At 66.3% G+C, this 55,929-nt stretch carries 58 protein-coding genes (2 of these 58 only partly in view); 25 read left to right on the top strand and 33 right to left on the bottom strand.

The genetic code is table 11. The annotated features are described in order from the left end of the window. The 5 genes in view from AU185_RS23760 to fadD3 are tightly spaced (at most 52 nt apart) and all read right to left on the bottom strand, a layout consistent with a single transcriptional unit that may run on beyond the window. Positions 1-165 carry the start of a pyridoxal phosphate-dependent aminotransferase gene (locus tag AU185_RS23760; RefSeq protein WP_172800356.1) on the bottom strand. 948 nt of this gene lie to the left of the window's left edge, so the window shows 165 of its 1,113 coding nt (coding positions 1-165); it begins with the start codon at positions 163-165; its stop codon lies off the left edge, out of view. Positions 166-217: 52 nt separating this feature from the next. Further along, the gene (gene ipdE2, locus AU185_RS23755; RefSeq protein WP_059101628.1) at positions 218-1,159 is read right to left on the bottom strand and encodes an acyl-CoA dehydrogenase IpdE2; all 942 of its coding nucleotides are present in this window, start codon (positions 1,157-1,159) and stop codon (positions 218-220) included. Continuing rightward, positions 1,156-2,109, bottom strand: a complete 954-nt coding sequence (locus tag AU185_RS23750; protein ID WP_059101627.1) for an acyl-CoA dehydrogenase family protein — start codon at positions 2,107-2,109, stop codon at positions 1,156-1,158. Before AU185_RS23750 ends, ipdE2 begins: the two co-directional genes overlap by 4 nt. Before the next feature lie 4 nt (positions 2,110-2,113). Continuing rightward, positions 2,114-3,238: an acyl-CoA dehydrogenase family protein gene (locus tag AU185_RS23745; protein ID WP_059101626.1), complete on the bottom strand. Its 1,125-nt coding sequence runs from the start codon at positions 3,236-3,238 to the stop codon at positions 2,114-2,116. After that, on the bottom strand, positions 3,238-4,791 hold the full coding sequence (fadD3, locus tag AU185_RS23740; RefSeq protein WP_059101625.1) for a 3-((3aS,4S,7aS)-7a-methyl-1,5-dioxo-octahydro-1H-inden-4-yl)propanoate--CoA ligase FadD3: 1,554 nt from the start codon (positions 4,789-4,791) through the stop codon (positions 3,238-3,240). Before fadD3 ends, AU185_RS23745 begins: the two co-directional genes overlap by 1 nt. A gap of 47 nt (positions 4,792-4,838) precedes the next feature. Between fadD3 and ipdE1 the strand changes: the two genes are divergently transcribed. The 4 genes from ipdE1 to fadA6 are packed head-to-tail and all read left to right on the top strand — an operon-like array spanning position 4,839 to position 8,536. After that, a complete protein-coding gene (gene ipdE1 / locus AU185_RS23735; protein WP_059101624.1) occupies positions 4,839-5,990 on the top strand; it encodes an acyl-CoA dehydrogenase IpdE1 in 1,152 nt (383 codons plus the stop codon). After that, positions 5,987-6,775, top strand: a complete 789-nt coding sequence (gene ipdF / locus AU185_RS23730; RefSeq protein ID WP_059101623.1) for a (5R,7aS)-5-hydroxy-7a-methyl-1-oxo-2,3,5,6,7,7a-hexahydro-1H-indene-carboxyl-CoA reductase — start codon at positions 5,987-5,989, stop codon at positions 6,773-6,775. The genes ipdE1 and ipdF overlap by 4 nt, the downstream gene beginning before the upstream one ends. Next, entirely contained in the window at positions 6,772-7,383 is a 612-nt protein-coding gene (kstR2, locus tag AU185_RS23725; RefSeq protein ID WP_059101622.1) for a TetR family transcriptional regulator KstR2, read from the top strand. The genes ipdF and kstR2 overlap by 4 nt, the downstream gene beginning before the upstream one ends. Continuing rightward, positions 7,376-8,536: a steroid 3-ketoacyl-CoA thiolase FadA6 gene (gene fadA6 / locus AU185_RS23720; RefSeq protein ID WP_059101621.1), complete on the top strand. Its 1,161-nt coding sequence runs from the start codon at positions 7,376-7,378 to the stop codon at positions 8,534-8,536. Before kstR2 ends, fadA6 begins: the two co-directional genes overlap by 8 nt. Before the next feature lie 17 nt (positions 8,537-8,553). Here the strand turns inward: fadA6 and AU185_RS23715 are convergent, their stop codons facing one another. From AU185_RS23715 to AU185_RS25260, 9 genes are all read right to left on the bottom strand, one after another. Further along, complete coding sequence (locus tag AU185_RS23715) at positions 8,554-9,669, bottom strand: NDMA-dependent alcohol dehydrogenase (protein ID WP_059101620.1); 1,116 nt, start codon at positions 9,667-9,669, stop codon at positions 8,554-8,556. A gap of 57 nt (positions 9,670-9,726) precedes the next feature. Then, positions 9,727-10,452, bottom strand: a complete 726-nt coding sequence (locus tag AU185_RS23710) for a hypothetical protein (RefSeq protein WP_059101619.1) — start codon at positions 10,450-10,452, stop codon at positions 9,727-9,729. After that, positions 10,449-11,099, bottom strand: a complete 651-nt coding sequence (locus AU185_RS23705; protein WP_059101618.1) for a SatD family protein — start codon at positions 11,097-11,099, stop codon at positions 10,449-10,451. Before AU185_RS23705 ends, AU185_RS23710 begins: the two co-directional genes overlap by 4 nt. A 51-nt stretch (positions 11,100-11,150) precedes the next feature. Next, positions 11,151-12,887 carry a GMC oxidoreductase gene (locus AU185_RS23700; protein ID WP_059101617.1) on the bottom strand — a complete coding sequence of 579 codons (1,737 nt, stop codon included), beginning with the start codon at positions 12,885-12,887 and terminating at the stop codon, positions 11,151-11,153. 35 nt (positions 12,888-12,922) lie between these two features. Beyond that, positions 12,923-13,966 (bottom strand): Rieske 2Fe-2S domain-containing protein, encoded by a 1,044-nt coding sequence (locus tag AU185_RS23695; RefSeq protein WP_059101616.1) that lies wholly within the window; start codon positions 13,964-13,966, stop codon positions 12,923-12,925. Further along, positions 13,963-14,961 carry a PDR/VanB family oxidoreductase gene (locus AU185_RS23690; protein WP_082684059.1) on the bottom strand — a complete coding sequence of 333 codons (999 nt, stop codon included), beginning with the start codon at positions 14,959-14,961 and terminating at the stop codon, positions 13,963-13,965. The genes AU185_RS23695 and AU185_RS23690 overlap by 4 nt, the downstream gene beginning before the upstream one ends. Then, the gene (locus AU185_RS23685; protein WP_059101836.1) at positions 14,958-16,241 is read right to left on the bottom strand and encodes a cytochrome P450; all 1,284 of its coding nucleotides are present in this window, start codon (positions 16,239-16,241) and stop codon (positions 14,958-14,960) included. Before AU185_RS23685 ends, AU185_RS23690 begins: the two co-directional genes overlap by 4 nt. A gap of 246 nt (positions 16,242-16,487) precedes the next feature. Then, positions 16,488-17,291 (bottom strand): lysophospholipid acyltransferase family protein, encoded by an 804-nt coding sequence (locus AU185_RS23680; RefSeq protein ID WP_059101614.1) that lies wholly within the window; start codon positions 17,289-17,291, stop codon positions 16,488-16,490. Between the two features lie 120 nt (positions 17,292-17,411). Then, positions 17,412-17,561 (bottom strand): hypothetical protein, encoded by a 150-nt coding sequence (locus AU185_RS25260; protein ID WP_156425649.1) that lies wholly within the window; start codon positions 17,559-17,561, stop codon positions 17,412-17,414. 202 nt (positions 17,562-17,763) lie between these two features. On the opposite strand from AU185_RS25260, the gene AU185_RS23675 reads away from it, so the two are divergent. Further along, entirely contained in the window at positions 17,764-19,032 is a 1,269-nt protein-coding gene (locus AU185_RS23675) for a PucR family transcriptional regulator (RefSeq protein WP_059101835.1), read from the top strand. A gap of 9 nt (positions 19,033-19,041) precedes the next feature. On the opposite strand, the gene ipdC is transcribed toward AU185_RS23675, so the two are convergent. The 4 genes from ipdC to echA20 are packed head-to-tail and all read right to left on the bottom strand — an operon-like array spanning position 19,042 to position 22,476. Continuing rightward, complete coding sequence (ipdC, locus tag AU185_RS23670) at positions 19,042-20,103, bottom strand: (3aS,4S,5R,7aS)-5-hydroxy-7a-methyl-1-oxo-octahydro-1H-indene-4-carboxyl-CoA dehydrogenase (RefSeq protein WP_059101613.1); 1,062 nt, start codon at positions 20,101-20,103, stop codon at positions 19,042-19,044. Next, positions 20,100-20,846 (bottom strand): cholesterol ring-cleaving hydrolase subunit IpdB, encoded by a 747-nt coding sequence (ipdB, locus tag AU185_RS23665; RefSeq protein WP_172800426.1) that lies wholly within the window; start codon positions 20,844-20,846, stop codon positions 20,100-20,102. The genes ipdC and ipdB overlap by 4 nt, the downstream gene beginning before the upstream one ends. Next, complete coding sequence (gene ipdA, locus AU185_RS23660; protein ID WP_059101611.1) at positions 20,846-21,721, bottom strand: cholesterol ring-cleaving hydrolase subunit IpdA; 876 nt, start codon at positions 21,719-21,721, stop codon at positions 20,846-20,848. The genes ipdB and ipdA overlap by 1 nt, the downstream gene beginning before the upstream one ends. Next, on the bottom strand, positions 21,718-22,476 hold the full coding sequence (gene echA20 / locus AU185_RS23655) for a (7aS)-7a-methyl-1,5-dioxo-2,3,5,6,7,7a-hexahydro-1H-indene-carboxyl-CoA hydrolase (protein WP_059101610.1): 759 nt from the start codon (positions 22,474-22,476) through the stop codon (positions 21,718-21,720). Before echA20 ends, ipdA begins: the two co-directional genes overlap by 4 nt. A 67-nt stretch (positions 22,477-22,543) precedes the next feature. On the opposite strand from echA20, the gene AU185_RS23650 reads away from it, so the two are divergent. Next, on the top strand, positions 22,544-23,317 hold the full coding sequence (locus tag AU185_RS23650; protein WP_059101609.1) for an SDR family oxidoreductase: 774 nt from the start codon (positions 22,544-22,546) through the stop codon (positions 23,315-23,317). 18 nt (positions 23,318-23,335) lie between these two features. Beyond that, positions 23,336-24,241 carry an SDR family oxidoreductase gene (locus AU185_RS23645; RefSeq protein WP_059101608.1) on the top strand — a complete coding sequence of 302 codons (906 nt, stop codon included), beginning with the start codon at positions 23,336-23,338 and terminating at the stop codon, positions 24,239-24,241. On the opposite strand, the gene AU185_RS23640 is transcribed toward AU185_RS23645, so the two are convergent. Further along, positions 24,242-24,697, bottom strand: coding sequence for a nitroreductase family deazaflavin-dependent oxidoreductase (locus tag AU185_RS23640; protein WP_059101834.1), 456 nt, complete (start codon positions 24,695-24,697; stop codon positions 24,242-24,244). Between the two features lie 23 nt (positions 24,698-24,720). Here AU185_RS23640 and AU185_RS23635 point away from each other — a divergent pair, with 23 nt between their 5' ends. Continuing rightward, positions 24,721-25,101: a DUF8021 domain-containing protein gene (locus AU185_RS23635; protein ID WP_059101607.1), complete on the top strand. Its 381-nt coding sequence runs from the start codon at positions 24,721-24,723 to the stop codon at positions 25,099-25,101. An 82-nt stretch (positions 25,102-25,183) separates the two neighbouring features. Here the strand turns inward: AU185_RS23635 and AU185_RS23630 are convergent, their stop codons facing one another. Beyond that, on the bottom strand, positions 25,184-26,347 hold the full coding sequence (locus tag AU185_RS23630; RefSeq protein ID WP_059101606.1) for a steroid 3-ketoacyl-CoA thiolase: 1,164 nt from the start codon (positions 26,345-26,347) through the stop codon (positions 25,184-25,186). 121 nt (positions 26,348-26,468) lie between these two features. Here AU185_RS23630 and AU185_RS23625 point away from each other — a divergent pair, with 121 nt between their 5' ends. Genes AU185_RS23625 through AU185_RS23595 form a run of 7 tightly spaced genes read left to right on the top strand, consistent with a single transcriptional unit; the run spans position 26,469 to position 33,398 of the window. Further along, the gene (locus tag AU185_RS23625; protein WP_059101605.1) at positions 26,469-27,728 is read left to right on the top strand and encodes a cytochrome P450; all 1,260 of its coding nucleotides are present in this window, start codon (positions 26,469-26,471) and stop codon (positions 27,726-27,728) included. Positions 27,729-27,772: 44 nt separating this feature from the next. Then, positions 27,773-28,798, top strand: coding sequence for an acyl-CoA dehydrogenase family protein (locus AU185_RS23620; protein ID WP_059101604.1), 1,026 nt, complete (start codon positions 27,773-27,775; stop codon positions 28,796-28,798). Positions 28,799-28,800: 2 nt separating this feature from the next. Further along, positions 28,801-29,964, top strand: a complete 1,164-nt coding sequence (gene fadE29 / locus AU185_RS23615; protein WP_059101603.1) for an acyl-CoA dehydrogenase FadE29 — start codon at positions 28,801-28,803, stop codon at positions 29,962-29,964. 38 nt (positions 29,965-30,002) lie between these two features. After that, a complete protein-coding gene (locus AU185_RS23610) occupies positions 30,003-30,983 on the top strand; it encodes a bifunctional MaoC family dehydratase N-terminal/OB-fold nucleic acid binding domain-containing protein (protein ID WP_059101833.1) in 981 nt (326 codons plus the stop codon). Next, the gene (locus AU185_RS23605; RefSeq protein ID WP_059101602.1) at positions 30,980-31,384 is read left to right on the top strand and encodes a MaoC family dehydratase; all 405 of its coding nucleotides are present in this window, start codon (positions 30,980-30,982) and stop codon (positions 31,382-31,384) included. The genes AU185_RS23610 and AU185_RS23605 overlap by 4 nt, the downstream gene beginning before the upstream one ends. Before the next feature lie 11 nt (positions 31,385-31,395). After that, positions 31,396-32,550: a 17-hydroxy-3-oxo-4-pregnene-20-carboxyl-CoA lyase gene (gene ltp2 / locus AU185_RS23600; RefSeq protein ID WP_059101601.1), complete on the top strand. Its 1,155-nt coding sequence runs from the start codon at positions 31,396-31,398 to the stop codon at positions 32,548-32,550. Positions 32,551-32,594: 44 nt separating this feature from the next. Continuing rightward, complete coding sequence (locus AU185_RS23595; RefSeq protein WP_059101600.1) at positions 32,595-33,398, top strand: hypothetical protein; 804 nt, start codon at positions 32,595-32,597, stop codon at positions 33,396-33,398. A 36-nt stretch (positions 33,399-33,434) separates the two neighbouring features. Here AU185_RS23595 and AU185_RS23590 read toward each other — a convergent pair whose 3' ends face one another. The 3 genes from AU185_RS23590 to kstD form a co-directional block, all read right to left on the bottom strand. Continuing rightward, positions 33,435-34,349, bottom strand: coding sequence for an MPT63 family protein (locus tag AU185_RS23590; protein ID WP_059101599.1), 915 nt, complete (start codon positions 34,347-34,349; stop codon positions 33,435-33,437). A 210-nt stretch (positions 34,350-34,559) separates the two neighbouring features. Then, on the bottom strand, positions 34,560-35,420 hold the full coding sequence (gene chsH3, locus AU185_RS23585) for an enoyl-CoA hydratase ChsH3 (protein WP_059101598.1): 861 nt from the start codon (positions 35,418-35,420) through the stop codon (positions 34,560-34,562). Then, positions 35,420-37,102: a 3-oxosteroid 1-dehydrogenase gene (gene kstD / locus AU185_RS23580; RefSeq protein WP_059101832.1), complete on the bottom strand. Its 1,683-nt coding sequence runs from the start codon at positions 37,100-37,102 to the stop codon at positions 35,420-35,422. Before kstD ends, chsH3 begins: the two co-directional genes overlap by 1 nt. 73 nt (positions 37,103-37,175) lie before the next feature. Between kstD and AU185_RS23575 the strand changes: the two genes are divergently transcribed. From AU185_RS23575 to AU185_RS23555, 5 genes are all read left to right on the top strand, one after another. Beyond that, the gene (locus tag AU185_RS23575; RefSeq protein WP_059101597.1) at positions 37,176-37,961 is read left to right on the top strand and encodes a 2-keto-4-pentenoate hydratase; all 786 of its coding nucleotides are present in this window, start codon (positions 37,176-37,178) and stop codon (positions 37,959-37,961) included. Positions 37,962-37,974: 13 nt separating this feature from the next. After that, positions 37,975-38,925 (top strand): acetaldehyde dehydrogenase (acetylating), encoded by a 951-nt coding sequence (locus AU185_RS23570; RefSeq protein ID WP_059101596.1) that lies wholly within the window; start codon positions 37,975-37,977, stop codon positions 38,923-38,925. Further along, positions 38,922-39,983 carry a 4-hydroxy-2-oxovalerate aldolase gene (gene dmpG, locus AU185_RS23565; protein WP_059101595.1) on the top strand — a complete coding sequence of 354 codons (1,062 nt, stop codon included), beginning with the start codon at positions 38,922-38,924 and terminating at the stop codon, positions 39,981-39,983. Before AU185_RS23570 ends, dmpG begins: the two co-directional genes overlap by 4 nt. A gap of 65 nt (positions 39,984-40,048) precedes the next feature. Further along, positions 40,049-42,145 (top strand): RecQ family ATP-dependent DNA helicase, encoded by a 2,097-nt coding sequence (locus AU185_RS23560; RefSeq protein WP_059101594.1) that lies wholly within the window; start codon positions 40,049-40,051, stop codon positions 42,143-42,145. A gap of 120 nt (positions 42,146-42,265) precedes the next feature. Next, entirely contained in the window at positions 42,266-42,676 is a 411-nt protein-coding gene (locus AU185_RS23555) for a heme-binding protein (RefSeq protein WP_059101593.1), read from the top strand. Between the two features lie 117 nt (positions 42,677-42,793). Here AU185_RS23555 and AU185_RS23550 read toward each other — a convergent pair whose 3' ends face one another. Beyond that, entirely contained in the window at positions 42,794-43,777 is a 984-nt protein-coding gene (locus AU185_RS23550) for an IclR family transcriptional regulator (protein WP_082684057.1), read from the bottom strand. Between the two features lie 85 nt (positions 43,778-43,862). Here AU185_RS23550 and AU185_RS23545 point away from each other — a divergent pair, with 85 nt between their 5' ends. The 3 genes from AU185_RS23545 to AU185_RS23535 are packed head-to-tail and all read left to right on the top strand — an operon-like array spanning position 43,863 to position 46,929. Next, positions 43,863-44,990 (top strand): hypothetical protein, encoded by a 1,128-nt coding sequence (locus tag AU185_RS23545; protein ID WP_059101592.1) that lies wholly within the window; start codon positions 43,863-43,865, stop codon positions 44,988-44,990. A 14-nt stretch (positions 44,991-45,004) separates the two neighbouring features. Continuing rightward, positions 45,005-45,787 carry an SDR family oxidoreductase gene (locus AU185_RS23540; RefSeq protein ID WP_156425654.1) on the top strand — a complete coding sequence of 261 codons (783 nt, stop codon included), beginning with the start codon at positions 45,005-45,007 and terminating at the stop codon, positions 45,785-45,787. Further along, positions 45,784-46,929 (top strand): sulfotransferase family protein, encoded by a 1,146-nt coding sequence (locus AU185_RS23535; RefSeq protein WP_059101590.1) that lies wholly within the window; start codon positions 45,784-45,786, stop codon positions 46,927-46,929. Before AU185_RS23540 ends, AU185_RS23535 begins: the two co-directional genes overlap by 4 nt. A gap of 74 nt (positions 46,930-47,003) precedes the next feature. Here AU185_RS23535 and AU185_RS23530 read toward each other — a convergent pair whose 3' ends face one another. From AU185_RS23530 to AU185_RS23520, 3 genes are read right to left on the bottom strand one after another with little or no spacing between them, the layout of a single operon-like run. Then, positions 47,004-47,645: a sensor domain-containing protein gene (locus tag AU185_RS23530; RefSeq protein ID WP_231740432.1), complete on the bottom strand. Its 642-nt coding sequence runs from the start codon at positions 47,643-47,645 to the stop codon at positions 47,004-47,006. Positions 47,646-47,696: 51 nt separating this feature from the next. Further along, positions 47,697-48,209 (bottom strand): hypothetical protein, encoded by a 513-nt coding sequence (locus tag AU185_RS23525; RefSeq protein WP_502687792.1) that lies wholly within the window; start codon positions 48,207-48,209, stop codon positions 47,697-47,699. Beyond that, the gene (locus AU185_RS23520) at positions 48,206-49,372 is read right to left on the bottom strand and encodes a 3-ketosteroid-9-alpha-monooxygenase, oxygenase component (RefSeq protein ID WP_059101589.1); all 1,167 of its coding nucleotides are present in this window, start codon (positions 49,370-49,372) and stop codon (positions 48,206-48,208) included. Before AU185_RS23520 ends, AU185_RS23525 begins: the two co-directional genes overlap by 4 nt. A 109-nt stretch (positions 49,373-49,481) precedes the next feature. On the opposite strand from AU185_RS23520, the gene AU185_RS23515 reads away from it, so the two are divergent. Further along, on the top strand, positions 49,482-50,018 hold the full coding sequence (locus tag AU185_RS23515; protein ID WP_059101588.1) for a gamma carbonic anhydrase family protein: 537 nt from the start codon (positions 49,482-49,484) through the stop codon (positions 50,016-50,018). A 1-nt stretch (position 50,019) separates the two neighbouring features. Here the strand turns inward: AU185_RS23515 and AU185_RS23510 are convergent, their stop codons facing one another. After that, positions 50,020-50,679: a hypothetical protein gene (locus AU185_RS23510; RefSeq protein ID WP_059101587.1), complete on the bottom strand. Its 660-nt coding sequence runs from the start codon at positions 50,677-50,679 to the stop codon at positions 50,020-50,022. An 81-nt stretch (positions 50,680-50,760) separates the two neighbouring features. Here AU185_RS23510 and AU185_RS23505 point away from each other — a divergent pair, with 81 nt between their 5' ends. Further along, the gene (locus AU185_RS23505; RefSeq protein WP_059101586.1) at positions 50,761-51,744 is read left to right on the top strand and encodes an MOSC domain-containing protein; all 984 of its coding nucleotides are present in this window, start codon (positions 50,761-50,763) and stop codon (positions 51,742-51,744) included. Here the strand turns inward: AU185_RS23505 and AU185_RS23500 are convergent. The 5 genes in view from AU185_RS23500 to AU185_RS23480 are tightly spaced (at most 10 nt apart) and all read right to left on the bottom strand, a layout consistent with a single transcriptional unit that may run on beyond the window. Then, positions 51,741-52,157 (bottom strand): nuclear transport factor 2 family protein, encoded by a 417-nt coding sequence (locus tag AU185_RS23500; RefSeq protein ID WP_059101585.1) that lies wholly within the window; start codon positions 52,155-52,157, stop codon positions 51,741-51,743. The two genes, AU185_RS23505 and AU185_RS23500, sit on opposite strands and share 4 nt — an antisense overlap. A gap of 3 nt (positions 52,158-52,160) precedes the next feature. Then, on the bottom strand, positions 52,161-53,039 hold the full coding sequence (locus tag AU185_RS23495) for a TIGR03619 family F420-dependent LLM class oxidoreductase (protein ID WP_059101584.1): 879 nt from the start codon (positions 53,037-53,039) through the stop codon (positions 52,161-52,163). After that, positions 53,036-54,217 (bottom strand): thiolase family protein, encoded by a 1,182-nt coding sequence (locus tag AU185_RS23490; protein WP_059101583.1) that lies wholly within the window; start codon positions 54,215-54,217, stop codon positions 53,036-53,038. The genes AU185_RS23495 and AU185_RS23490 overlap by 4 nt, the downstream gene beginning before the upstream one ends. A 4-nt stretch (positions 54,218-54,221) precedes the next feature. Next, positions 54,222-55,277: a thiolase family protein gene (locus tag AU185_RS23485; protein WP_059101582.1), complete on the bottom strand. Its 1,056-nt coding sequence runs from the start codon at positions 55,275-55,277 to the stop codon at positions 54,222-54,224. Between the two features lie 10 nt (positions 55,278-55,287). Beyond that, positions 55,288-55,929: the 3' portion of a Zn-ribbon domain-containing OB-fold protein gene (locus tag AU185_RS23480; protein ID WP_059101581.1), read on the bottom strand. Its footprint extends 363 nt past the window's final position; 642 of the gene's 1,005 nt are visible here — the last part of the coding sequence; its start codon lies off the right edge, out of view; it ends in the stop codon at positions 55,288-55,290.

Below are 55,929 nucleotides of genomic sequence, written 5' to 3'. Positions count from 1 at the left end.
CGGGATGCCCAACGCCACGGTGTAGCCGAGCACGGTGGTGTCCAGCGACTCTTTCGCCACTGCACGGACGGCGGCGGGTGCGCCGGCGCTGGGTTGGCCTGCCGACAGGTTCACCAGATCGCCGTGGCTGCGCTGACGTTCCGCAGCGGCCAGCCACACGTCCATCACGTAGAACGGCGGAATCCCGGACCGCAGCGAGATGCTCACGCTGCTAACGCTAGAACACTTCGGATTCGAGCCGCCGCAAATAGTCACGCGGTGGTCCGAGCAGCTGCGCACTGCCGTGCGCCCGCTTGAAGTACAGCTGGATGTCGTGCTCCCAGGTGATCGCGATACCACCGTGCATCTGCACGGCTTCGGCGGCCACCTTGGTGAACGCCTCGCTGGCCGAGAACCGGGCCAGCGCAGCCGAAGTCGGTGACGGCGTGGCGAGCGCCTCATCCACGACGGCCCGCGCGGACTGCACGGCGACATAAAGGTCGGCCATCCGATGCTTGAGCGCCTGGAAACTGCCGATGGGCCTGCCGAACTGAACCCGGTCCTTGGTGTACTGCACGGTGAGGTCGAGACATCGGGTGGCGGTACCGATTTGCTCGGCGGCAAGCAGCAGCGCGGCGGTGTCGGCAAGGCCCGGGTCGGCGCCGATGTCGGCGCTCTCCTGCGGTTCCAGGCGGGCCAGCCGGCGCGTCATATCCATCGCGTCGACTCGCTCGGCGGTGAACCGGGTCCACCTGGACAACCGGTCGCCGTCGGCGGCGATCACCACGTCGGCGACATCGCCGTTGACCACGTGGTCGGCATCGAATACGACGGCGCCGAGTTTGACGCCTTCGGCGAGGCCCTCCAGCGAGTCGGTGTCCGGTTCGTCCGCGGCCAGCAGTGCCAACTCCGCGAGCGTGGTGCCGAGCAACGGCGTCGGCACCAGAGCCTTGCCGAGTTCCTCGAGCACAACGGCCGCGTCGGCGAGTTCACCGCCCGCGCCGCCGAGCTCCTCGGGCACGACGAGGGCCGCCGCACCGACCTGCTCGCACAGCAGCTTCCACAGCGACTCGTCGTATCCGCGTTCGGATTCCATCGCCTCGCGCACGGCCGCCGGCGACGCGTGCTTGTCGACCAGCGCGGCCACCGTCTCGCGAAGCAGTTGACGTTCTTCGGTCACAAGGCCTCCAATACCCGCCGACGGTGCATGGACGGATCGCCCCACGCCGAGCGCAGCGCCTGAACGCGCAGCAGCCACAGCGACAGGTCGTGCTCCTGGGTGAACCCGATCGCGCCGTGCGTCTGCAGCGCCGACCGCGCCGCCAGCAGTGCGGCGTCGGCCGCAGCGGCCTTGGCGGCGCTGACGTCCCGCGCGGTGTCGGGTGAATTGTCGGCCAGCGAGAGTGCCGCGCCGTACACCAGCGGACGGGCTAGTTCGACGGCGACGTGAACATCGGCGAGCTTGTGCTTGATCGCCTGATAGGTACCGATCACCTTGCCGAACTGGCTGCGCTGTTTGGCGTATTCGACCGACATGTCGAGCATCGCCTGCCCGGCGCCGACCAGTTGCGCCGCCGTCGCCAACACGCCGAACTCATAGGCTCGTGCGACATCGGCCGGCTTGGCATCGCCGGAAGCGCTGACATCGAACAGCTTTCGGCTCGGGTCCACGGACTCGTGGCGCGCACCTGCGGCGCCCTCGCGTACCTCGCTGTTGTCGGCCATCAGGATCAGTCCGGCAGTATCGGCGTCGACGGCGTAGGGCACGTGCGGTGGCAGGGCGACGGTGGCGATCAGCTCGCCGGCGGCCAGCGCGGCGCTGCGCTCGTCGTCGGCGAGCAGAATGGGTGCGACCGCGATGGATTCGACGACCGGACCCGGCACGCACCACCGGCCGAGCCGTTCGGTGGCGACGACCAGATCCACCGGGTGGGCCTCGATACCGTCGTACTTCTCCGGCACCACGAGTGCGGTGACGCCGAGGTCGGTCAACTGCGCCCACACCTTGCGGCCGGGCGCCGTGTCACCCGCCGCCCACGCCCGGATCGCACCCGGCAGGTCGGCGGCGCCCAGCGCGGCGTCGATACTGGCCGCGAAGTCGCGCTGCTGTTCGTCCAATTCGAAGTTCATATGACTACTTTCGGGGAAGTCCCAGGAGGCGCTCGGCGATGATGTTGCGCTGAATCTCGTTGGTGCCGGCGTAGATCGGTCCGCCGAGCGCGAACAGCAGGCCGTCGGTCCACTTGTCGACGAGCTCACCGTCGGCGCCGCGCAGGTCGAGTGCGGTCTGGTGGATCGCGACGTCGAGGTCCGACCAGAACACTTTGGTCACCGACGACTCGGCGCCCAACTCACCGCCAGCGGCCACGCGCGTCACGGTCCCGAACGTGTGCAAACGGTACGCCTGCGCCTTGATCCAGGCGTCGGCGACCCGGTCGGCGTACGCGGGGTCGCGGTCCCTGGCCCATTCGGCCACCAACCGTTCAGCCGGCGCCAGGAAGCGGGCGGGGCTGCGCAACGACATGCCGCGCTCGTTGCTCGAGGTGCTCATCGCCGCGCGCCACCCGTCGTGCACCTCGCCGATGACATCGTTGTCGGGAACGAACACGTCGTCGAGGAAGATCTCGCCGAACCCGGTGTCGCCGCCCAACTGTGCGATGGGACGCACCGTGACGCCGTCGGCCTTGAGGTCGAACATGAAGTACGTCAGGCCCTTGTGACGCTGTGCCTCGGGATCGGAACGGAACAGGCCGAACGCCCGCTCGCCGAACGGCGCCCGGGAACTCCAGATCTTCTGCCCGTTGAGCAGCCAGCCTCCGTCGGTTTTCCTCGCGGTCGAGCGCAGGGATGCCAGGTCGCTGCCGGATTCCGGCTCCGACCAAGCCTGCGCCCAGATTTCCTCGCCGGTGGCCATTTTCGGCAGCACGCGATCGAGCTGCTCTTCGGTGCCGTGCGCGAACAACGTCGGCGCCAACATCGACGTGCCGTTGGCGCTGGCGCGACCCGGCGCGCCGGCGCGGAAGTACTCCTCCTCGTAGACGACCCACTGCAGCAGGGTCGCGTCGCGGCCACCGTACTTCTCGGGCCAGGTGATGACCGACAGGCCGGCATCGAAAAGCACCTTGTCCCAATGTCGATGCTGTTCGAAACCCTCGGCCGTGTCGTAGGACTTCGTCGGGAACGAGTCCTTGTTGTTCGCCAGGAACTCGCGCACCTCGGCCTGAAAGGCCAGGGTGGCGTCGTCGAAGTTCAGGTCCATCAGGAAGACCCAGTCCTCTCACTGTGTTGCCGCAATAGCGGCTTGACCACTTTGCCACCCGGGTTACGCGGTAGCGCATCCAGGAACTCCACCGCCCGGGGTGTCTTGAAGTTCGCGAGATGCTCTCGGGTGTAAGCGATTACGCCTTCTTCATCTAGTTCGACACCGGGCTTGGTGACGATGAATGCCTTGCCGACTTCGCCCAGTCGTTCGTCGGGGACGCCAATCACAGCGGATTCGGCGACGCCGTCGAGGCGGGCCAGGACCTGCTCGATCTCGGCCGGATAGACGTTGAACCCGCCGCAGATGTACATGTCCTTGAGCCGGTCCGTGATGCGCAGGTTGCCGTTCTCGTCGACAGTGCCGACGTCACCGGTGTGCAACCAGCCGTCGGAATCGATCGCCGCTGCAGTCGCCTCGGGATCATCGAGGTACCCGAGCATCACGTTAGGACCGCGCAGCAGCACCTCACCCGTACCGTCAGCGGCCGGATCATCGATGCGCAGTTCGAAATCCGCGATCGGCCGGCCCGACGTGGTGGCGACGGTGACCGCGTCGTCGTCGGCACGGCACATCGTGCCGAACCCGCTCGCCTCGGTCAGCCCGTACGCGGTCAGCACGATGTCGATGTCGAGTTCGTTCTGCATGCGTTCGATGAGCACCACCGGGATCGTCGCCGCGCCCGTGACGGCGAAGCGCAGCGAACTCAGGTCGTAGTCGGCACGTTTCGGGTGATCGAGCAGAGTCTGATAGATGGTCGGCGGACCGGGCAGCACGGTGATGCGGTGCTCGGCCACCGCGGCCATCGCCTGCACCGGGTCGAATGTCAGCTGGGGGATGAGCGTCGCGCCGGTCTGCAGACAAGTCAGAATGCCCGCCTTGTAGCCGAAGTTGTGGAAGAACGGGTTGATGCAGAGATAGCGGTCGTCGCTGGTGAGTTGGCCGCAGGCGGCCCACGCGGCGGATGCGTCCAGCGACTGCCGATGCGCGCACAGCACGCCCTTGCTGCGCCCCGTCGTGCCCGACGTGAACAGGATGTCGGACACGTCGTCGGGCGCGACGGCGGCGGCGCGGGCGTCGACCTCGTCGAGGTCCTTTCCCTCAGCCATGAATTCGTCCCAGGTGCCGTCGTCCTTCTCGATCGGCACGCGCACCACGTGCTGCAGGTCGGGTAACGCGTCGCGATCCACGGACGCGGCCTTGTCGGCCCCGAGAAACTCACCGGAGGCGAACAGCAGCGGGGCGTTGGTGCGGGCCAGGATGTCGGTGGCCTCGCTGGCGGTGTAGCGCGTGTTCAGCGGGACCATGACGCCGCCGGCGTAGTGCGTGGCCAGGCATGCCACCACCCAGTGCCAGGTGTTCGGAGACCAGATCGCGACCCGGTCGCCGGACTTGATTCCGAGCTGGATCATCGCCGCGGCCGCGCGGCGGACTTCATCGCGCAGCTCGGCGTATTTGATTGTGCGATCCTCTGTGACCAGCGCATTGTGGCCGGAAAACCGGTCGGCGATCCGGTCCAAGACCTCCGGAATGGTCCGCCGATCGCCAGTCATTGACGCTCCTCTAACAAAGCAAGTGCTTGGTAGGTTAGCCTACAAGGGTGATTACGGTCGAGGAGTTCCGGGCCGAGGTCCGTGGCTGGCTTGCCGACAACCTCGTCGGGGAGTACGCGGCGCTGAAAGGCCTCGGCGGGCCGGGCCGGGAGCACGAGGCGTTCGAGGAACGCCGGGCGTGGAACCAGCACCTGGCGGCCGCCGGGTTGACGTGCCTGGGCTGGCCGCAGGAGCACGGCGGTCGCGGATTGTCGGTCGCGCACCGGGTCGCGTTCTACGAGGAGTACGCGATCGCGAATGCCCCGGCCAAGGTCAACCACTTCGGTGAGGAATTGCTCGGCCCGACGTTGATCGCCTTCGGCACCCCCGAGCAGCAGCAGCGGTTCCTGCCGAGAATCCTCGATGTCACCGAGCTGTGGTGTCAGGGCTACTCCGAACCCGGAGCAGGCAGCGATCTGGCCAACGTGGCGACGACGGCCGAACTCGACGGTGATCAGTGGGTCATCAACGGCCAGAAGGTATGGACGTCGCTGGCGCACTGGGCGCAGTGGTGCTTCGTCATCGCGCGCACGGAGAAGGGCTCCAAGCGGCATGCGGGCCTGTCGTATCTGCTCGTACCGCTGGACCAGCCGGGCGTCGAGATCCGCCCGATCGTGCAGCTGACCGGTGACTCGGAGTTCAACGAGGTGTTCTTCGACGATGCCCGCACCGATGCCTCGCTGGTGGTCGGTGAGCCCGGCGACGGGTGGCGGGTGGCGATGGGCACGTTGACCTTCGAGCGCGGCGTCTCGACGCTCGGCCAGCAGATTGAATATGCCCGCGAGCTGTCGGGAGTCGCGGAGTTGGCGAAACACACCGGCGCCGTTGATGATCCGTTGATCCGCGAGCGGCTGACGCGGTCGTGGGCGGGTTTGCGCACGATGCGGTCTTATGCGCTGGCCACGATGGATGTCGAGCAGCCGGGGCAAGACAACGTGTCGAAGCTGTTGTGGGCCAACTGGCATCGCGAACTCGGTGAGATCGCGATGGATGTACTCGGCCGGGAAGGGCTGACGCTGACCGACGGCGACTTCGACGAATGGCAGCGGCTCTATCTGTTCTCGCGCGCCGACACCATCTACGGCGGGTCCAACGAGGTGCAGCGCAACATCATCGCCGAGCGCGTGCTCGGACTACCGAGGGAGGTCAAAGGCGCGTGAACCTGGCTGAGGCTCCGAAAGAGATTGGCGGACACGGCATTCTAACCGGAAAGGTCGTCGTGGTGACCGCGGCGGCCGGCACTGGGATCGGGTCGGCGGTGGCGCGACGGGCGCTGCTCGAAGGTGCCGACGTCGTCGTGTCCGACCATCACGAGCGGCGACTGGGTGAGACCCGCGATCAGTTGGCCGAACTCGGGCTGGGGCGCGTCGAGAGTGTGGTCTGCGACGTGACGTCCACCGCACAGGTCGATGCATTGATCGCGTCGACCACCGCGCGGATGGGCCGACTCGACGTGCTGGTCAACAACGCCGGTCTAGGTGGCCAGACCCCCGTCGTCGACATGACCGACGAGGAATGGGACCGTGTCCTCAACGTGACGCTGACGTCGGTGATGCGCGCGACGCGGGCGGCGCTGCGCTACTTCCGCGAAGCCGACCACGGCGGGGTGATCGTCAACAACGCCAGTGTGCTGGGTTGGCGCGCACAGCATTCGCAGTCGCATTACGCCGCGGCCAAGGCCGGCGTGATGGCGTTGACGCGGTGCAGCGCGATCGAAGCCGTCGAGTACGGCGTGCGGATCAACGCCGTGTCGCCCAGCATTGCCCGGCACAAGTTCCTCGAGAAGACCAGCTCGTCGGACCTGCTGGATCGGCTGTCGGAAGGCGAGGCGTTCGGGCGCGCGGCCGAGCCGTGGGAAGTCGCGGCCACGATCGCGTTCCTGGCCAGCGAGTACTCCAGTTACCTGACTGGAGAGGTCATTTCGGTTTCGAGTCAACGGGCATGACCTCACCGCTGAGCCAGCCGGCGAGCCGACGCGACGAGCTTCTCGAGCTCGCCGCATCGATGTTTGCCGAGCGTGGCCTGCGCGCGACCACCGTGCGCGACATCGCTGACTCGGCGGGCATCCTCTCCGGCAGCCTCTACCACCACTTCGCCTCCAAGGAGGAGATGGTCGACGAGGTGCTGCGCGGATTCCTCGACTGGCTGTTCGCGCGCTACCAGGAGATCGTCGACACCGAGCCCAATCCGCTGGAACGGCTCAAAGGGCTGTTCATGACGTCGTTCGAGGCGATCGAGCACCGGCACGCCCAGGTGGTCATCTACCAGGACGAGGCGAAGCGGCTCGCGGGTCAGGAGCGGTTCTCCTATGTCGAGAAGCGCAACCAAGAGCAACGCAAAATGTGGCTGGACCTGCTCAACCAGGGGGTCGAAGAGGGCTACTTCCGGCCCGACATCGATGTCGACCTGGTCTACCGGTTCATCCGCGACACCACCTGGGTTTCGGTCCGCTGGTATCAGCCAGGCGGTCCGCTCACGGCCGAAGACGTCGGCCGTCAATATCTGTCGATCGTTCTCGGCGGCATCACCAAAGAAGGAGCCGACAATGCCTGACGCCTATGTCATTGACGCCGTACGCACTGCCGTCGGTAAGCGCAACGGATCGCTGGCGGGTGTGCATCCCGTCGATCTCGGCGCCGCGGCGTGGCGCGGGCTGTTTGATCGTGTCGACGTCGACCCGGGTGTCGTCGACGATGTGATCGCCGGCTGCGTCGACGCAATCGGACCGCAGGCCGGCAACATCGCGAGGTTGTCGTGGCTCGCCGCCGGTTACCCCGAGGAAGTGCCCGGCGTCACCGTCGACCGCCAGTGTGGGTCCAGCCAGCAGGCCATTTCCTTTGGCGCACAGGCGATCATGTCCGGCACCGCCGACCTGATCGTCGCTGGTGGTATGCAGAACATGAGCCAGATCCCGATCTCGTCGGCGATGACCGCCGGCGAGCAGTACGGATTCACCTCTCCGACAAACGAATCCAAGAGCTGGCTGCATCGCTACGGCGACCAGGAGATCTCGCAGTTCCGCGGCGCGGAGTTGATCGCCGAGAAGTGGAACATCTCACGTGAAGAGATGGAGGAGTACTCGCTGGCAAGCCATCAGCGCGCGCAGGAGGCGATCCGCGCCGGCTACTTCGAGAACGAGATCATCCCGGTCCCGGTCGATGGGGCCGGCTTTGTCACCGACGAGGGCCCGCGTGATACCTCGCTGGAAAAGATGGCCGGGCTGAAGACCCTCGTCGACGGCGGCCGGTTGACCGCGGCGATGGCCAGCCAGATCTCCGACGGCGCCAGCGCGGTGCTGCTCGCCTCAGAGAACGCAGTGCAGGCACACAACCTCAAGCCCCGCGCGCGTATCCATCACATCAGTGCCCGCGGCGCCGACCCCGTGTTCATGCTGACGGGCCCGATTCCCGCGACCGAGTACGCGTTGAAGAAGACCGGCCTGTCGATCGAGGACATCGACACCGTTGAGATCAACGAGGCGTTCGCCCCCGTGGTCATGGCGTGGCTCAAGGAAACCGGCGCCGACCACGCGAAGGTCAACCCCAGCGGCGGGGCGATCGCGCTCGGCCATCCACTCGGTGCAACGGGCGCCAAGTTGTTCGCCACGATGCTGAACACGTTGGAGCGCACCGGCGGTCGCTACGGCCTGCAGACGATGTGCGAGGGCGGCGGCACGGCCAACGTCACGATCATCGAGCGCCTCTAGTCCCGCGCGGCCAACTGTCAGTGGTCGTGGATGATCACGCCGCGGATGTTGCGCCCGGCGAGCATGTCGTCGTAGCCCTCGTTGATGTCGTTGAGTTTGTATTCGGCCGTGACGGTTTCGTCGAGCAGCAGCTTGCCGTCGCGGTAGAGGTTGAGCAGCCGCGGGATGTCGGCGCGCGGATTGGCCTCGCCGTACAGGCTGCCCTGTAGCCGCTTCTGGAACAGCGTCATCATCGCCATCGACAGCGTCGGGGTCACGTCGGCCATCGACGCGATGGCGGTCATCACCACCGCACCGCCCTTGCGGACGACGTTGAGCGCCTCGTCGATCATCCGGCCCTCGAGCACGCCCATCGTCAACAGCGCGGAATCCGCCATCACGCCGCGGGTCAGCTCACCAACCAACGCCATGGCCTCCTCCATCGAGGTGACGAAATGCGTGGCACCGAACTCAAATGCCTTGTCCCGCTTGGATTCGACGATGTCCACGACGACGATGTGCTCCGCGCCCGCCAGTCGCGCGCCCTGGATCGCGCCGCTGCCGATGCCGCCGCAGCCGATGATCACCACCGTGTCGCCCGGGCTGACGTCGGCCGTGTTGACCGCCGAGCCCCACCCGGTCATCACACCGCAGCCCAATAGGCACGCCCGAGCAAGCGGCAGATCATCGTCGACCTTGACGACCGAGGCCTCCGACAGCGTGCCGTACTCGGAGAAGCTACCGACACCCGACAGGATGCCGACGTCTTTACCTTGGACCTTGCGCCGGTAGGTGCCGTCGGCCTGCAGTCCCACCAGGATCAAGGCGCCGAGATCGCACAGGTTCTGATGCCCGCTGGCACACCAGCGGCAGCGTCCGCACGCAGGCAGGAACGAGGTGACCACGTGGTCGCCGACCTTGAGATCGCGCACTCCCGGTCCGACGTCGGCGACAATGCCGGCACCTTCGTGTCCGCCGATGATCGGCAGCGGCACACCGGCGAAATCCCCGGTGACGACGTGGTGGTCCGAATGGCACAGCCCGGTGGCCTCGAACGAGACGAGGACCTCACCTTCCTTGGGCCCGTCGAGGTCGATCTCCTCGATGCTCCAAGGCTCGTTGAGTCCCCACAGCACGGCGGCGTTCGTCTTCATGGCCGCGAGTGTAGGAAAGGCGCGGTCCGAATTCGGCAGAATCGAAAGGCTTACTGTTTAGTGCGCGAGAGCGAGGCCGCCCAGCGCCACGATCCAGCTGGCGAAGCTGCCGACGAGGAAGTATTCGGTCACCTCGTCGATCCCGATACCGCCGTTCTCGCGGGCCTTCTGCGCGTTGATCTCCGGGAACCGGATGATGCTCTTGGCGGCGACGACGGCCGTGGCCGCTGCGAGCTGACCGGCCAGTCCGAGCCCGAGAATCAGCACACGCTCCATCGGCCCGAGAAGGCGGCCGCCCTTGAGCCGGTCCGACGGCTGCGGTTCGCCGGCCGGCTTGACCGCCCCGACCGAGCCGAGCACCAGCCGCACCAACTGGTTGCCGGTCACCAGCTGCATGAGCATGACGCCGATGATCATCAGCAGTTTGTCTCCGGACACTGACAGTCCGACCCATGACGGCCACCGCGCCACGACCCCGGAGACGTGCGAGTCCCACCCGGCCAGCACGATCAGTACCGACAGCGCCATGCCGAACACCACCAGCGGGGCGAGTTGACCACGACCCGAGACCTCGGCGCGGGCGCAAAGCACCACCCACCCGACACTGGCCAGCGCCGCGACGGTCAACAGCACGATGTCGCCCCAGTGCCACAGCCCGGCAAGCGCCGCGCAGGCGGCCACCACGGCCGGCGCCGCCGCCGCGGCTACCCACACCCGCACCGTCATCCGTCGAACGACGTCGGCCACGCCCATTGCGATCAGCATCACCGCGACCGCGCTCACGGCACACCTCGCAGAAGTCGCGACGCGACCACGATCAAGTCCAACCCATCACGGCCCGCACGTTGGGACACCGCCGACGCGCTGACTCCCTCGGCGGCGGCGATGTCCTTCTTCGTCTGATCGGTCAACAGTCCCTTCACAATCCGTAATGAGCGGTCATCGAGCGATCCAATCAGATGGTCCCGACACAACAGCGCGGCGTTGATGGCGTCGCTGTCCGACCGGGTGTCGGCGGCCGCCCGGAACGACGTCCGCACCGACGCCAACCCCGGCTGTCGCTGCGCGGTTGCGGTCCACTCGATCGCCTCGCGGGCCGCCCACCAACCCGGACCGTCCTGGATGCCGGCCTCGGAGTCCAGTACCGTCACCGCGCCCCACCCGATTCCGAATCGGACGTCGATGCCGGGCGCGACGGCCAGCCGGATGGCCAAAGCCGCGTCGACCGCCTCGCCGACCGTCGGAAAGGTGCCCTGGAATTCGTCGCCGACGGTGAACGCGGGCGGATCGATCGCTCCGGCGGCCACGTCGGCCAACGCCTTGTTGATCGCGCGGTGCGCGGCGGCACGGTCGGCCACACGGCGTGAACCGACCACGTCGCCGATCAGCGTCGCCCGCACAGATGAAGCAGTAAGCTTCACCTCAGTCATATGAAGACTATAGCTTAATCCAGCACGGATGAAGCAAATAGCTCTAGCAAGCTACAGACGTGTCTCTCCAGGGACGGCGATTCTCAATTGAGGAATCTCGACGTGCGGAAGCCGCAACGCGCCAGGGGCAGACGCCGGTACAGCAGGGTTGTGTGGGGTGACGGGCGGTATCCGGCGATAACCCTGGCTTTGCTCGGGTCGTTGATCGACTTCACCATTATTCGGCCACATCGCGGCCGCACGCTCGGCTTGCGCGGTGATCGTCAGCGACGGATTGACGCCCAGGTTGGCCGAGACCGCAGCGCCATCGACCACGCTGAGCGTGGGATAGCCGTACACGCGGTGGTATGCGTCGATGACACCGCGCTCGGGATCGGAACCGATGGTGCACCCGCCGAGGAAATGCGCGGTCATCGGGATGTTGAACAGCTCTCCCCAGCTTCCCGCGGACACGCCGTGAATCTTCTCGGCGATCCTGCGCGTCGCCTCGTTGCCGACAGGGATCCAGGTCGGATTGGGCTCGCCGTGCCCCTGCTTGCTCGACAAATGCCGCCCGCGCAGTCCGCCCTTGGTGAACGTGGTGATGGAGTTGTCCAGGTTCTGCATCACGAGGGTGATCACGGTGCGCTCGCTCCAGTTCTTCACCGTCAGCACGCGCAGCAGCGCAACCGGATTCTTCGCGGCCGCGCCCAGAAACTTCACCCACCGTGGCCATCGGCCGCCACCGTCGACCATCAGGGTCTGCAGAAAGGCCATCGCATTCGAGCCCTTGCTGTACCGCACCGATTCGATGTGGGTGTCACTGGTGGGGTGGATGGAGGAGGTGATCGCCACACCGCGAGTGAGGTCAAGTGCCGGGTCGACCTTGTACTTCGAGGCGCCGAGGATCGACTCGGAATTGGTCCGGGTGAGCACGCCGAGCCGGTCCGACAGCCGGGGCAGCGTGCCGTTGTCCTTCATCTTGTGAAGCAGGTTCTGTGTGCCCCACGTGCCGGCGGCCAGGACTACGTGCTGCGCGGTGAAAGTTCGGCGGTTCTTGCGCAGCACCCGGCCGGTGCGCACGGTGCCGACGTGCCACGTGCCGTCCGGTGCTTGCCGCAGCGATGTGACAGTGGTCAGCGGATGCACTGTGGCCCCGGCACTTTCGGCAAGGCCAAGATAGTTCTTCACCAACGTGTTCTTCGCGCCGTATCGGCAGCCCGTCATGCATCCGCCGCACTCGATGCAGCCGGTGCGCGCCGGTCCGGCGCCGCCGAAGTAGGGGTCGGCGACGGTCTCACCAGGCTCGCCGAAGAACACGCCGACGGGAGTCCGCACGAACGTGTCGCCAACGCCCATGTCGTCGGCGACCGCTTTCATGATCTCGTCGGCCGGGGTCATGTCCGGGTTGAGAACCACTCCAAGCATGCGCTTGGCTTGGTCGTAGTACGGCGCCAGTTCGTCTTGCCAGTCGGTGATGTGCGCCCATTGAGGGTCGTTGTAGAACGGACCCGAGGGCTGGTACAAGGTGTTCGCGTAGTTCAGCGAGCCGCCACCGACACCTGCGCCGGCCAGGATCAGGCAGTCACGCAGCAGATGAATCCGCTGGATGCCGTAGCAGCCGAGCTTCGGCGCCCACAGGAACTTGCGGATGTCCCAGCTGGTTTTCGCGAATTGGTCGTCGGTGAAGCGCCGACCGGCCTCCAGGACGCCTACGCGGTAGCCCTTTTCCGTGAGCCGCAGCGCTGTGACGCTGCCGCCGAAGCCTGACCCGACAACCACTACGTCGTAGTCGAATTCGTTGGACATCGCATTCTCTTGTCGGTCCCCACGACGTAGCGCAGTCATGACATCAACCCGTGCAGCAGGAAGCGGCCGGACTCCTCGTCGACCATCTCCATGGCGATGCGGCGCGCCCGAATCGCGGCGCGGTCGGCTTTCACGTTGATGTCGCGACGAGGATAGATGTCCTCGTCGAGCCGACGCTGAATCGTCTCGAGCACACCGGCATCCCGCATCGCCCAGTCGTGGAACATCGTCCGCAGGAACTCGCCGACTTTGCCGTCGTCGGTGGCAAAGTTGCGGGCCATCCGCAGGAAGACGTGGGTGATGCCAGGGGATTCAGGAGTGAATCCCTGAATCCGCAATAGGTCGTAGGACCGGTCTCCCTCTGGCTCGATGGCGTACCGCTGCACATGGAGGGCGGGCGAGACGAATATCCCCTCCTCGTGTCGTGCTCCGGTCGTGGCCGCCGGGAGACCGGTGATCTCGGCCTCCCATGCCGCCATCCGGCTGGATGGCAACGATCGGGAGTAGGCGACCGACCGCTCGGAGACCTCGACCTCGTCGAGTTGGGGCAGCCTCTCGATATCCGGAGGAACGGCCTCCGGGTGCATCACGAACACGTCCGTCAGGTCGAGGTAATGCTCCTGTAGCAGTAGGTAGTTGGCCTCTACGCGCAGCACCTCGGTGGTACTTTCCCAACCCGTTCCGTCGGCGTACCACGGCACCCGCGGCGGTGGGCGCAGTGTGGCCGCTCCGGGATCGCCGAGCCAGACCCAGATGAAGGGCGACTCCTCGTAGACCGGGTAGGTCCGCACCCGCACACCCGGCGGGACGTTCTCCTGGGACGGGACATGGACCAGCCGGCCGTCGGGTTCGTAGACCATGCCGTGGTAGCCGCTGACCACCCGGTCGCCGTCTCGCCAGCCGAGCGAAAGCGGATAGGCTCGGTGCGCGCATCGGTCTTCCATGGCTACGACGCCACCGGAGCCCAGGCGGTACAGCATGACGTGAACGCCAAGCAGGCGGCGGGAGAACAGATCCTGGCCGACCTCGTCGCTCGTCGCGGCGACATACCAGCAATTGAATGGGTAGTTCGGTCTCATAGGTCCAGCACCAACCTCTCCGAACGGGCGCGCGAAACGCAGATCATGATCGTTTCGTTGGCTGCTTTCTCGGCGTCGTTGAGCACGGAGTCGCGGTGATCGCCCTCGCCCTCGATCATGTCGCATTCGCAGGTCCCGCACACGCCTTCCATGCAGGAGCCCAGCACGTCGACGCCGGCTTCGTCGCATGCTTCGTAGATCGATTTGTCCTGCGTCACAGTCAAAGTCACGCCCGAGCGCTGGCACTCCACTTCGAATGACGCCAGCGCGTCGGCCGGTTCCTCCACCGCCTTGGCCGAGAAACGTTCGATGTGCAGGCTGTTCTCGGGCCAGGTGTTACAGGCCTCCTCGACCGCGGCGAGCAACCCCTCGGGCCCACAGCAGTAGACGAGCGTGTCCTGGCCTGGCTCGGACAGCGCCGTCGCGAGGCTGGCCCTGAAGTTCGGTCCGTCCTGAACATCCCGAGCGCATATGCTGACGCGCGGCCCGTGGCGTTCCAGCTCATCGACGAAAGCCATCGTCGATCGCTCCCGACCGCCGTACAGCAGGCGCCAGTCTGCGCCGGTAGCTTCGGCCGCTCCGATCATCGGCAGCAACGGCGTGACCCCGATCCCGCCCGCGATGAACAGGTAGCGTGGGGCGCTCACCAACGGAAAGTGGTTGCGCGGGCCGCGAACCCGTACCGTGCTGCCCTCGTGGAGCTTGTCGTGGACGAATTGGGACCCGCCACGGCTGTTCGGGTCGAGCAGCACGCCGACCTGCCACTCCGAGCGATTCGCCGTATCGCCGCACAGCGAGTACTGCCGCACCAGCGACGGCGTCATGATCAGGTCGATGTGCGAGCCCGGCGCCCAGTCCGGCAGGTCCGCGCCGCTGGGGTCGGCGAGCGTCAGGGTCACGACACCGTCGGCCGCTACTTCACGGCGACGAACCTCGACATCGATTTCGACCTCACGGTAGGCCGGTCTGGCGCGGGCCGTCTCGGTCGTCGTCACGATGTCCTCTGCTCTTCGCGCAAGCCGCTCATCGCTGACCTCCGCACAGGAATCGAGTTGTACTGGTTGAGGAACAGGGCTCGCACCCGGGTCGGCTCACCGTCCAATTCGAGATCCGGGAAGCGTTCCAAGGTCTGCTGGATCCACAGCTTGAGCTCGAGACGCGCGAGGTTGGCGCCCAGGCAGAAGTGCTTGCCGCGACCACCGAAGGCCTGATGCTTGTCGGCGAGACCCTCGCGGGTGATGTCGAACTCGCCCGGATTCTCGAAGACGCTCTCGTCGCGGTTCGAAGCGATGTACCAGAGCAACAGACGGTCACCCTCTTTGATCGTCTTGCCATGCAGCTCGGTGTCTTTGGTTGCCGCGCGGGCCATGAAGGCGAACGCGGGATAGCAGCGCAGCCCTTCTTCGACTGCGGCGTCGATCAGGTCCGGATTCTCGCGGAGCTGGTCGCGAAGCTGGGGGTTACGCAGTATCTCCAGCATCGTGGCGCTGTAGGTGGCGCGGGTGGAGTCGTTGCCCGCGGACATCAGCAACACGAAGAACGTGGCGATCTCGAGCTCGGTGAGCTTCTGGCCCTCCACCTCGGCCGTGAGCATGGTGTTGACCAGGTTGCCCGACACGCTGTCGGTGCGCTCCGCGAGCTGATGGTTGACGTACTCGATGATCTCGGCGACGACGGCGCCGGCGTCACTCCATTGCTCCCGGATGACGGGGTCCTCGAACGCGGTGAAGACGTTCGTCCAATGCACCAGCTTCTGGTCGTCTTCGGGTGGTGTGCCGAGCAGCGAGCCGATCACCCGCGCGGGGATGGGCCGCGCCACGTCGGCCACCAAGTCGAACCGCTCTTTGTCGGCGACGCTGTCGAGGACATCGCTGATGATCTGCTTGACGTCCTCGTCGTGCTCGGCGATCTTCTCCGGGGTGAATTCCTTGATGACCAGCGCCTTGAGCCGGTCGTGGCGCGGCGGGTCCATCGAGATCAGCTGCAGCCGCTGAAGGTCCAGCGGAACACCTTCGGCGATGTCGTTGAGATGGAAGATGCCGCGTTTCTCGGACGAGAAGGTTCTGTGGTCCCTGCTGACGGCGCGGACGTCGTCGAAGCGGGTGATCGACCAGAAGCCGCCTTCGCCCGGCGCATTGTTCTGCGGACTGAAATGCACTGGTGCCTCGCGCTGCATCCGCTTGAACAGTTCGTAGGGCACGCCGTCGTCCCAGACCGCCGGATCGGCGAGGTCGACGCTGTCCAAATCAACCTTCGTTACATCCGCGATTGTCATCGTCACTCCTTTGCTAGCTGACCTAGTGGCTGATTTATTTACGCAGGCGGGATTATGCGGGCTGATCGGTTTGCGCGATAGCCAGTGTGCGCCTCTGAATGCGCCGTCTCGGTGGTTTGGCAGCATCGATGCGGGTAAACTGACGAACGTCGAAGCCCACCCTTCGGTAGGTCTTTTTCACGCCAAAATTGGTCTACCGCAATTGTTTTCGGTTTGGCGCCGATCTCGTGGCTGGCCATCGCTTGCTCACCCCAGCACCGGGAAGCTGCGTCGCTTGGCCAGCCGATCCATGCCGGCCTGGATCGCACGTTCGACCTCGTCGTAGATCGCGTCGACGTATTCGGTGTCGTCGGCGCGTGCCGGGTCCGGGTCGACTCGTATCGGGTCGAGCAACTCCGTCCGGATCTTCGCGGGCAGCGGCAGATGCGTGGGCAGAATCTCGACGGCGAGCGGAAACGGGAACCCCGCGATGATCGGTGCGGTCGCGCCGCGCAGGCGCTTGCCCAGTCCCGTCCAGCGTGCGATGAACCGTCCCTCGGAGAGCACGAACACGGTGTCGTGGCCGCCGACGGTCGCCACCGGAACGATCGGCACCCCCGACCGAATGGCCTGGCGTACAAAGCCCTTGCGTCCGGCCAGAACTGCCTTGTCGCGATGTCGCCAGTTGCGCATCGCGTCCTGCTCGCCGCCGGGCCAGACGATCACGTCGTGGCCCGCCGCCAACGCGGATGTGACGCCGTCGCGCGATGCGCGGATCACCCCGACGGCCTTGAAGTAGTCGCCCAACAGCGGTGCGGACATCAGCACGTCGTGGGCGGTGCCGTGCAGGGCACGGCGCCCCTCGAAGTGCCGATAGAACGAGTGCACCAAGGTCCACGCGTCCATGGTCAGCGAACCGCCGGAGTGAATACCGACCAGCAGTGACGGCTCGTCGGGGATCCGGTGCCAGCCGTCGATCTCAAGGCGAAAGTAATGGTCGCACAAGAAGTTCCAGACGGGATTCTGCACGTATCGCATGAACTTCTCGTTGGGCTTGCGCGCAGGAGCCATGGCGGACTGGGATGCGGTTCGCGGTGGGGCTTTGACGGTCCGCAGGGTTGCGGTGCTGGGTTGGGTTGACGATGTCATGGTCGGATGTCCGTCCTCGTGGGATGTCGGGAGCTTCCGCGATCACGCGAACTCGGTGACGAGGCGGCGGGGCCGAGGATCGCGACGCTTCCGCCGGACGTCGGCAATGGCGTGGAACCCGCTGATCGAGGCCGGGAGCAACAGCGGCAGAAGCACCAACAGGAAGATCACGATGGGCGCGAGGTAGGACATGGTTCGCTCATTTCTCCGCAGGGCGGAATCGATGTGGGATTTGGTGCCGACTGTTTGCTGGATCGCCGGCGTTCCGTTCGTCGTGAACGTTACGGAGACCGACTTCTGCGGTGAACGTCGAAAACCGACCAAGTGTTGGCAGGGCTTCGTCTGTTACCGACAAACGCCCTCCGCCGCATCGTCGCCGAACTACCGTCTATTCATGGCGGATCCCCCACCCGATGACGACGCAGTTGTCGGAAAGAATGCGGCCCTCATCGTCGGCCGGCTGTCCGCGAAGCTCGACGAGGTGACCGGGCGGATCCAGCAACTGCTGGTCACCGAGATCGCCGAGCTCGGGGGCGACCCACAACTCACCCAGTTGCTGCGGGAGACCGTCTCGGGAAACGTCGACACATTCTTTGCGGCGATCCGGCACGGAATTCCGGTTACTCAGGTCGAGCCGCCGACGGCGGCGCTCGAGTACGCCCGGCGGTTGTCCCAGCGCGAGATTTCCGCCGACGCGCTCGTGCGTGCCTACCGGCTGGGTCACCGGGCTGCGCTGGAGGCGGTGCTCAACGAGATTCGCGCCGCCGACCTGGACCCCCGCCTGAGCCTGGATGTCTTCGAACGAATGGCGGCGACGTCATTCGAATACATCGACTGGATCTCGCAGCGGGTCATCGCCACCTACCAGGAAGAGCGTGAGCGTTGGCTGGAGAACCGAAACAGCCTGCGCACCGCGCGGGTCCGCGAGATACTCGCCGGCGGCAATGTCGACGTCGACGCGATGACTACTGCGATCCGATACTCGCTCAGGAGAATCCACCTCGCCGTCGTCGTCTGGTGTGCTGAGTCCGATGACGGCGCCGAACCGGCGGCGTTGGAACCGTCCTTCCGATCAGTCGCCGAATCTGTAGGTGCTCAGGACAATTCGTTGTTCATCGCGGTGGATCGCGTCACCGGGTGGGGTTGGATGTCACTGTCGCAGGAGGCGGCTGTCAAGGCGCCGATGCGTCTACGAGAGCTGGCGGGCGACACCAGCGGCCCATGCATCGCAGCAGGGAACCCCTTGCCGGGTATCGACGGTTTCCGACGTTCACATCAACAGGCGCAAGATGCGCGCAGGGTCGCAATCACGGCCGGTGCGGGTTCACGCCGCGTCACCCTGGCGAGTGATCCGGGCCTTTCGGTGGCGGCTCTGCTGGGTAACGACCTCGACGCAGCGTCGGCGTGGATCGGCGACATCCTCGGCCCGCTGGCATCTCCCACGGAAAGTGATGAGCGGCTTCGGGAAACGCTGCTGGTCTACATGCGGACCGGGTCCAGCTACACCACTGCTGCCGAGGAACTGCATCTGCATTTCAACTCGGTGAAGTATCGCGTCCAGCGCGCCATCGAGCGCCGCGGTAAGCCGATAGCCGACGACCGATCGGACGTCGAGGTCGCCTTGCTGTTGAGCCACTGGTTCGGCGCTGCGGTGCTGAGGTGAGACCGCGGCTCAGTCGATCAACGCGGCCGCCGCCTGCAGCTGCTTGACCGCATCTGCCACGATCGACTCGATCAGCTCGGCACACGACGGCAGATCGTCCAACATCCCCGCGACCTGCCCAGAAGCGAGTACGCCCGCGTCGGTGTTGCCCTCGACCAGGCCGGCCTTCAACAGCATCGGGGTATTGGCCGCCATCACGACCTGTGACCACGTCAACTCCTTGCCGTGCCGCATCTCGAGGCCGTCGCGGATCATCGACCGCCACGTCATGCCCGACATCTTCTTGAACTTCTGGGCGTTGCGTACCGCCGCGGAGAACCCGCGCAGTCGCGATCCGCTCTCGAGCTTTTCCACCAGCCCGGTGCGCAACACCCGGTGCGGCATTCCGTCGACGCGGGTCGAGACGACGGTGCCGTCCAGCCCCGAATCGAGGTATCGCCGCTTGACCGCGTCCGGCACCGTCGAATCCGACGTCAACAGGAACCGGGTGCCCATCGCGACGCCCGCGGCGCCATACGACAACGCCGCCGCAAGGCCGCGGCCGTCGAAGAAGCCACCGGCCGCCACAACGGGAATATCGACCGCATCCAGTACCGACGGCAGCAACAGCGTCGTCGCGATCGGACCGGTGTGGCCGCCACCCTCGCCGCCCTGCACGATCACCGCGTCGGCGCCCCAGCCCGCCACTTTCTTGGCGTGCTTGGCCAGGCCCACCGACGGAATCACCACGACCCCGGCCTCTTTGAGCTTGGCGATCAGGTCGGGCTTGGGCGCCAACGCGAACGAGGCGACCTTGACGCCCTCGCGGATCAGCAGGTCGATGCGCTCGCCGGCGTCGCCCGCGTCCGCGCGGATGTTGATGCCGAACGGCTTGTCGGTCGCGCTCTTCACCTTGGTGACCGCGGTCTGCAGTTCCTCCAGCGTCATGGTCGCCGACGCCAGGATCCCCAGACCGCCGGCATTGGAAGTCGCCGAGACCAGCCGCGCACCCGCCACCCAGCCCATGCCGGTCTGGACCACCGGATGGTCGATGCCGACCAGCTCGGTCAACGGTGTGCGCAACTTACTCATGACCGTATTTCCTTGTCCCGCAGACCTTTCGGGTCGATTACTTCGCGGATCAGCTTCTGCTCGCTCTCGGTGGGCAGTCGAGTCTCCTCCGCCGATCCCAGTCCGTGAACCTCGAACGAGGTGTTCTCGGCGACCTGCTCGGCCTGAACCCCGGGGTGCAGCGAGACCGCCCGCATCTGATGCTCGGGGCCGTTGAAGTCGAACACGCCGAGATTGGTCACCACCCGGTGGACGTTGACGAACCGGTAGGCCGGGTTGCCCGGATCGACCTTGTCCCAGCCGATGCCCGAAACCACGTCGACGGAGTCGCCGAACACCCGTTTCGAGTGGTTGCCGACCCAGTAGCTGGTCGCGTGGTTGATGGTGTTGCCGGGCGCACCGCGCACCCCGAACATCTGGCGAGTCGGCTGCTGCAGCGGTCCGAACGCCGAGAGATTCTGATTACCGTAGCGGTCAATCTGGTTGGCGCCCATCACCACATGCCGTCGACCCCACGCCAGCGTCTCGAAGACCCGGCCGAAGGGCATCCACCCCTCGATCGCGCCTGCGGCGCCGAGGGCGGGTGTGTCGGCGAGCAGGCGCGCCTCACCGTCGGTCAGCAGGATGTCGGGGGAGAAGGTCAAGCGGGCCAACCGGGCGCCGATCGACACCATGGTCGTCATCGGGCTGACCATGGTCTCGCCGGCGTCGCGGAAGAGTTCGGCGCACGCGACGGCGCACACTTCGGCACGGGATACCGACATCACTTGCTCTCTCCAAACTTGCGCACGGCCGCTTGGTAATCGGCCTCGGTACCCGACAGATAGGTCTGGACGAATTGCTGCCACGACTCGTCGGAACCCGCGGCCTCGGCGTAGTGCCGCTGGAACTTCTCGTCGCGGCGGTAATCCGGTTCGGCGGTAGTGAAGTGCGCGCCGTTGGGGGCCTCGACGACGGCGTCGACCATCATCCGGTTGATCAGCAGCGCCTGCGGCGGCACGGCCTTGACCAGCTCCTCGGTCGCGACCACGCGCTCGACCGACAGGAACCGGCGCTCGGCGGCCATCAGGTACAGGTCGTCGAAGTAGGGGTCGATACCGGTGTAGGCCGCATTACCTTGTGCGTCACCGAGATTCATGTGCACAAATGCGGCATCCAGGGCCAGCGCGGGCATCGCGATGAGTTCTTCGTAAGCGTCACCGGTCGGGTATGGCGACGTCACGGTTTTCAACTCGTCACCCCAGAACGCGCGCACATCGCTGCCGAGCCCGGCTCGGATCGGCAGGAACGGCAGCCGCTGTGCCGCCGCCTGCAGGCCACACCGCAGCATGCCCTCGTCCATCTCGCGCGCCTCGATCGCACCGCTGGTGCGGGCCTTGGCGAACCACGGGTCGTAGAACGGTGGCGAGTCCAGCGACACGAAGCCGTAGTAGACGCGCTTGACCTTGCCCGCCGAGCACAGCAGCCCGAGGTCGGGTCCGCCGTAGGCGACAACGGTCAGGTCGGTGACGTCGGTACGCAGCAGCGCCCGCACGAACGCCATCGGCTTGCGGCGCGAACCCCACCCGCCGAGGCCGATGGTCATGCCGCTACGAATCGAAGAGACCGCGTCGTCGACCGTAGTTCTCTTGTCTGTCACGCCTTTTCCCCCTTGGACGTGCCGGCAAATGCATCGCGGTGCTCGTCGGAGACCCCCGCGAGGTTCAACTCGAATGTGAAGCCCTGTTCCATGCGGTAGCTCGAGTTCACCCGCTGCACGTCGATGAAGTTCAGCGCCTCCTTGGCCGCACGGATGACCCGGGTGTCCTTGGCGGCGATGTCTCGGGCGACGCGCAACGCGGCCTCGTCGAGTTCGGCGCGCGGTACCACCTCATGCACAGAACCGAAGTGGTGCAGCGTTGCCGCGTCCACGGTGGCGGCGGTGAAGAACAGTCGCCGCATCATGTGCTGGGGCACCAATCGCGACAGGTGGGTGGCCGCGCCGAGCGCGCCGCGTTCGACCTCGGGCAGCCCGAACGTGGCGTCGTCGGAGGCGACGATGACGTCCGCGTTGCCGACCAGGCCGATACCGCCGCCGACGCAGAAGCCGTTCACCGCGGCGACGACGGGCACCGCGCACTCGTAGACCGCGCGAAACGCTTCATAGCAGCCGCGGTTGGCGTCGATCAGCGCGGTGAAGCCTTCGGTGTTCTGCATCTCCTTGATGTCGACACCGGCGTTGAAACCCCGACCCTCGGCGCGCAGGATCACGACGTGGGTGCTCTGGTCCCGCCCCGCTGCGGTGATCGCGTCGGCCAGTTCGAACCATCCGCGCGAGGGGATCGCATTGACCGGGGGGTAGTCGACGGTGACCGAGACGATGCCCGGTTCGGTGATGGAATGAGCGATTGTCATCGAAACTCCCGACTACTTCCTGGGGGACGGCGTAGGAAAGCAAGCACTTGCTTGGTACGCTAGCACAGTGACCGACCTGCAAGACATAAAGCTCGGACTCAAGGACAGGGTGGTCCTGGTGACCGGCGGGGTGCGCGGCGTCGGCGCCGGGATCAGTGCGGTGTTCGCCGACCAGGGTGCCCGCGTGGTGACCTGTGCCCGCCGACCGGTCGAGGGCCTGCCCTACGAGTTCCACCCGTGCGATGTGCGTGACGACGACGCGGTGGGCGCGCTGATCCAGACCATCGTCGACCGGCACGGTCGCCTCGATGTGGTGGTGAACAACGCGGGCGGGTCGCCCTATGTGCTCGCCGCCGAAGCATCGGCGAAGTTCAGCAGGAAGATCGTCGAACTGAACCTCCTGGGCCCGTTGTCGGTCTCCACGCACGCGAACGCGGTGATGCAAAAGCAGGAGCACGGCGGGTCGATCGTCAACGTCGCCAGCGTCAGTGGCCGCCGACCCACGCCGGGAACCGCACCCTATGGCGCGGCCAAAGCCGGTATGGAAAGCATCACCGCCACCCTCGCCGTCGAGTGGGCACCGAAGGTCCGGGTGAACTCGGTGGTGGTCGGCATGGTCGAGACCGAGCAGTCCGAATTGTTCTACGGCGACGCGGATTCGATCGCGGCGATCTCACGCAACGTCCCCCTCGGCCGACTCGCTGAACCGGCCGACGTGGGGTGGGCCGCCGCATTCCTGGCCTCCGACGCGGCCTCCTACATCAGCGGCGCATCGCTCGAAGTCCACGGTGGCGGCGAGCCGCCCCATTACCTGGCAACCACCACTGCTGACATCAAATAACCAAGGGAGACAACAGATATGGGATTGCTCGACGGCCGTGTGGTCATCGTGACGGGATCGGGTGGCGGCATCGGACGCGCGCATGCGCTGGCGTTCGCCGCCGAGGGCGCCCGCGTGGTGGTCAACGACATCGGCGTCGGCCTGGACGGGTCGCCCGCCGGGGGCGGTAGCGCCGCGCAGAGCGTCGTCGACGAGATCACCGCGGCCGGAGGGGAAGCCGTCGCCAACGGTGCCAATGTCGCGGACTGGGCTCAAGCCGAGGGCCTCATCCAGGCGGCTGTCGACACGTTCGGCGGGCTCGACGTCCTTGTCAACAACGCAGGCATCGTTCGTGACCGGATGTTCGCCAACACCAGCGAAGAGGAGTTCGACGCCGTCATCGCCGTGCACCTCAAGGGGCACTTCGCCACCATGCGGCACGCCGCGGCGTATTGGCGCGCACAGTCCAAAGCCGGCAATCCAGTCGACGCCCGGATCATCAATACGAGTTCGGGCGCCGGCCTGCAAGGCAGTGTGGGACAAGCGAATTACAGTGCGGCCAAGGCGGGGATCGCGGCGCTGACGCTGGTCGCGTCCGCCGAGATGGGCCGGTACGGCGTCACCGTCAACGCGATCGCGCCCTCGGCCCGAACCCGGATGACCGAGACCGTGTTCGCCGAGATGATGGCCACTCAGGACCAGGACTTCGACGCGATGGCCCCGGAGAACATCTCCCCGCTGGTGGTCTGGCTGGGCAGCGTCGAGTCGAAGGACGTCACCGGCCGCATGTTCGAGGTCGAGGGCGGCATCATCCGGATCGCAGAGGGCTGGGCGCACGGCCCGCAATTGGACAAGGGCGCCCGGTGGGATCCCGCCGAATTGGGGCCCGTCGTCGCCGACCTGCTCGGCAAGGCGCGCACGCCGGTTCCCGTCTACGGCGCCTGATCAGGGCTCGCAGACCACCAACGGGATCCGGCGGTCGGTCCAGGACTGGTAGTCCTCGTAGGTCGGATACATCTCCACGAGCCGCGGCCAGTACCGCGCGCGTTCCTCCTCGGTGGCGTCGCGCGCGGTGAGGTCGAGCACCTCGCTTTTGATCTGCACCTTGACTTTCGGTTTGGCCTTGAGGTTCAGGTACCACATCGGGTGCTTGTCGCTGCCGCCCTTGGACGCGGCGACGATCACCTTGTCGCCGTCGCGGTGGAAGTACAGCGGGCTCACCCGCGGTTCACCGGTCTTGCGGCCGGTGGTTGTCAGCAGCGCCACCGGGATGCCCTGGAACTCGCCGCCGAGCCCCGCGCCGTTGTTGCGGCGGTACATGAAGGTGTTGATCTTCGACATCCACTTGATGAAGAAGTCGGAGGCTTTGGTGTCCATGAACCGGGGCCGCGATTTTGGCATGGCGGTCATCCTATGCTCGGTCGGTGGACACAGTTTCCGACACCGACCGCATTGCGGCGGCCGACGCCTACATCGACGCGCTCGCCAGCCATCGGGCCGACGATGTGCCATTCGCTCCCGACTGCGTGCGCATCGAGCAGGGCGTCAAGACCGGCTTCTCCGGCGACCACCTGCGGCGCAGCCTCAATCGGGGACCGCAGTACCGAATCATCGAAGCGACGACGGACCGCCAGTTCACCGTCGACGGCGACCACGTGCACGCAACGTTCACGGTCGTCACCAAGGCGAAGCTCGCCGGCCGCCGAGTCGTGGCCCCGGTGCGCGAGACGTTCTTGATTCCCGCCTCGGACGGCAGGATTCACCACATCCGGGCGCGCTTCAGCCCGACGGTCAGGCGCGAGTAGGCGGGGCGACCAGACGCAAAATGCCTCTGATCGCGGCGATTTCGGGGCACTTCGCGTCTGCTCGTGAGACAAAGCGGCGCGGTTAGATCCGCTCGATGATCGTGCCGGTGGATAGCGCGCCGCCGGCACACATCGTGATCAGCGCGGTGCTCTTGTCGGTGCGCTCCAATTCGTGCAGCGCGGTGGTGATCAGCCGGCTGCCGGTGCTGCCGACGGGATGGCCGAGCGCGATCGCGCCGCCGTTGACGTTCACGCGGTCCATGTCCGGCTCGTGCACCCGCGCCCAGGACAGCACCACCGAGGCGAACGCCTCGTTGATCTCGACGATGTCGATGTCACCCATTTTCATGCCGGCCTTTTCCAGCACCTTCGCCGTCGACTGCACCGGCCCGTCGAGGTGGTAGTAGGGCTCCGCGCCGACCAGCGCCTGGCTGACGATGCGCGCCCGCGGCTTCAACCCCAGTGCGCGCGCTTTGTCTTCGTCCATCCACAACACCGCGGCGGCGCCGTCGGAGATCTGTGAAGACGTGCCCGCGGTGTGGATACCGCCCTCGAGCACCGGCTTCAGCCCGGCGAGACCCTCGAGCGTGGTGTCGCGCAGCCCCTGGTCGCGGGTGACGATGTGGCGTTCGCTGGTCGGCTGCTTCTGCTCGTCGAGCACGGGCGCCTCGATGCCGCTGATCTCCCGGTCGAAGCGGCCCTCGGCCCACGCCTGCTTGGCCTTGCGCTGCGACTCGAAACCGAACTGGTCGATCTCCTCGCGGGTGATCCCGCGGCGCTTGGCGATCCGCTCGGCGGCGGTGAACTGGTCGGGCAGGTCGATGTCCCACGAGGCCGGCCGCAGGATGCTGCGGTCGGGACCGGCATTGGCGCCCAGCCCGACACGGCTCATCGCCTCGATGCCGCAGCCGATGCCGATGTCGATGGCTCCCGCCGCGATGAGGCCCGCGATCAGCCCGTTGGCCTGTTGCCCGCTGCCGCACTGGCAGTCGACCGTCATCGCGCCGACGTGTTCGGGCAGGCCGGCCACCAGCCAGCTCACCCGGGTGATGTTGTTCGACTGCTCGCCATACTGTGTGACGCAACCACCGACGACCTGCTCGACGTCGCCGGCATCGATTCCGGCCTTTTCGACGAGAGCTTTCTGGGTGGCGCCGAGCAACTCGGTGGCGTGCAGGCCGGACAGCCAGCCGTTGCGCTTTCCGATCGGGCTGCGGGTGGCTTCAACGATGACAGGGTTACCCATTCCGTCAGGCTAGAACACGTTTCATTACTCTGACAAGCGGCGTTGACTACGTGCCTTTCATCTGCGCAGAAGGCATGTTTTACTGGCACTAGAACACGTTGCAATTGAGGAGTGCTTTCCTATGCCCGGCCCCAACTCATGCCCGATCAGCCCTGACTTCGACTTCCTCGACGCGACCCTGAACCTCGAGCGTCTCCCGGTCGAGGAACTCGCCGAACTACGCAAGTCCGAGCCGATTCACTGGGTCGACGTGCCCGGTGGCACGGGCGGCTTCGGCGACAAGGGCTATTGGCTGGTGACCAAGCATGCCGACGTCAAAGAGGTGTCCAAGCGCAACGAGGTCTTCGGCAGTTCGCCGGACGGTGCCATCCCGGTGTGGCCGCAGGACATGACGCGTGACGCGATCGACCTGCAGAAGGCGGTCCTGCTGAACATGGACGCGCCTCAGCACACCCGTCTTCGCAAGATCATCTCGCGCGGCTTCACGCCGCGCGCCGTGGGACGGCTCGAAGACGAGCTGCGGGCGCGCGCGCAGAAGATCGCCCAGACCGCCGCGGCCGAAGGCTCCGGCGACTTCGTCGAACAGGTCTCGTGCGAACTGCCGCTGCAGGCGATCGCCGAGCTGCTCGGTGTGCCGCAGGACGACCGCGACAAGATCTTCCGCTGGTCCAACGAGATGACCGCCGGTGAAGACCCGGAGTACGCCGATGTCGATCCCGCGGTCTCGTCGTTCGAGTTGATCCAGTACGCGATGAAGATGGCCGAGGAGCGGGCCAAGAACCCGACCGAAGACATCGTCACCAAGCTGATCGAGGCCGACATCGAGGGGGAGAAGCTCTCCGACGACGAGTTCGGCTTCTTCGTGGTGATGCTCGCGGTCGCCGGCAACGAGACCACCCGCAACTCGATCACCCACGGCATGATCGCGTTCTCGCAGAACCCCGAGCAGTGGGAGCTCTACAAGCGGGAACGGCCCGAGACCGCGGCCGACGAGATCGTCCGCTGGGCCACCCCGGTGTCGGCGTTCCAGCGCACCGCTCTGGAGGATGTCGAGCTGGGTGGCGTGCAGATCAAGAAGGGCCAGCGGGTCGTGATGTCCTACCGCTCGGCTAATTTCGACGACGAGGTGTTCGAGGACCCGCACAAGTTCGACATCCTGCGCGATCCCAACCCGCATGTCGGCTTCGGCGGCACCGGCGCCCACTACTGCATCGGTGCGAACCTGGCGAAGATGACCATCAACCTGATCTTCAACGCGGTCGCCGACCACATGCCCGACCTCAAGCCGATCAGCGAGCCGGAGCGGCTGATGTCCGGTTGGCTCAACGGCATCAAGCACTGGCAGGTGGATTACACCGGTAAGTGTCCGGTCACGAAGTAGGTTTAGCCACCGCGGCAAATTTCCCGGTATCAAGGAGGATTCGGGTGGACTTCAGTCCAGACGAAGGGCAGCAGGCTGTCGCCGACGTGGTGAACTCGGTGCTCGGCCGTGACAACACTTGGGACGCACTGGTCGCCGGCGGCGTGACCGCACTGGCCGTGCCAGAGCGCCTCGGCGGCGACGGGGTGGGTCTGCCAGAGGTGTCCACGGCGCTCACCGAGATCGGCAGGCACGGCACCATCAGCCCCGCGCTGGCCACGTTGGGCCTCGGATTGCTGCCGCTCCTTGACGCGGCCACCGAGGAGCAACAGGACCGCTATCTCGCCGGGGTGGCGAAAGGCGCCGTGCTCTCGGCCGCGCTCAACGAACCCGGCGCGCCGCTGCCGGATCGGCCTGCGGTGACGTTCGCCAACGGCAGACTCAACGGCATCAAAGTCGCGGTTCCCTATGCGGAGCAAGCGGACTGGCTCGTCGTGACCGCCGACACCGGGGTAGCCGTGGTATCCCCGACGGCGGACGGTGTGACGGCGACCAAGACGCCGACGTCGAACCACGGCGACGAGTACTCGGTGACGTTCACCGATGCGGCGGTCGACGGAGTGCTCGACGGCGCGGACGCCCGCCGCATCAACCAGTTGGCCCTCGCCGCGATCGGTGCCTTCGCATCCGGTCTGGTTGCGGGTGCGCTGCGGCTGACCGCCGACTACGTGGCCAACCGGGAGCAGTTCGGCAAGCCGCTGTCGACCTTCCAGACGGTCGCCGCGCAGCTGGCCGAGGTCTACATCGCCTCTCGGACACTGACTTTGGTGTCCAACTCGGTGACCTGGCGGCTTTCGGAGGGTCGCGAAGCTGACGATGACATCGACGTCCTTGGCTACTGGTTGGCCTCCCAAGCGCCGCCGGTGATGCAGCTGTGTCACCACCTGCACGGCGGAATGGGTATGGACATCGCCTATCCCATGGACCGCTACTACTCCTCGATCAAGGACCTCGCCCGCCTGGTGGGGGGTCCGTCACACCGGCTCGACACGGTGGGAGCCGCACTGGGCGAGCGAGGCGACGGGAGCTAAAAATGTTCATCGAACTGACGCCCGAACAGAAACAGCTGAAAGCCGAACTGCGGGAGTACTTCTCGAATCTCATTTCCCTTGAAGAGGCGAAGGAGATGGAGAAGGACCGCCACGGCAAGGCCTACCGCGCGGTCATCAAGCGGATGGGCAGCGACGGCAAGCTCGGTGTCGGCTGGCCCAAGGAATTCGGCGGGCTCGGTTTCGGTCCGATCGAGCAGTCGATCTTCGTCAACGAGGCGCACCGGGCCGACGTCCCGCTGCCGGCGGTCACCCTGCAGACCGTCGGACCCACGCTGCAGCAGTACGGGACCGAAGCGCAGAAGAAGAAGTTCCTGCCCGCGATCCTCGCCGGCGAGGTCCATTTCGCGATCGGTTACACCGAGCCGGAGGCGGGCACCGACCTGGCGTCGCTGCGCACCACCGCCGTTCGGCAGGGCGACGAGTACATCATCAACGGGCAGAAGGTGTTCACCACCGGCGCCCACGATGCCGACTACATCTGGCTGGCCTGCCGAACCGACCCGGAGGCGGTGAAACACAAGGGCATTTCGATCCTGATCGTCGATACGAAGGATCCCGGTTACTCCTGGACGCCGATGATCCTGTCCGACGGCGCCCACCACACCAACGCCACCTATTACAACGATGTGCGGGTGCCTGCCGACATGCTCGTCGGCGAGGAGAACGGCGGCTGGAAGCTGATCACCACGCAGCTGAACAACGAACGCGTGATGCTCGGGCCGGCAGGCCGTTTCGCGAGCCTCTACGATCGGATTTACGAGTGGGCGTCGAAGCCGGGCGGAAACGGCGACATCCCGATCAACCACGACGACGTCAAGCGCTCGCTCGGCGAGCTCAAGGCGATGTGGCGGATCAACGAACTGCTCAACTGGCAGGTCGCCGCATCAGGCGAAACCATCGACGTCGCCGATGCGGCCGCCACCAAGGTCTTCGGTACCGAACGCATCCAGTACGCCGGGCGTCTCGCCGAGGAGATCGTCGGCAAGTACGGCAACCCGGCCGAACCCGACACTGCGGAACTGCTGGAATGGCTGGACTCCCAGACGAAACGAAATCTGGTGATCACGTTTGGCGGAGGTGTCAACGAGGTGATGCGGGAGATGATCGCGGCTGCCGGCCTGAAGGTCCCGAGGGTGCCGCGGTGAGCGCCATCGGCGATGAGCGCTCGCGCGAAGAGCAGGCGGTGACCGAGATACAGAAGGCCGCCGAACGGATCAAGGCCGAGGGCAAGAGCAAGCCGCGGGCCGGTAGGCATCCGGTCAACCAGCCGATGATCGACCACTGGCTCGACGCGATGGGGGACCGGAACCCGATCTACGTCGACGATCTGGCTGCCAAGGCGGCCGGGCATCCCGGCGCCGTTGCGCCTCCGGCGATGATCCAGGTGTGGACGATGATGGGCCTCGGCGGTGTCCGGCCCGACGACGACCCTCTCGGCAAGATCCTCGACTTGTTCGACGAGGCGGGCTATGTCGGTGTGGTCGCGACCAACTGCGAGCAGATCTACCACCGGTACCTGCAGGTGGGTGAAGAGGTCAGCGTCACTGCGGAACTGACTGATGTCATCGGGCCGAAGAACACTGCGCTCGGCGAGGGCTTCTTCATCACGCAGAAGATCACGTGGACGGTCGGTGACGACGTCGAGGATCCGGTCGCCGAGATGATGTGGCGCATCATGAAGTTCAGGCCGGCCGACAACGCCGACAAAGGCGGGGTCGCGGCGGTGCCCGACGATCTGGACGCGGACATGATGATGCGGCCGGCGTCGTCTCGTGACACCAAGTTCTTCTGGGACGGCGTCAACGCGCACGAGTTGCGCATCCAGAAGCGCCCCGACGGCACATTGGTGCATCCGCCAGTGCCCGCGCTGTGGCAGGACAAAGACAAGCCGACCGACTACGTCGTCGCCAGCGGTAAGGGCACCGTGTTCAGCTTCGTGGTGCACCACGCGCCGAAGGTGCCCGGGCGCACGCTGCCGTTTGTGATCGCGCTCGTCGAACTTGAAGAAGGCGTACGGATGCTCGGTCAGCTCCGCAACGTCGACCCGGCCACCGTGGAGATCGGAATGCCTGTTCACGCAACGTATATCGATTTCCCAGAGGGAGAGTCAGGTCCCGCGTGGACGCTGTATGCGTGGGAGCCCGGTGAGGAGGCGCAACGATGAGCGCCCCCTCCATATCGGTTGGCACGAAGCTTCCCGAGCTCGCGCTGTACGGCGACCCGACGTTCATCGTGTCGACCGCGATCGCCACCCGGGACTATCAGGACGTCCATCATGACCGGGACAAGGCACAGGCCAAGGGATCGAAGGACATCTTCGTCAACATCCTCACCGACACCGGCCTGGTGCAGCGGTACATCACGGACTGGGCGGGTCCGACCGCGATCATCAAGTCGATCTCGCTGCGCCTGGGTGTGCCGTGGTACGCCTACGACACGGTGACGTTTTCCGGTGAGGTGACCGCGATCGACGATGGGGTGATCACGCTGAAAATCGTTGGCAGCAACAGTCTCGGCGACCATGTGATCGCCACCGCGACCTTGACGATCGGGGACCTGGCGTGAGTGGGAGTGGATTGTCCGGCAAGGCGGCGATCGTCGGGATCGGCGCCACCGACTTCTCCAAGAACTCCGGCCGCAGTGAACTGCGTCTCGCGTCGGAGGCGGTGCTCGATGCCCTGGACGACGCCGGCCTCACGCCCGCCGATGTCGACGGCATGGTCACGTTCACGATGGATTCCAACACCGAGGTCGCGATCGCCCGGGCGACGGGCATCGGTGAGCTGAAGTTCTTCTCGAAGATCCATCACGGCGGCGGCGCGGCCTGCGCGACGATCCAGCAGGCGGCGATCGCGGTGGCGACGGGTGTCGCGGAATGTGTTGTGGCGTACCGGGCATTCAATGAGCGCTCGGGTGTGCGGTTCGGCCAGGTTCAGATGCGGTTGGTGGAGAACGCCGACTCGACCGGAGTCGACAACTCGTTCTCCTATCCGCATGGGCTGTCGACGCCCGCCGCACAGGTCGCGATGATCGCCAGGCGGTACATGCATCAGTCGGGTGCGACGAGCAGAGATTTCGGCATGATCTCGGTCGCGGACCGCAAACATGCGGCGAAGAATCCGAAGGCGTACTTCTACGAAAAGCCGATCACCATTGAGGATCACCAGAATTCGCGCTGGATCGCCGAACCGCTGCGGCTGCTGGACTGCTGTCAGGAGACCGACGGCGGGGTGGCGCTGGTGGTGACGTCCGCCGAGCGGGCCAAGGACCTCAAGCACCGGCCGGCGATCATCGAGGCGGCCTCGCAAGGTTCCAGCCCGGACCAGTACTCGATGACGAGCTACTACCGACCGGAGCTGGGGCTGCCCGAGATGGGTCTGGTGGGCAGGCAGCTGTGGGCGCAATCGGGTCTGACACCGCAAGACATTCAGACCGCGATACTTTACGACCACTTCACCCCGTTCACGCTGATTCAGTTGGAGGAACTCGGCTTCTGCGATCGCGGTGACGCCAAGGACTTCGTCAAAGATGGCGCGATCGAGGTCGGCGGACGGTTGCCGATCAACACCCACGGCGGTCAGTTGGGCGAAGCGTACATACACGGCATGAACGGGATCGCCGAGGGCGTTCGACAGTTGCGTGGCACGTCGGTCAATCCGGTACCGGACGTCGAGCATGTGCTCGTCACCGCGGGTACCGGAGTGCCGACGTCGGGGTTGATTCTGGGCTGACCATCCGGTGGGTGGGGCGTAGCCGGCCTACTACCCTCTGAGGGGTGAGTTCGTCGACGCCACCGGAGCCGGGACCGCAGGAGAGCGACGCGTCGGTCGACGGCGTCCGAGAACCGGAAGCCGACGAGGCGGACACCGGTCCGCTGCAGGCCCACCGGCCACCCGCCGCGCCGCCGCCCCCGGACTTCTATGCCGCCCAGCGGAATTGGTCGCCGAGGTTCGATGCACCGCTGACCATCAACCCGCGCCAGGTCAAGCCTCAACGCAATTTCAAGCCGCTGGTCATCGGTGCTGCCGTAGTGGGCGCTGTCGCGGTCGTCGGCGGCTTGGTCTTCTGGTCGTCACGGCCGTCTGGCGGCGGTGAGCAACCGCCGAGCGCCGGAGAGCCGACGACGTCCCCGTCGCCGGAGCAACCGGTCCGCTCCGAAGGCGACGTCCGGTTGTTACGTCAGTTACCCAAGGGCTACCGGCCGGATGCATGCGAAACGGTCCCTCCCACGAAAAGCGTGTTGGCGCAGGTGAATTGCGGTCGAAACGACGATCCCGGGGGCCCGGTGTCGGCGACCTACAGCCTGGTCGGCGACAAGGCTTCGCTCGAGGCGGTCTTCAATGCCGCGGTCGCAGCGGCGACGAGGGTCAACTGCCCGGGCAACATTCAGTCGCCGGGGCCGTGGCGGCGCAACGCGACTCCGGACAGGATCAGCGGAAATCTTTTCTGCGGTCTGCAGGCCGGTCAACCGACCGTCGTCTGGACCGACGAGGCCAAGATGACGGTCAGCGCCGTCCGAGCGGGGCCGGGCGGCCCGACCTTCCCACAGCTGTACGCGTGGTGGTCGTCGCACTCGTGACGACGCTGACCGGTTGACTTGCTACCGATGGTCCCGTCAGGGAGTGGGCGCCGGGACGTAGGTGGTCGGGGTCTGCACCTGGTCACCGGCGGGCAGCGGCGTGCCCTGGCTGCCCGCAGGCTGCGGAACGCCCTCGGTACCCGCCGGGGCGGGAGCGGCGTCGGCGGGCTGAACGGGCGTGCCGTGCGCGGTCGGAGCCGGAGCGTCCTGCGCGGCCGGGACCGGAGCGCCCTCGGGTGCAGTCGGGGTGCCCTCGCTGCCGACCGGAATCGGGGTGCCCTGGCTGCCCTCAGGGAGCGGGGTGCCCTGGCTGCCCTCCGGTACCTCGGTGCCGGCAGCGGCGGGAGCGGCGGTCGTGCCCTCGGGAGTCTCAGCGGCAGGAGCCTCGGCGGGTGCGGCCGTCGCCGGGTCGCTTTCCGCGTCGTAGGAGGTCGACGGCGATGAGCTGCTCGAGCTGGAGGCGGGCGGCTCGGTCCACACCAGCCGGTCCTGACCACCGGCGTTGTACACGACGCTGTCGGGGGCGGCGCCGGTGACGTCGAAATAGACCTTGCCGGACGTCTGCTGACCCTGGGCGAGCGTCGCCGGGTTCACCCCCTGCGGGGTGGCGGCGCCGAACAGCGCGCGGTAGGTCTGACCGTCGGCGGCCCTTGCGTTCAGATTCGACACGATCGGCGTCGCCGACCCCTGGATCGCCTGGTCGGTCGCGGTGGCTTCCCACAGCTGTCCGGACACGGGGTATGCGATGACGTCGCTGCTCGGCTTCAGGTCGTCGATGGTCCAGCCCTGGATGACTGCGCCGTCGACCAGCTTGCCCTGGCTTCCGAGTGTCTGCGTCTGGACGGTGGTCCCGCGCTGGGTGGCTTCGGCTTCTGCGGAGGCCAGCGGTGCCCCGATGAAGCCGGCGGTCGCGGCCGCCGCCAACACACTGGTGATCTTCGTGATCTTCATGATTTTGCTCCTGACTCGTCCGACAATTGGGATGGTCACCGAACGAAACTATCAGGTCACTCGGCGATTGTGGATTCCGGATCGACTGAAGCCCTTGACATTAGGGCTACCCGAGTCATCATGTGGCAACGACCTTTTCGAGCATGTGACACGGTTGGCGTTGCGTTTCATACGGTTTCGTCGGGCAGGGCAAACTGGGCAGGGCCCGAGTTACGCGGGAATCAACTCGACGCCGGCGAGCGCCACCGCGTCGTCACGCTCTGGTGCGGTCACCGTCGCGACGAACCCGTCGCCGTTCTTCCAGACGCTGGCCTTGAGTGTCTCGCCCGGGAACACTACGCCGGCGAACCGGGCGCCATAGCTTGCGACCCGGGCGGTGTCACCGTCGAGCAGGGCATCCACCATCGCTTTGCACGTCATGCCGTAAGTGCACAGGCCGTGCAGGATCGGCCGCGGGAAGCCGGCAGCTGCTGCGAAGTCGGGATCCGAGTGCAGCGGATTGCGGTCGCCGCACATCCGGTAGAGCAGCGCCTGCTGCGGTGACACCGGGATCGAGAGTTCGAAATCGGGCGCACGCGGTGGCGGCTCCGAAGACCCAGACGGACCCCGCTCACCACCGAAGCCGCCTTCGCCGCGGGCGAAGATCGAACGCTTCTGGGTCCACAGCGGCGTGCCGTCGGGCGCGGTCACCGTGGTCTCCGACCAGATCACCGCCGCCTTGCCCTTGTCCCAGATGTCGGTGAAGCGCGTGACCGCGATACCGGTGCCGGCCGGCGGGATCGGCCCCGGCACTGACACCGCTTCGCTGGCGTGCAGCACCTTCGACAGCTCGATGTCGATGCCGGGGAACTTCACCGTCGGCGGCTCGGTCATGTGGAAGCTCTGCGCGACGTTGCCGAATGTCGGCAGTACCTGCGGGGTTTCGTCGGTCAGGTAGCGCAGTTCGCGCTTGTCCGTCGGGTCGGCGCCGGCGCCCAGCCCGAGGTGGTAGAGCTGAATGTCGCTGCTTGTCCAAGAGAACTCGGCGGCAGGAAGTTCCGCGCCGAGCGCCTCGTCGAGATTGATGGGCATCAGTTCTTCCCCGCTATGTGTAGTGCGGCAAGGTATCCGAACGTCATCGCGGGGCCGATGGTGCCGCCCGGACCCGGGTAGGTGTGGCCCATCACCGGCGCGCTGACATTGCCTGCAGCATAGAGCCCTTCGATCACGGAGCCGTCGTCGCGCAGCGCACGGCCGTGCACGTCGGTGACCACGCCGCCCTTGGTGCCCAGATCGCCGGGCACCATCTTGGCTGCGTAGTAGGGCGGGTGGCTGATCTCGCCGAGGTTGGGGTTGGGCTTGTTGGTCGGATCGCCGTAGTAGCGGTCGTAGGCGCTCTCGCCGCGCTTGTAGTCCTCGTCGACGCCGGACCGGGCGAAACCGTTGAAGCGCTCGACCGTTTCGGTGAAAGCCTGCACGGGCAGACCGGTCTTCTCGGCCAGCTCCTCGAGCGTGTCCGCTGTGACGATCACGCCGGACTCCAGCCACTTCTTCGGAATCCGTTGGCCAGGTTGCAGTCCGGCGAAGATATAGCGGTCGCGGTACTGCTGGTCGAACACCAGCCACGCCGGAATGTTCTCGCCGGGTCCCGGCCCCTGCCCGTACTGGCCGCCGTACATGTGGTGGCAGGCCTCGACATAGGGCATCGACTCGTTCATGAACCGCTTGCCCGCCATGTTGACGATGATCGAACCCGGCGAGTTGCGTTCCGACAGCGCGAACCACGGTGCGCCAACCAGTGGAACGGTGGGGCCCCACCAGGCGTCCTCCATGATGTCGAGCGCGGCGCCCAGCTTCTCGGCGGCGATGATGCCGTCACCCGTGTTCGCCTTGGCGCCGACCGTCCATTCGGTGGTGATCGGGGCGCGCTGGTACTTCACCCGCATCTGCTCGTTGTGCTCGAAGCCACCCGAGCCGAGGATCACTCCGCGGCGAGCCCGGATCAGTTCGGGCTCAGCGGTTTCCGACGCGCTGGCATCGCGTACGTAAATCCCCCGCACGACGCCGTCTTCGACGTAGAGGTCGGTCAGCGCGGTGTTCAGCCGCACGGGCACGCCCGCGTCGCGCAGGCCGATGCGCAACGGCGCGATCAACGCGCGTCCCATGCCGACGAGGTTCTTGCCGGTGGCCTTGGCCCACATCGTGCGCGCACCGACCTTGAGGCTGCGCAGCACACCGCGGGGGTGACGCTTGAGCTGGTTGAGCCGAACGTAGTCCTGCTGCATGACGACCACGTTGAGCGGGACCTTGCCGTACGGCGGCTCCAAGCCCGGCAGATCCGGCCCGAGCTTCTTCGCGTCGAACGGCTTGGGTTCGACTGAGCGGCCCGTCGGCTTGCCGCCCGGTGTCTCGGGGTAGTAGTCGGAGTAGCCCGGCACCCAGCACAGCTTCAGCGGCGAGTGCTCCAGCACGAAAGACAGCATCTCCGGACCGCGGTCGAGATAGGTGTCGATCTTCTCTGCGGGCACGACGTCGCCGATGATGTTGTGCAGGTAGGTGCGGGCGGCGTCGGCCGTGTCTTTGACACCGTCGCGCTTGAGCACCTCGTTGTTCGGAATCCACACACCGCCACCTGACCGCGCAGTGGAACCACCGTAGTGCGGAGCCTTCTCGACGACTACTGTGGAAAGTCCCTGGTGGGCTGCGGTGAGCGCAGCGACCATGCCGGCCGCGCCGGTGCCCACCACGACGACGTCATACTCCTGACCGCTCATGTAGAACACGTTATAGAATCGTCCGGCAGACCCACAACCGCGCCGGTCAACAGAACAAGGGGACTTCATAAGAATGCTCAGTGACCAGGTGCGTCAGGAGCTCGCCGCCGACCTCGCGCAGGCCGAGCGCAGCCGGGTTCCGATCGCACCGTTGACCGACGGGCATCCGGACATCGACGTGGTCGATGCCTACGAGATTCAGCTGATCAACATCCGCCAGCGGGTGGCCGAGGGCGCCAAGGTCATCGGTCACAAGGTCGGATTGTCGTCGAAGGCCATGCAACAGATGATGAACGTCGACGAACCCGACTACGGGCACCTGCTCGACGAGATGGCCGTGTTCGAAGACAGGCCGGTCAAATCTGCGGACTACCTCTACCCGCGCGTCGAGGTGGAGGTGGGCTTCGTCCTCGCCGACGACCTTCCCGGCGCCGGTTGCACCGAGGATGACGTGCTCGCCGCGACCGCGGCGTTCGCGCCCGCGATCGAGCTGATCGACACCCGCATCAAGGACTGGAAAATCAAACTCTGCGACACCATCGCCGACAACGCGTCGTCGGCGGGCTGGGTGCTCGGGGAAGCCAGGGTCTCACCCAAAGACATCGACATCACCGCGATCGATGCCGTCCTCACCCGCAACGGCGAGGTGGTGGCGAAGGGCCGCAGCGATGCGGTGCTCGGCAACCCGGTGACCGCGGTGGCCTGGCTGGCACGCAAGGTCGACAGCTTCGGCGTCCGCCTCAAGGCGGGTGACATCGTGTTGCCGGGGTCGTGCACCAAGGCGTTCGACGCCACACCCGGCGCCGACTACGTCGCAGATTTCGCCGGGCTGGGCTCGGTTCGTTTGAGCTTCGAATAGGTAGGGAGACACAATGGCCGGACAGGCCGGGAAAAGCACCGTCGCGATCGTCGGATCGGGCAACATCAGCACCGACCTGCTGTATAAGTTGCTGCGCTCGGAATGGCTCGAGCCGCGCTGGATGATCGGCATCGACCCGGAGAGCGAAGGTCTGGCCCGCGCCCGCAAGCTCGGGTTGGAAACGTCGCACGAGGGCGTGGACTGGCTGCTGGCCCAGGACGAGAAGCCCGACATGGTCTTCGAGGCCACCAGCGCCTACGTGCACCGCGACGCCGCCCCCAAGTACGCCGAGGCCGGCATCCGCGCCATCGACCTCACCCCGGCCGCGGTCGGGCCCGGCGTGATTCCGCCGGCCAACCTGGACGAGCATCTGGATGCGCCCAACGTCAACATGGTCACCTGCGGTGGTCAGGCCACCATCCCGATCGTGTACGCGGTGAGTCGTGCGGTCCGCGACATCGGTGGGGTGCCCTACGGCGAGATCGTGGCGTCGGTGTCGTCGGCGTCTGCAGGCCCCGGCACGCGGGCCAACATCGACGAGTTCACCAAGACCACCGCTGCGGGTGTGCAGAACATCGGCGGCGCCCAGCGCGGCAAGGCGATCATCATCCTCAACCCGGCCGAACCGCCGATGATCATGCGCGACACGATCTTCTGCGCCATTCCCGAAGACGCCGACCGGGACGCCATCGCGCAGTCCATCAAGGATGTCGTCGCCGAGGTGCAGACGTATGTCCCCGGCTACCGGTTGCTCAACGAACCGCAGTTCGACGAGCCCTCGGTGGTCAACGGTGGCAACCATCTGGTCACCACGTTCATCGAGGTCGAGGGTGCGGGCGACTATCTGCCGCCCTACGCTGGAAACCTGGACATCATGACCGCAGCGGCGGCCAAGGTGGGCGAGGAGATCGCCCGGAAACAGGCTGGGGCGAGCCTCTCCGTATCGACAGGAGGCCAGGCATGAGCGTCACCGAACAGATCTACTTCAACCCGATCTGGGACGTCCGGATGACGGACACGTCGCTGCGCGACGGCAGCCACCACAAACGTCACCAGTTCACCAAGGACGAGGTGCACGGGATCGTTGCGGCGCTGGACGCCGCGGGGGTGCCGGTCATCGAGGTCACCCACGGTGACGGGCTGGGCGGGTCCAGCTTCAACTACGGGTTCTCGAAGACGCCGGAGCAGGAGCTGATCAAGCTCGCCGCGGAGACCGCCAAGGAATCCAAGATCGCGTTCCTGATGCTGCCGGGTGTCGGCACCAAGGAGGACATCAAGGAGGCGCAGAACAACGGCGGGTCGATCTGCCGGATCGCCACGCACTGCACCGAGGCCGACGTGTCGATCCAGCACTTCGGGCTGGCCCGCGAACTGGGCCTGGAGACGGTCGGCTTCCTGATGATGAGCCACACCATCCCGCCGGAGAAGCTGGCCGAACAGGCGCGCATCATGGCCGACGCCGGGTGTCAGTGCGTGTATGTGGTCGACTCCGCGGGCGCGCTGGTGCTCGAGGGCGTGCGCGACCGGGTGGCGGCGCTGGTCGCCGAACTCGGAGACGACGCGCAGGTCGGCTTTCACGGCCACGAGAACCTCGGCCTGGGCGTGGCCAACTCGATCGAGGCGGTGCGCGCGGGCGCCAAGCAGATCGACGGCTCGTGCCGCCGCTTCGGCGCGGGCGCGGGCAACGCGCCGGTCGAGGCGCTGATCGGGGTGTTCGACAAGATCGGCGTCAAGACCGGCATCGACTTCTTCGACATCGCCGACGCGGCCGAAGAGGTCGTCGCGCCCGCGATGCCCGCCGAATGCCTGCTGGACCGCAACGCGCTGATCATGGGCTATTCGGGGGTGTACTCGAGCTTCCTCAAGCACGCCATCCGCCAGTCCGAGCGCTACGGCGTGCCGGCACACAAGCTGCTGCACCGCGCCGGGCAGCGCAAGCTGATCGGCGGCCAGGAGGACCAGCTCATCGACATCGCGCTGGAGATCAAGCGCGAGCAAGAGGCCGCGTCGGCGAGCTCCTGAACCGCATTTGTGAATCTGACGACGTTCTTCCGGATTTTTCGTCGCCAGGTTCACAATCGGCCGCGATGACGACCCGCGAACAGGCTCAGGCGATCCTCGAGCGGTTGGCCGGGCCGCGGGCGAGTCTGCGCGACGACCAGTGGGCCGCCATCGAAGCGCTGGTGGTGCACCGGCGGCGCGCCCTGGTCGTACAGCGCACCGGCTGGGGTAAGTCCGCCGTCTACTTCATCGCCGCCAAACTGCTGCGCGCCGACGGACACGGCCCGACCGTGATCGTGTCACCGCTGCTGGCGCTGATGCGAAACCAGGTGGCCGCCGCCGAGCGGGCCGGTGTGCACGCCGCGACGATCAACTCGAGCAACGTCGCCGACTGGGACGACATCCACCGCCGGGTACGCGGCGGCGAGCTCGACGTCCTGCTGGTCAGCCCGGAACGGTTGAACAATCCGGACTTTCGCGACGCGGTGTTGCCCGCGCTGGCGCGCGATGCCGGGTTGGTGGTCGTCGACGAGGCGCACTGCGTATCGGACTGGGGTCATGACTTTCGGCCCGATTACCGACGGATCCGCACTCTGATCGCCGAACTCGGCGCCGACGTCCCGGTGCTCGCGACCACCGCGACCGCCAACGACCGGGTGGTCGACGACGTCGCGGCGCAGTTGGGCGTCGGCGGCTCCGAAGCCGGCAGCACTCTGGTGCTGCGCGGTGGGCTGGACCGGGAGTCGCTGCGCCTGTCGGTGGTCAACGCCGGCAACCCGGCGCAGCGAGCGGCATGGCTTGCCGCACACCTGGATTCGTTACCCGGTTCGGGCATCGTCTACACCTTGACCGTTGCACAGGCACACGACGTTGCCGCATTGCTGCGCGAGCAGGGGCATCCCGTGGCGGCCTATACCGGTTCCACCGAGGCCGCCGAACGCGAACAACTCGAGGCGGACCTGCTGACCAACCGCGTCAAAGCGCTGATCGCGACGTCGGCGCTCGGCATGGGATTCGACAAACCCGACCTCGGCTTCGTCGTGCATCTCGGCGCTCCGTCCTCGCCGATCGCTTACTACCAGCAGGTGGGCCGGGCCGGCCGGTCGACAGAGAGCGCCGAGGTCGTCCTGCTGCCCGGCAGAGAAGATCAGGACGTCTGGCGGTACTTTGCTTCGGTCGCATTTCCACCAGAAGCGGTGGTGCGCAAGGTGATCCGAGAGCTGGATCGGGAACGCCCGCAGTCGACAGCCGCGCTGGAACCACTCGTCGATCTCAATCGGACCCGGTTGGAGATGGTCTTGAAGGTGCTCGACGTCGACGGTGCGGTGCGGCGCGTCAAGGGCGGCTGGGTCGGCACCGGCCAGGAGTGGACCTACGACGAACCGCGTTATCGCAAGCTCGACGACGCGCGCAAGCGGGAACAGCAGGCGATGCTCGACTACCAGGCCACCGACCGCTGCCGGATGGCCTTCCTGCGGGCTCAACTCGACGATCCCGCCCTCACCGACGGCGAGCGTTGCGGCCGCTGCGACAATTGCGAGGGACCGCGGTACGACGCGGCCGTCGACACCACGGCAGAGGAGCGCACCAGAGCGTCGCTCTTGCGTCCTGGGGTGGAACTCACGCCTCGCAAACAGTGGCCGTCCGGATTGAGCAGGATCGGGATCGATCTCAAGGGCCGAATCGGCGATGGCCCCGCTTGCGGCCGGGCCATCGGCAGACTGACCGATCTCGGCTGGGGAGCCCGCTTACGACACCTGCTCGACGCTCCGGATGCGGAGGTGCCCGGGGACATGGTCCAGGCCGCGGTGCAGGTGTTGGCCGCGTGGGACTGGGAGACCCGCCCGACCGCGGTGATGGCGCTGGATTCACACGCGCACCCGATGTTGATCTCGTCACTGGCGCGAGAACTCGCCCGCCTCGGCCGACTGACCGACCTGGGTGTTCTGCAGTACGCGCCCGGGCGCAGGCCGGTGACCGCGGCGAACTCCGCCTATCGGGTCGCCGCGCTGTGCGACGCGTGGACGGCGCCCGATCCGGCACGGATCGCCGCGGCCGGTGGGCCGGTGCTGCTCGTGGACGACGTGGCCGATACCGGGTGGACGCTGACGATGGCATCGCGGCTGGTGAGGGCCGCGGGCGCGCCGGCCGTGCTGCCGTTCACGCTGGCGGGCGTGAGCTGACGTGGCGAAAGTCTGACTCCGCCGGAATACGGCGCCTGGCCTGGGGTTGTTTAGGTCGCCCCCGAGGCCGGTTACGCCTTCGGGAGCGGCCACCGGGTCGCAGACTGAAGGAGTGATTCGATGAAGATGTCCGTTACGACCGTGCGACGCGGCCTGTACGGCATGTTTGCAGGCGGTCTTCTCGCATTCGGTTCCGCCGCGATCGTCGCACCCGTTGCCAGCGCCCAGCCGGCCCCTGCGCCGGCGCAGGACAACACCTGCAGCGTGAGCGCAATCGCCAACACCGCGAGCACGGTGTCGGCGTCCACCAGCAACTACCTCTCCTCGCACCCCGAGGCCAACGAGGCGCTGACGGAGATCGCCACGCAACCGCAGGAGCAGGTCACGGAGGCGTTCCGCACCTACTTCGCGGAGAATCCGCAGGTCGAGTCCGAGCTCAAGGCGATCAACGAGCCGGCAGCCGCGATCTCGAGCCAGTGCGGCATCGAGGTTGAGCCGACGCCGATTTCAGAGGCGTTGACTGACGTCTGAATCGGTTGATTGACCAGTACGACATCAGAAGCTCACCGCGCCGGCTCCGGTCGGCGCGGTGAGTTCTGCGATTTGTGCACCGCGAGCGGTGAGCGCTCCAGAACGTGCACAAGTTCGTTACCGGGAAGTGTTTACGCTCTTCACTCCGCCCAGTTGCGCGGTGACCGCATCGGCCGTTGCCACCACTGCCCGTGCCCGCTCGGTAATTTCGTTGTCAGTCAACGACTTTCCGATGTGCATCGACGCGACCATGACTTGCCGTTGGTAGTGGTCGTACACCGGCGCGGAGATCACGCTGATGTCGTGTCGTCTGCGGGCGCCCGCGGTCTCGGCGCGCAGATACACCCGCTCGCCGATGTCGGATACCAGTTCGCCGAGCAGCGCGCGCAACTCGTCGGGCAGCTCGGTCGACATTCCCGCCATCAACGAATACAGCCGCCGCCCGCCGGGTGTCAGCCGTTCGACGAGGTACCCGTGCGCGCGGCATTCGGCGATCACCCGGTTCAGCCGCTCGGTGTCGGTGCGCAACGGGATTGTCGGCTCTTTGGCCAACCAGTCGCGTTGCGCCTCGTCGTCCCAGAGCACGAACATCAGCCCGACCGGCGGCGCGAACGGGTAACTCTGGCCGACCACGACGCCGGGCCTGGTGCCGGGCGGCGCGACAAGGTCGAGCAGCGTGATCCGATCGTCGATGACAGCCGACAGCGCGGCGGTGACCCCGTAGCGGGACGACAGCCGCCGTAGCTGCTCGCGGGCGGCTGGGCTGACGCGCAGCGACTCCTGCGCTTTGTGGCCGAGCGTGATCAGTGACGGACCCAGCCGGTAGGTCTTGTCGCCGGGGTCGCGCACGAGGTAGCCCGCATCGGAGAGCGTGGTGACGATACCCAGGCAGGTCGGCTTGCTCAGCCCGAGGCGGCGGGCCAACTCGGAGACACCGAACCGCTGGTCGGGGTGGCCCGCGAGGTAATCCAGGATGCGCACCACGCGTTCGGTCGGCGGCGACGCGCGACCGGTGGCTCTCGCGAAATCAACACCAGGGTCGTGATCGTGCAACGAATCACCACCCTGGTGTGAGTCTCGCGGACGATCCAGGCCGGCCATGCGGGACAACCTACTCTACGTTCCATATTTGGACCAGCTCGTTCTATATATTGACTACCGCTAGAACGCGTTCTAGTTTCAGGGGGTGTACTCGCAGCCATTGGTAGACGCGATCGCCGAGGCCGAACGCCTCGTCACGCAAGCGCCGTTCATCGAGTCCGAGGCCGACCTTCTTGAAGGCCTGCAATACCTGGCCGGCTGTGTCGCCGCCTGCACGCACCTGGCGTTCGACTACGACCGCGACCACCCGTTCATGCAGTCCGGCACCGGACCGTTCACCAAGATGGCCCTGGACAACCCCGACACGCTCTATTTCGGCACCCGCGTCCAGCCCGGCCACGAGTACGTCGTCACCGGAAAACGCGGTACCACCACCGACCTGAGTTTCCAGATGCTCGGCGGCGAGTACACCGACGACAACGTGCCCGTCAGCCAGGCAGCGTTCGACGACCGCGAACTCGACATCGCCGCCGACGGCACCTTCGAGTGGCGAGTCACGCCAACCAGCCCGTCGCAGTTGCTGGTACGTGAGGTGTACAACGACTGGTCGGCCCAGCGCGGCTACATCAGCATCGCGCGTACCGACACCGCGGGCACCGCGCCGCCGCCGCTGACCAAGGAGACGATCGAGAAGCGGTACGCGGTCGCGGGCAAGCAGTTGGTGCAGCGGATCAAGACGTGGCTGCAGTTCCCGCAGTGGTTCTACAACAACCTGCCGGTCAACACCATGGTGGCGCCGCGGCTCACCCCCGGCGGTCTGGCCACCCAGTACTCGTCGGTCGGGCATTTCGACCTGAGCCCCGACCAGGCGATGGTCATCACGCTGCCGGTGCCCGACGCGCCGTACCTCGGCTTCCAGCTGGGCAGCCTGTGGTACATCTCGCTGGACTACATCAACCACCAGACGTCGCTGAATGGCACTCAGGCACAAGCGGATCCGGACGGCAAGATCCGCATCGTGGTGTCCGACGCCAATCCCGGCGTGACGAACTGGTGCGAGACGCTCGGCCACGCCAAGGGATACCTGCAGTTCCGCTGGCAGCGACTGTCGCGCGAGCTGACCGAGGCCGACGGCCCGACGGTCGAGATCGTCGAAGTCGACAAGGTCTCCGAAAACCTGCCATATTACGAGTCGAACAAGATTTCCGAGGAAGACTGGCGCGCGCGGATCGCGCTGCGGCAACAGCAGATTCAGAACAGGATGGTGGGCTGACGATGGCGGGTACGCTGGATGGCCTGCTTAAGGACAAGGTCGTCGTCATCAGCGGCGTCGGTCCCGCACTCGGCACCACGCTCGCGCGGCGGTGCGCCGAGAACGGCGCCGACCTGGTGCTCGCCGCGCGCACGGTCGAACGACTCGAGGACGTCGCCAAGGAGGTGACGAACCTGGGCAGGCGCGCCCTGTCAGTGGGCACCGACATCACCGACGAGGCCCAGGTGCGCAACCTCGTCGAGGAGACCATGACGGCGTACGGCAAGGTCGACGTGTTGATCAACAACGCGTTTCGGGTGCCGTCGATGAAACCGTTGGCCGACACCACCTTCGAGCACATGCGGGACGCGATCGAGCTGACGGTGTTCGGCGCGCTGCGATTGATCCAAGGCTTCACTCCCGCGCTGGCGGAGGCCAACGGATCGGTCGTCAACGTCAATTCGATGGTGGTGCGCCACTCGCAGGCCAAGTACGGCGCCTACAAGATGGCGAAGTCGGCCTTGCTGGCGATGTCGCAGTCGCTGGCCACCGAACTCGGTGAGCAGGGCATCCGGGTGAATTCCGTACTGCCCGGATACATCTGGGGCGGAACGCTGGAGAGCTACTTCAGCCATCAGGCCGGCAAGTACGGCACCACCGTCGACGAGATCTACAAGGCCACGGCGGCTGCGTCGGACCTCAAGCGGCTGCCCACCGAGGACGAGGTGGCCTCGGCGATCCTGTTCATGGCAAGCGATTTGTCCAGTGGCATCACCGGACAGGCGCTCGACGTCAACTGCGGGGAGTACAAGGCGTGAGTGCGCGTACTGATGTCGGCACGGTCGAGGATCTGCATGCCTCGGCCACCAAGGCGTGCGGGCTCGACGACTTCGGCAGCGATGACGACAACTACCGCGAAGCGCTGGCGGTGCTGCTCGAGTCCTACCGAAAGGACGCCGATCTCACCGAGTTCGGCAGCAAGATGCAGCGGTTCTTCGTGCGCAACGCATTGGTGGCCCGGCTCGTGAGCGAGGCGGCGTTCAAGCAGTACCCCGAGCATGCCGACGTGCCTGTCGAGCGGCCGATCTTCGTCACGGGCCTGCCCCGCACCGGTACCACCGCCATCCACCGGTTGCTGGCCGCCGACCCGCGACACCAGGGCCTCGAGATGTGGCTGGCGGAGTTCCCGCAGCCGCGCCCACCCCGCGAAACATGGCTGGACAACCCGGTTTTCGCCGAGCTCGACGCCCGGTTCAAGAAGGCGCACGAGGAGAACCCGGACTACACCGGCCTGCATTACATGACCGCCGACGAGGTCGAGGAGTGCTGGCAACTGCTGCGTCAGTCGCTGCACTCGGTGTCGTACGAGACGTTGGCGCACATTCCGACCTACGCACACTGGCTGGCCGAGCAGGACTGGACCAAGCCCTACCAGCGGCATCGCCGCAACCTCCAGTTGATCGGCCTGAACGAACCCGAGAAGCGCTGGGTGTTGAAGAACCCCAGCCACCTGTTCGCGCTCGACGCATTGTTCAACACCTATCCGGACGCTCTGGTCATCCAGTGCCACCGGCCGGTCGAGACGATCATGGCGTCGATGTGCTCGTTGGCCCAGCACACCACCGAAGGTTGGTCGAACAGCTTCACCGGCGAGGTCATCGGCCGGGACGCGATGGAAACCTGGTCGCGGGGTTTGGAGCTGTTCAATCGGGTTCGCGCCGAACATGATCCGGCGCAGTTCTATGACCTGGACTACTTCGAGTTCGTGAAGGACCCGGTCCGTACCGTGGAGAACGTGTACCGGCACTTCGACATCGACTTCACCGAGGACGCGCGAGCCGCGATGGAACGCAGCCACGAGGAGAGCAAGCAGGGCCCGCGCGCGCCCAAGCACACCTATTCGCTGGCCGACTACGGTCTGAGCGACGAGCAGGTCAAGGACCGGTTTGCGGGGTTGTGACCTTCTCCGCGAGCAGACGCATAGTGCCTCTCTTTCGCAGCGTTTCGGGGCAATTCACGTCTGCCCGCGGGTGTTCACGCCGTCATGTTGGCCAGCGTATCAATACGTTTCAACGCTTCCTCGGCCAGTGAACGCACGTCGTAGCCGTTGGCGGGGCCACATGTCGAGATCTCGACGGCCGCGTTGTGCGCGGCGACGAATGCGCTGTCACATGCCCAGTCGTCGCCCTTGAACGACCACAACAGGATCTCCGGCGACTCTGACTCCATCGGCGGTAGCAGTTCGAAGGCGTACTCGCGCTCGCTCATGCTCGTCACCAGAAACGTCTTACCCCGGCATGATTCGATGGACTGGCGCGCTGCAGCCAATGCGGCTCCGGCGTCGAAGTCTGCCCGATACACGCCTACCATCTCTTCGATGTATGTCTCCGGCTGGTCGACGTACCAGTGGCCGCCGTCGTACGCCGCGGGGTGGTGATCGACGATGAACGGCGGATCGACCTCACGTGCGACTCCCGCGCAGTCCTGGGGTTCGACGGAGACGAACAGGTTGCCGTCGGCCTTGGCGACCTTCGAACTCAACAGCTTGCCGACCTGTCCCGCAGCGATCGGTGCGACCGGCAGTTCGGCCGTCGGCTGCGGGCTGTCCACCACGCGCGTGCAGGCCGCGACGACACCCATCGCGAGCAGACAGAAAGTGACCCAAAATTGCCGCATTTCAGGGCACTTTACGTCTTCTCGCGGGAAGGGGGCTAGCGCGAGATATCGCTAGCCGTCGCCCGGGGAGGGGGCCGACGACATCTCCTCGAGACAGCCTTCGGCGACGGCGTGCTTGATGCTGTCGGCCAGCCTCGGACAGGCCTTCGCGCGGGCCGGATCACCGCCGGATTGCCGAATCTCGTTGAAGTACGCGCAGCGCTGCGACGCTTCGGCGTTCCACTGCACCGATGTGTGAGCCGCCCCGAGCTTCTTGACATCCACCGAGACGTGGCAGAACCGGCAGTCGACCGACACCAGGCCCGACTTGAGATAGCGCTCACGGTCGCGCTGCGTGGCCTCCCTCAGTGCCGCGGCGCGGTCCGCGCCGAAAGGCGGTGCCTTCCAGGTGCTTCCGGGCCTCGGCTCACCACCGTGGCCGTGGTCGTGGTCGTCGTCATGGCCGCCGTGCAGCAACAACATCGCCCGGGCCAGCCGGTCGACGTCGGCGGGGCCGACAATCTGGCCGGAGTCGGCGGGGCCGACAATCTGACCGGAGTCGGGAGCGTCTCGGCGCGGAGTCATGAGCTCGCTTGGTCGGCCTTTTCTTTCTCGTCCTTCTGTTCGGCCTGCCGCTTGAGGTTCTCCTCGACCTCGACGTGCCACTTCTCGTTGGCCGCTGTGGTGTCGACCTCGATCTCGAAGCGGTCGGTCATATCCGGCGTGATGTCGGCGACGTCGACGTAGAACTGCTGATACCAGCGCCGCATCTGGTAGACAGCGCCGTCTTCCTCGACGAGCAGCGGGTTGTCGATGCGGGTCTTGTGCTTCCAGATCTCGACGTCCTGCAGGAAGCCCTTGCTGACGCCCTCGGTGAACGTGTTCGCCAGTTTCTCGGTCATCTCCTCGTCCAGGCCCTTGGGCTTCTCGACGATGACGCCCCACTGCAGCATGAACGAGTTCTGGGTGACGGGGTAGTGGCAGTTGATCAGGATCGACTCGGCCTTGTAGCCGCCGTAGTTGTTGTGCAGCCAGTTGATCATGAACGAGGGACCGAAGTAGGACGCCTCGGAGTCGAGATGCGCCTCACCGTACGTGGTGCCCATGTCGCTGATGTCGGGCCGACCGACGTTGTGCAGGTATTGCGAGGCGATATGGCCCTCGAAGACGTTCTTGAAGTACGTCGGCAGCCCGTAGTGGATGTAGAAGAAGTGCGCCATGTCGGTGACGTTGTCGATGATCTCCCGGCAGTTGGCGTTCTCGATCAGGATCGAGTTCCACTTCCAGTCGGTCCACTCGTCGCTCTCGACCTCGGGGATATCGGGGATCCGGACCTCGGGTTGCGGTGGGTTGCCCTCGTGGTCGTTCCAGACGAACAGCAGGCCGCCGCGCACGTCGGTGTGCCAGGCGCGAGTGCGGGCCAGTCGCGGTGTGCGCTTGGCGTAAGGCACCAGCTTGCATTTGCCATCGCCGCCCCAGCGCCAGTCGTGGAACGGGCACGCCACCTCATCGCCCTTGATCGTGCCCTGGGCGAGGTTTCCGCCCATGTGGCGGCAGTAGCCGTCGAGCACTTTCACGTCGCCGTGCGAGTCCGCGAAGACCACCAGCATGGTGCCGAAGATCTCGACGCCGTGCGGCTTCCCGTCCAGGTAGCTCTCCACCGGGCCCAGGCAGTGCCAGCCTCGGGCATACCGGTCGGGCAGAGCGCCGGTGTCGATCTCGCGAATTCCCGCACTGTCGGTAGTCACGGTGGGCCTCCCGTTATGTGTCTCTAACTAGAACACGTTACAGTTTTTCCCGCGCGGCGCGCAATCCAAACGCCTCTACCTGCGGTATATCCAGCGGTATAACCAAACGATGCCGTTGTACTCCTTCGAAGGCCGCGCTCCGACGATCGATCCGGACGCGTTCATCGCGCCCACTGCGACGCTGGTGGGTGACGTACACGTGGAGGCGGGCGCGTCGGTGTGGTTCAACGCGGTGCTTCGCGCCGATTTCGCGCCGATCGTGATCCGTGAGGGCGCAAACGTCCAGGACGGCTGCGCTTTGCACGCACCGCCGGGGATTCCCGTCGACGTGGGGCCAGGCGCGACGGTCGCGCACGCGTGCGTGGTGCACGGAGCACACATCGGCGCGCAGGCGGTGCTCGCCAACCACTGCACGGTGCTCGACGGCGCGGTCATCGGAAAGCGCAGCCTGATAGCGGCACACTCGCTGGTCATCGGTGGCACGAAGATCCCCGACGAGGTCGTGGTCACCGGGTCGCCCGCGAAGGTGCGCGGCCCGATCGCGGGGACCGGCGCGGAGATGTGGGTGAACACCAATCCCGGCGCGTACCAGGAGTTGGCTCGCAGGTACTCGGCGTCACTGCAGCGCGTCGACGACGAGCGCTGAGTCACTGCGATCGGCTGAGCCCGGTCCGCAGCGCGATCTGCTGCATTTTTCCGATGTTGATGACGAACTCGTCGGTGGTGGCGTCGCCCGGTGCGCTCTCGAATTCCAGGCGTACCAGCGCGGGACCTTGCGTGAACAACAGCAGCGTGGCCGCCTTGGTGCCGTCGGGGGACATGCCGATGGCCATGGTGCCGTCGGTGCCGACCGGGGCCGGTCGTGGAGTCGCGCCGGCGACGACCGTGCCGATCGTCGGCAGCGCCTCACGCAACGTCGTGGTCGCCGTCGCGGCGTCGGGATAGATCACGATGGCGTCGGAGATCGCCCGGGTGTCGTCCTGGTTGACGAAGAGCGCACTTGCGCCCGGCAGCCCGTCGGGACCGCCGGGGGTTGTCGAGCGCACCGCGAAGGTGTCCTCGGCATCGCTGAGGTCTTCTGGACGAAGCAGCAAACCGCTGTAGTCACCCTCGGGTGCCGCGTCGCCGGTGGGGCTGGTGGTCGGGGCCGGCTGCGCCTGTGAGGTCGTGAAGGCGGGCAGGCGTGGAGCGCCGCCATCGGGTGCCGGCCCCGATGATTCACAGCCGGCCCCCGCGGCGCATACCAGCGTCGCGAAAGCGATGGCGGACAAAGACTTCCGATATGAATTACGGCGGTTCGCAGGCATTCGATCTTCGTTTCGTGACGTTCGTTGCTGAACAATCGGTCAAACACCCAAGGTACCGGCGCGGGGCGATACGGTGGTCAGATGACGATTGGCAACGTCGCGGCCCTCTGGCGGTATCCGGTGAAGTCGCTGGGCGGCGAGCAGGTCGACCGCATCGAGATAGGACCGCGGGGGCTGCACGGCGACCGGCTGTGGGCCGTGCGGGACCTCGAACGCGACGTCACCGCGTCGGCCAGGCGCATACCGGCGCTGCTGACCGCCACCGCCCGCTACGCCGCTCCACTCGCGGCGGATGCAGGGCCCGGCAACGTGCCCGAGGTCGAGATCACCTTTCCCGACGGCACCGTCATGTCCAGCAATGACGCCGGTGTCCATTCGAAGCTGTCCGAAGTGGCCGGCCGCGACGTCCGGTTGACCGCGCTGCCGCCGGCCGAGGACACCAGCCTGCATCGGCTGAGCAAGCACGAGCGTGACAACATCTCGATCGCGACCTACCGGCAGGACTTCGGCATCACCGAAGACGAGGGGTTCCCGGACGTCTCGATGTTCCGGATGTCCGATCTGGCCATGCTGGCCCGCTACTCGACGCCGCCGGGGATGTTCGTCGACCTGGCGCCGGTACATGTGATCAGCCAGACGAGCCTTGCCACGATCGGCGGGGCAGTGGGCGCCGACGTCGACGTACGCCGGTTCCGGCCCAACGTCGTTCTGACGCTCGATGATTCCGACGACGCACTGCCCGAATCACACTGGACGGGAGGGCAACTGACGGTGGGCGGCGCGGTGCTCGAGGTCACCATGCCGACGATCCGCTGTGTCGTGCCCAGCCGCCCCCAACCCGGTCTCGAGGTCGACCGCCGCATCACCCGCGCGGTCGCGCAGCGTGCGCAGCGGTGCCTCGGCGTGTACTGCTGGGTGCAGACCGAAGGCGTTGTCCGGGTGGGGGATACGGCCGACGTGCGCACGGCTGCGAGGCCACAGCGAATCCTCGCCGACGCGACCCGGCGCGCGAAGCGGTTGACGTTCGGGCTGGCGACGTCGGCGGCGGACCGCTTCTCGCGCTAGATCTTTCGAGCGCTGGCGGTCGCTCGGTCGAGTTCCCAGTACGCGCGCAGCGCGACGATCCTTCCGGCATCGTCGACTCGGTAGGTGAACACGCCCTCGGCCGTCACCTCGTATCCGGCGGACCGGATCACGATGTTGCCGACGTTGGCTTCCTCGTTGCCGCACTGATACGTCTGCTCGAAGTTGAACGTCAGTTCACTCGGTGCGATCGCCTTGTCGTAGAACGCGGCAATGGCTTCCTTACCGCGATGGCCCTTGCCCTCCGGATCGAAGTGCGAGGGGCCGATGGGATCCTCCACGACGGCGTCGTCGGCGAAGTTGTCCAGCCATGCCTGCTTGTCGTGCGCGATCGCGGCCTCGCGTGAGCGCTTGCCCGCCAGGTGGACCGGCGCGTCCGGATCGGTGACGGTCATCGGTCAGTCCTGCCAGCCCGAGTGTATGTAGGTGTCGGCGAAGCGCTTCATCGCGTCCTTCTTCTTCTCCAGCGGCGCGTCGAAGCCCAGACCCTCGAAGACCCACGGGATCACGATGTTGTCGGTGACGCCGGCCTCGGCGAGTTCGCGGTGCCCGTCGACGCCGAACTTGTCGATGCACACCGCCTGATACTCGAACGGCGCCTCGGCACGACCGTATTCGGCGAGCAGCGCCTTGAGCTTGGTGATGGTCTCGGCCAACTGGTCGCCGGTCATCATCGCGCTGGTCCAACCGTCGCTGACCCGCGCCGCGCGTTTGAGCGCCACCTCGGTGTGACCGCCGACGTAGAACGGCACCGGCTTGCTGGGCGCGGGGCTCATCTGCAGCTTGTCGAAGTCGTAGAACTCGCCGTGGAACTCCACCATGCCACCGGCCAGGACGAGCTTGATCACCTCGATCATCTCGTCGACGCGTTTACCGCGCTTGGCGTACGGCTGGCCGCACCACTCGAACTCCTCGGGTGCCCAGCCGATTCCGACGCCGAAGCCGAACCGGTTGTTCGTCAGGTTCGCCACCGAGCCGACCTGGCGTGCCAGCAGCAGGGGGTTGCGTGAGCCGAGCTTGAGCACGTTGGTGTAGAACCGCAGCGTCGACGTCACCGCACCCATCGCGGCCGCGGCGATCAGCGGGTCGACCCAGGGGGTCTCCGCGTTCCACATCCGCGAGCCGTCCGGCGTGTACGGATAGTCGGTCGACTGCTTCTCCATGTAGAACAGCGAGTCGGGCAGTGCGATCGCGTCGAACCCGACTTCCTCTGCCGTCTTGGCAATCTCGATGAGCTCCTCGACTGGGCCCATCGCGACGCTGCAGGTGTATTTCACGACTGGGCTGCCGGCTTGTCGGAACCGACGACCCACATCGAGTAGTACTGCGAGCCGCCGCCGTAGGCATGGCCGAGCGCCTTACGGGCATCGGGCACCTGATGGTCGCCCGCCTTGCCTTGGACCTGCCTTGCGGCCTCGGCGAAGCGGATCATGCCCGATGCGCCAATGGGATTGGATGACAGGACCCCGCCCGACGGGTTGACCGGCAGTCTGCCGCCGATCGCCGTCTCACCGGCTTCGGTGAGCTTCCAGCCTTCGCCCTCCGGCGCGAAGCCGAGGTTCTCCAACCACATCGGCTCGAACCACGAGAACGGTACGTAGATCTCGGCGGCGTCGATCTCGTCGATCGGGCTGGTGATGCCGGCCGCCTTCCACAGCGCCTTGGCCGCGTCGCGGCCGGCCTGCGGGTTGACCTGGTCACGCCCGGAGTAGGCCAGCGGTTCGGTGCGCAGCGCGGTGGCGTGGATCCACGCCACCGGATTGCCTTCGGCCACCTGGCGATCCGCGGTTTCTTCGTTGCCGATCACGACCGCGCACGCACCGTCGGACGACGGGCAGGTCTCGTCGAACCGGATGGGGTCCCACAGCATCTGCGAGGCCATCACCTTCTCCAGCGTGATGTCGGGCTGGTGCAGGTGCGCCAACGGGTTCTTGGCGCCGTTGAGCCGGTCCTTGACCGCGACCATCGCGCCGATGTGGTTCGGCGCGCCCGAGCGACGGATGTAGGCGCGCACGTGGGGGGCGAAGTAGCCGCCCGCGCCCGCGCCGACCGGCTTGGTGAACGGCACCGGAATGCTCAACGCCCACATGGCGTTCGACTCCGACTGCTTCTCCCACGCCATGGCCAGCACCCGGCGGTACTTGCCCGACTGCACCAGCGACGCGGCGACGACGCCGGTCGACCCGCCCACCGAACCGGCGGTATGCACGCGGATCAGTGGCTTGTTGGTCGCGCCGACGGCGTCGACCATGAACAACTCGGGCATCATCACGCCCTCGAAGAAGTCGGGCGCCTTGCCGACCACTACGGCGTCGATGTCGTCCATCGTCGAACCCGAATCGGCCAGCGCCTTGTCGATGGCCTCACGCACGAGGCCGTTCATCGACACGTCCTGGCGCTTGGCGACGTACTTCGTTTGCCCGGTGCCCAGCACCGCTGCGAGTTGGCCCGCCATTTCGTTACTTCCCTTCCAGGACGGCGACGAGATTCTGTTGCAGCGCAGGCCCGCTCGTGGCGTGGGCCAGCACCCGCTGCGCGGAGCCGTTGAAGATGTGCTGGGCGGCGAAGCCGATGCGCTCCAGCCCCGCCGAGAACATCGGATTGGCCGCCAGCGCGCCGCCCGACGGGTTGATCTTCGTCGTGTCGCCCAGGCCGATCGCCTCTTTGAGGATCAGGTGCTGATGGCTGAACGGGGCGTAGATCTCGGCCACCTCGATCGAACCGGCGTCGCCGTTGGTGGCCGCGTCGGCCGAAGCTGTCGTCGACGGCGAGGTGGTCAGGTCGCGGGCGCCGAGCACGGGGGTTTCGATGCGGTGCTCGAATCCGGTGATCCAGGCCGGGTTTTCGCGCAACTCACGGGCCCGGTCGCCGGCGGCGAGCACGATGGCCGACGCGCCGTCGGTGATCGGTGCGATGTCGTGGCGGCGCAGCGGATCGGCGAAGTACGGCCTGGACAGAAGCTCGTCGATGGACTTGGCCGGTTTCTCGCTGTCAGTGCGTCCGGCGGCCGCCATGGAGTCCAGTGCGACCTGGGCCATCTGCTCGGCGGTCCACTTGCCCGCGTCGAGACCGAATCGGGCCTGCAGGCCGGCCATCGACACCGTGTCCGGCCACAGCGGCGCGACGGTATACGGGTCGGTCTGCAGCGCGAGCACCCGGCGCAGCGTGCCGGCGCTGGACTTGCCGAAGCCGTACACCAGCGCGGTGTCCACCTCGCCGGTCAGCAGCTTGATGTAGGCCTCGTACAGTGCCCATGCCGCGTCCATCTCGACGTGAGACTCGTTGATCGGTGGCACCGCGCCGATCGAGTCGATCGCCGAGATGAACGAGAACGCCCGGCCGGCAAGGTAATCCGAGGAGCCCGAGCACCAGAAGCCGATGTCGGTCTGCTGCAGGCCGAGCTCGTCGTAGAGCTGGTGGAAGCACGGCATCAGCATCTCGACGCCGTTGGTGGTCCCGTCGGTGCGGCGCACGTGCGGTGCATGCGCGAATCCGACGACAGCGATCTCAGTCATTTCAGCGCCTTTACAGGTGGTGCTTGTAGGAGTCGTATTCGGCGTCGGGCTCACCCGTCGGCCGGAAGTGGTCGATGTTGTCGATGCCGAGGCCCCACTCCTCGCGGGGCTTCCACACCGCCTCCACGCGCATGCCCATCCGGACGTCGGCCGCGTCGATCTCGGTCACCAGATGCAGGAACGGAATGTCGGCGCCGTCGAGCAGGACGTAGGCCGCGACGTAGGGCGGCTTGATGCGCTGGCCGGCGAACGGGATGTTGATCACCGCGAACGTCGTCACCGTCCCCTTGTCCGGCAGTTCGACGAACTCGTCGAGTTCCAGGCCCGTGGCCGGATCGGCCTCTTTCGGCGGGAAGTAGACCTTGCCGGGCTTGCCGTCGCGACCGTTCTTCGTGCGGGCGCCGAGCAGCTTGCCCTCTTCGAGCGCCTTGAGGAACGTGGTCTCCGGAAACGACGCGGTGTGCTGGATCTCGATGCTGCTCGGCGTCACCTGCACCGTGATCGGGTCGCGCTCGTCGGCCTGACCTTCCGGCTCGGCTTCGTCACCGAGTGAGAAGTACGCGATGTCGGTGATGGCGCCGACGGGCTCGTCGATCCAGTGCGCGTGCACCCGGGTTCCGGTGCTGATCGCGTCCGACGAACCCGCGTCCAC

Source organism: Mycobacterium sp. GA-0227b (assembly GCF_001499855.1).
GTDB lineage: Bacteria > Actinomycetota > Actinomycetes > Mycobacteriales > Mycobacteriaceae > Mycobacterium.
Note: the sequence above shows the minus strand (reverse complement) of the source record. Positions and strands in the feature narration are given on the sequence as shown.

What these genes read in the sequence shown, in the direction of transcription:
- AU185_RS23750 (WP_059101627.1), bottom strand. Translation starts at nt 2,109, where the DNA reads ATGAACTTCGAATTGGACGAACAGCAGCGCGACTTCGCGGCCAGTATC.
- AU185_RS23745 (WP_059101626.1), bottom strand. Translation starts at nt 3,238, where the DNA reads ATGGACCTGAACTTCGACGACGCCACCCTGGCCTTTCAGGCCGAGGTG.
- fadD3 (WP_059101625.1), bottom strand. Translation starts at nt 4,791, where the DNA reads ATGACTGGCGATCGGCGGACCATTCCGGAGGTCTTGGACCGGATCGCC.
- kstR2 (WP_059101622.1), top strand. Translation starts at nt 6,772, where the DNA reads ATGACCTCACCGCTGAGCCAGCCGGCGAGCCGACGCGACGAGCTTCTC.
- fadA6 (WP_059101621.1), top strand. Translation starts at nt 7,376, where the DNA reads ATGCCTGACGCCTATGTCATTGACGCCGTACGCACTGCCGTCGGTAAG.
- AU185_RS23715 (WP_059101620.1), bottom strand. Translation starts at nt 9,669, where the DNA reads ATGAAGACGAACGCCGCCGTGCTGTGGGGACTCAACGAGCCTTGGAGC.
- AU185_RS23705 (WP_059101618.1), bottom strand. Translation starts at nt 11,099, where the DNA reads ATGACTGAGGTGAAGCTTACTGCTTCATCTGTGCGGGCGACGCTGATC.
- AU185_RS23700 (WP_059101617.1), bottom strand. Translation starts at nt 12,887, where the DNA reads ATGTCCAACGAATTCGACTACGACGTAGTGGTTGTCGGGTCAGGCTTC.
- AU185_RS23695 (WP_059101616.1), bottom strand. Translation starts at nt 13,966, where the DNA reads ATGAGACCGAACTACCCATTCAATTGCTGGTATGTCGCCGCGACGAGC.
- AU185_RS23685 (WP_059101836.1), bottom strand. Translation starts at nt 16,241, where the DNA reads ATGACAATCGCGGATGTAACGAAGGTTGATTTGGACAGCGTCGACCTC.
- AU185_RS23680 (WP_059101614.1), bottom strand. Translation starts at nt 17,291, where the DNA reads ATGGCTCCTGCGCGCAAGCCCAACGAGAAGTTCATGCGATACGTGCAG.
- AU185_RS25260 (WP_156425649.1), bottom strand. Translation starts at nt 17,561, where the DNA reads ATGTCCTACCTCGCGCCCATCGTGATCTTCCTGTTGGTGCTTCTGCCG.
- AU185_RS23675 (WP_059101835.1), top strand. Translation starts at nt 17,764, where the DNA reads ATGGCGGATCCCCCACCCGATGACGACGCAGTTGTCGGAAAGAATGCG.
- ipdC (WP_059101613.1), bottom strand. Translation starts at nt 20,103, where the DNA reads ATGAGTAAGTTGCGCACACCGTTGACCGAGCTGGTCGGCATCGACCAT.
- ipdB (WP_172800426.1), bottom strand. Translation starts at nt 20,846, where the DNA reads ATGTCGGTATCCCGTGCCGAAGTGTGCGCCGTCGCGTGCGCCGAACTC.
- echA20 (WP_059101610.1), bottom strand. Translation starts at nt 22,476, where the DNA reads ATGACAATCGCTCATTCCATCACCGAACCGGGCATCGTCTCGGTCACC.
- AU185_RS23645 (WP_059101608.1), top strand. Translation starts at nt 23,336, where the DNA reads ATGGGATTGCTCGACGGCCGTGTGGTCATCGTGACGGGATCGGGTGGC.
- AU185_RS23640 (WP_059101834.1), bottom strand. Translation starts at nt 24,697, where the DNA reads ATGCCAAAATCGCGGCCCCGGTTCATGGACACCAAAGCCTCCGACTTC.
- AU185_RS23630 (WP_059101606.1), bottom strand. Translation starts at nt 26,347, where the DNA reads ATGGGTAACCCTGTCATCGTTGAAGCCACCCGCAGCCCGATCGGAAAG.
- AU185_RS23625 (WP_059101605.1), top strand. Translation starts at nt 26,469, where the DNA reads ATGCCCGGCCCCAACTCATGCCCGATCAGCCCTGACTTCGACTTCCTC.
- fadE29 (WP_059101603.1), top strand. Translation starts at nt 28,801, where the DNA reads ATGTTCATCGAACTGACGCCCGAACAGAAACAGCTGAAAGCCGAACTG.
- AU185_RS23605 (WP_059101602.1), top strand. Translation starts at nt 30,980, where the DNA reads ATGAGCGCCCCCTCCATATCGGTTGGCACGAAGCTTCCCGAGCTCGCG.
- AU185_RS23590 (WP_059101599.1), bottom strand. Translation starts at nt 34,349, where the DNA reads ATGAAGATCACGAAGATCACCAGTGTGTTGGCGGCGGCCGCGACCGCC.
- chsH3 (WP_059101598.1), bottom strand. Translation starts at nt 35,420, where the DNA reads ATGCCCATCAATCTCGACGAGGCGCTCGGCGCGGAACTTCCTGCCGCC.
- kstD (WP_059101832.1), bottom strand. Translation starts at nt 37,102, where the DNA reads ATGAGCGGTCAGGAGTATGACGTCGTCGTGGTGGGCACCGGCGCGGCC.
- AU185_RS23575 (WP_059101597.1), top strand. Translation starts at nt 37,176, where the DNA reads ATGCTCAGTGACCAGGTGCGTCAGGAGCTCGCCGCCGACCTCGCGCAG.
- AU185_RS23570 (WP_059101596.1), top strand. Translation starts at nt 37,975, where the DNA reads ATGGCCGGACAGGCCGGGAAAAGCACCGTCGCGATCGTCGGATCGGGC.
- dmpG (WP_059101595.1), top strand. Translation starts at nt 38,922, where the DNA reads ATGAGCGTCACCGAACAGATCTACTTCAACCCGATCTGGGACGTCCGG.
- AU185_RS23560 (WP_059101594.1), top strand. Translation starts at nt 40,049, where the DNA reads ATGACGACCCGCGAACAGGCTCAGGCGATCCTCGAGCGGTTGGCCGGG.
- AU185_RS23555 (WP_059101593.1), top strand. Translation starts at nt 42,266, where the DNA reads ATGAAGATGTCCGTTACGACCGTGCGACGCGGCCTGTACGGCATGTTT.
- AU185_RS23550 (WP_082684057.1), bottom strand. Translation starts at nt 43,777, where the DNA reads ATGGCCGGCCTGGATCGTCCGCGAGACTCACACCAGGGTGGTGATTCG.
- AU185_RS23530 (WP_231740432.1), bottom strand. Translation starts at nt 47,645, where the DNA reads ATGCGGCAATTTTGGGTCACTTTCTGTCTGCTCGCGATGGGTGTCGTC.
- AU185_RS23525 (WP_502687792.1), bottom strand. Translation starts at nt 48,209, where the DNA reads ATGACTCCGCGCCGAGACGCTCCCGACTCCGGTCAGATTGTCGGCCCC.
- AU185_RS23515 (WP_059101588.1), top strand. Translation starts at nt 49,482, where the DNA reads ATGCCGTTGTACTCCTTCGAAGGCCGCGCTCCGACGATCGATCCGGAC.
- AU185_RS23510 (WP_059101587.1), bottom strand. Translation starts at nt 50,679, where the DNA reads ATGCCTGCGAACCGCCGTAATTCATATCGGAAGTCTTTGTCCGCCATC.
- AU185_RS23505 (WP_059101586.1), top strand. Translation starts at nt 50,761, where the DNA reads ATGACGATTGGCAACGTCGCGGCCCTCTGGCGGTATCCGGTGAAGTCG.
- AU185_RS23500 (WP_059101585.1), bottom strand. Translation starts at nt 52,157, where the DNA reads ATGACCGTCACCGATCCGGACGCGCCGGTCCACCTGGCGGGCAAGCGC.
- AU185_RS23490 (WP_059101583.1), bottom strand. Translation starts at nt 54,217, where the DNA reads ATGGCGGGCCAACTCGCAGCGGTGCTGGGCACCGGGCAAACGAAGTAC.
- AU185_RS23485 (WP_059101582.1), bottom strand. Translation starts at nt 55,277, where the DNA reads ATGACTGAGATCGCTGTCGTCGGATTCGCGCATGCACCGCACGTGCGC.